Source organism: Ferruginibacter sp. HRS2-29 (assembly GCF_024343615.1).
Lineage (GTDB): Bacteria > Bacteroidota > Bacteroidia > Chitinophagales > Chitinophagaceae > Ferruginibacter.
In genome coordinates this window covers 57,672-115,342 of the sequence record NZ_RJUB01000001.1, presented here as the reverse complement: position 1 = coordinate 115,342, position 57,671 = coordinate 57,672, and the positions used below count along the sequence as shown (strand labels likewise).

Genomic DNA, 57,671 nt, shown 5'->3' with positions numbered 1-57,671 from the left:
TGTGCCTCTGCTATTGTTGGTAAACATGGCAATGGCACAAACAAAAACCATTACCGGCAGGGTGTTGAGCCAGGCCAATAACCTGCCGCTGCAGGGCGTAAACGTGTTGGCTGATAAAGCTAAGTCGGGAGTAACAACGGGCGCTGATGGAACCTATTCCATAAAAGTCCCGGCTTCCGCATCCGTGCTTATTTTTTCTTATGTGGGGTATGTGACGCAAACAGTGGCGATCGAGGGAAGAACCAATATTGATCTTTCACTTGCCGCTGCAGCCAACTCGATGGATGAAGTAGTGGTGATAGGATATGGTACACAAAAGAAATCCAGCGTGACCGGCGCCGTATCAAAATATAAAAATGATCGTTTGGATGAATCACCTGTGACAAGGCTTGATCAGGCCTTACAGGGAAAGATCGCCGGTGTACAGATACAGAACGTATCTTCTGAAGCGGGTTCCGATCCTAAGGTTCGTGTAAGAGGGTTGAGTTCGGTGAATGCCGGTGCAAGCCCGCTGGTAGTAGTGGATGGCCACCCGGTTCCGGATGGCCTGCAGTTTGTGAATATGGCCGATGTGGAATCAGTGGAAGTGTTGAAGGATGCGGCTTCTGCGGCGATCTATGGTTCGCGTGGTGCAAGCGGTGTTATCATCATCACTACAAAAAGCGGTAAGGCGGATAAGGCGAAATACTCTCTCAAATTATCGAGCGGTATCAAAACGCAATACGAATTGTACCCGATGATGTCGACAACGGAATACACTAATCTCTTGTATTATGAAGCAGCGTTGAAAGCACAGGATCCAAGTATTCCTGTGCCAACCGGTACAGCCATCATCGCCAACAACGAGCGTGCAGCTTACATTGTAGAGAATACGATCATGGGTGGTCAAGGTACAGACTGGCAACGTTCTGCATTGAGGGATGCCACGGTAAGAAATGTACAGCTGGGTGTTTCAGGAGGAACAAAGGCGGTGAAATATTATATCTCCGGCGCTTATCAACGCGACCAGGGTATGATGTATCACAGCGAATATGATAAGTATAGCGTGCGTAGCAAGTTGGATATCCAGCTGAATAAAAAAGCCAGGCTTACTTTCAATCTTAATCCAACCTACATCAAGCGTGAAAGGCCTTCGGTGAATTTTATCGACTTTGTAAGGTTCCAGTCTTTCCTGCCTATTTATCATACCGCGGCCAGTGCGGCTTTCGTAAATCAATCGTCCACGTGGGCAGCCATTCGTGCCGGGGATTTTGCGCAGGCAAGGCATTTCAACGGAAGGATCTACAGTGGCTTAATGCCGGATGGCACAACCTATACCAGTACCGCTGCGCTTGATCCGTTCAATACAGCGAATAATACCCCGAAGTCTATCATGGAAACAAGAAGCATCACATCAAACGATTACAGGGTGCTCACTTCAGGCGATCTTACTTATAATATAATTAAAGGGCTCGACTTCAAAACGCTGGCAAGTGTATACGTGAATTATACCAATGCATTGGATTTTACAAAACGAAATTCAAACAAAGATGGTGATGTGAACAGAGGTATTTACAACAACCGGTTGTATATCGATCTGCTGTCCGAGAATACATTGAATTATGTGAAGAACATCGATGATCATTCTTTTAGTGTATTGGCGGGTTTCACCGCTCAAAAGACAACTATCAGGGATGAACAAACGACAGGGTTGAATTATCCGAGTGATAACATCACCACGTTGAACAACGCTTTGCAGATCGACCAGGCCAATACTTTCAACCTGAAAAACCAGATCGGGCTTTTGTCTGTTCTGGGCCGTGTGACGTACGCCTATAAAAATAAATATCTGCTTACTGCAACCTACAGGGAAGACGGCAGTTCTTATTTTGCCCCTGGCAAAAAATGGGGATCCGTCCCGGCCGTATCTGTTGGGTGGGTAGCTTCAAAAGAAAAATTTCTTGAAAAAGCAGACTGGATCAACAGCCTGAAGTTTCGTGGAAGTTATGGTGTGACGGGGAATAACCGCATCGGCGATTTCGCTTATGTGGATCTGTTGTATGCTGCCAACTATCCATTCGGTACCGGTACCGGGACTATCACCACCGGACAAACCCCTTCGCGGGATATCCTTTCAAATAAAGACATCACCTGGGAACGTACGTTCCAATACAATGGAGGTGTGGATATGACGGTGTTAAACAACGCGATCAGTTTTTCCCTCGATGTGTATCGTTCCAAAACAGACCAGTTGTTGCTCAGGCAATCATCCATGGGCTTCAGCGGTGTACCACAGGTTTGGAACAATATCGGCAGCCTGAAAAATACAGGTATTGAATTTGAAGTGACAACAAATAACATCCGCAGGAAAGATTTTCGCTGGTCTACTTCCGCCAACATTGCTCACAATAAAAACAAGATCGAACAGTTGGGTGAAGAGGCATTCCTGTTGAACCAGGGCGAACGCACAGAATTATATTACAATAAAGTTGGAAGCCCGTTGATACAATATTTCGGGTACAAAACCGATGGGGTATGGCTCTCACAGGCACAGATAGACGCAGCACGTGCAGCAGGATTGACGAGCGCTTTGAGCAATGTATTCGTACCAGGCGGATTGAAACTGGTAGACGTGAATGGTGATAATGTGATTGATGATAAAGACCGCGTAGTGACGGGTGATCCTTATCCTTCATTTACCTGGGGCGTAACGAATAACCTGACTTATAAAAACCTGGATGTGACATTTACTTTCCAGGGATCACAGGGCGGTGAACTGGTGAATGGCGATCCTAATTACAACGAAACAAAACGTTATAATAAAAATTACAACACGAACCGGTGGCTCAGCCCGATGTTCCCGGGAGATGGCAAAACGCCGTATTCTACTGTAGGTTTCAACTGGATGCTGACGGATTATGTGGTGGAAGATGCTTCTTATTATGCATTGCGTGAAGTAGTGATCGGGTATACTTTCAAAAAACTTTCTGAGAAAGTAAAACTGGGTGGTATCCGTGCTTATTTTTCTGCACAGAACCTTTATTTCCATTCAGCGAAAGGGTATAGGGGAATTAACACGGAAGCACGTTTTTCAACCGGCCCATATAATACACCATTGGTGGATGGATACCAACGTGGAAGTTTCCCGATGCCAAAAACATTTTTATTCGGACTTGATATAAACTTTTAATTGCCAAAAATATTTTTATGAAACGTTTACAACAATTCACCATCCTGGCTTTGATCATAAGTATGTTTGGTTGCAAAAAAGTGATCGATCTTGATCCGTTATCCAACCTCAATGCAGATAACTATGCAAACGCCGGAGAAGTCAGGGCAGCGCTCAATGGATGCTACAACGGCCTGCAGCGCCCGATGCTGCAGGAATGGCAACTTACAGAATTGCGGAGTGATAACTCAAAACAAGGCCAGCCGGGTAGTACCGCGTCTACCAACCGGGACCTGAGTGATCTCGATATGTTTACGCCCAATACATCGCACCAGGCCAATTATCAATACTGGCTAAGCACTTATAATAATATCCGCAATGCCAATATCGTATTGCAAAGATTGGGTGTGGTGTACGATCCCGCAAACGGGACACTTACTTTCAACCCGATCACCATTCCTATTTCTGATGCACAGATCAGGCAGTTTGCCGGAGAAGCCATGTTCATCAGGGCTTATCACTATTTCAACCTGGTACGGTTATATGGCGGTGTTTTTCTGATCCATACGCCTGTATCGGCGGCTGAAGCAAAAACGATCAACCGTTCTTCTGTAGCAGATATTTACAAACTCATCCAGGCCGATCTCACCAACGCATCCACTTTACTGGGCCCTCTGAAATTTAACCAGATAGCTGCCGATGATATTGGTAAAGCAACGAGGTGGGCTGCGAAAGGCTTGCTGGCAAAGGTTTACCTCACATTGAACAGAAAAGCAGATGCTATTCCGCTTCTGCAGGATGTGATCACCAACAGCGGGTATTCTTTGTTGAACAATTATGCCGATGTGTTTTCCATCACGAATGAAATGAATGCGGAGATATTATTTACGATCCGTTACAAGGCAGGCGGAATAGGGCTTGGCTCATCCTTTGCCAATACATTTGCTCCATTAGGAACCGGTTCCAATGTGATCAATGGAGATGGTGATGGATTGAATTATCCAACAGCAGAGATCGATACAGCTACCAATGGGGATCTTCGTAAACCAACGCTCATCGGTGTTTACGGCAGCGGAACGGCCGCCAAGTTTTATGTAAAGAAATTTTTCTCACCAGTTACCTTAACGGATGATGCGGAAAACGACTGGCCGGTTCTTCGCTATGCTGATATTCTCCTCATGCTTGCGGACGCGCAGGGGTACACACAACCGAGCCTTGACCGTATCAATGCTGTAAGGGTAAGGACAGGACTTGCACCGTATACCATGGCCAATATCACTTCGGTGGCGGAATTTGAAAAAGCCCTGTCGAATGAAAGGAGGATTGAATTCGCATTCGAAAATCAGCGTTTCTTCGATCTGCTGCGTTTCAATGTGACGATGACGACCATCACTTCTGAACAAACGATGAAAGATCATTTTGCGCATGAATTCGCATCGCATTATGCGCTGTATGTAGCGCCGGCACCAACTTTGGCGGAATTATATGCACAAACAACCAGGGACAGGATGTTGCTGCCGATACCGCAGAGGGAGATCGATACCAATACACAATTGGCCATACCACAGAATCCAGGATATTAATTTATAAAAAACACCAGTTTATGAAAAGACTATTTTTTATCGGAATGCTGGCATTTTCATTAAATGCTTCAGCTCAGGAAACACCTAAGGATACTACGTTTAAGCCCGTTGAATTACCAGCAGGGTTTACTGCACAGTTAAATACCGTTTATGCTAAAGTAAATGATTGGGAAGGGAAGATGGATATTTATCTTCCTGCAAAGTCGGGCACACCTACGCCGGTGGTCATCAACATACATGGCGGTGGATGGAACAAAGGTGTGAAAGAATCGCAGACAGGGTTCAACACTTTTTTCAAAATGGGGTTTGCTGTCGCGAATATCGAGTATCGTCTTAGCGGACAGGCAACAGCGCCGGCGGCAGTAGAAGATACCCGTTGCGCATTGATCTACCTTATCAAAAATGCAAAGGCGCTCAACATTGACGTAAACAAGATCGTCATCATGGGCGGCAGTGCCGGTGGGCATCTTGCGCTGATGGGAGGTTTGCTGGCCAATGATCACCGCTTTGATAACAATTGCGCCGGTGTTGAAAATATCAAGGTGGCGGCTATCGTGGATAAATATGGTATTACCGATGTGTGGGATTGGGGGTATGGCGTTCACAAAACGAGTAGATCTGCAACGCAGTGGTTGGGGGCGAAAGCAAAGGACCAGGAATTTGCAAAGACCGTTTCGCCCATCACCTATGTAACAAAAAATAGTCCTCCCACTTTCATCGTACATGGCGATGCAGATCCGATAGTGCCGTATGAACAATCGGTGGAACTTCATAAGAAGTTTTTGGAGATGGGTGTGAAAACACAATTCATCACAGTGCCGGGAGGGCAGCATGGTAAATTTCCGAAGGAAGAAAATTCAAAAGTGAATAAAGCTATCGCGGAATTTTTGCTTGGCCTAGGGCTTGGAAACAGATGATCAAATTCATGATCAACCATCGGTTGATCTTAATGGAACCAGCCACGAATGCACGAATAAATACAAATTAAATTCACTGCATTTTATTCGTGCATTCGTGGCAATATTTTTTTAAGCGTTAGGATCGGAGAGTGGGTTTATAAATGGGGTCCGGCAGCAATGCCGGATCATTTTATTTATATACGATCTCTTTCATCGAATGGCATAGAGGATGCAGGAAAAGATCGTCTACCCCAATGAATTCAAATTTATTGATGTGGCTTGTCGAAAATTTTATCCTGCCGGGATAGGCGAGTAGAAATGTTTTGTAAACAAATTCTGCGCAATACATCTTGTCATTTGTTTTGAGATCGAAATCCATGTCAAACTGTATGCCGCGGAAGTATAATTCTTTTGCAACAGCTACGGCATTTTTTGCGGGAAATTCAGTGGGAGAAAACCGGAAGATACCGATGCCGTTATTTTCGTAAGGCTGTGAAAAATCAACGAATCTTTCCCGTTTGATCTTTTGATCAGGATTGAATTCTCCACCCAATGCATGATAAACAAACACGGTGTCGTTTTCGATACTGGCAATTCCACAATGAGAATATTGCTGGTTGCGTTGGTTCAGTGACCGGAGGCTTTGGCTGGTAAAATCATTGCCTGTGCGGGTGATGATATCGCCGTTACGTATAAGTTGCCGCATCAGGTATATGCTGTCGAAAGCCCTTCTTATAAAGGCTTTTTTATCCAGGCTGTCCTGGGATGTCATCCGCAATTCTTTGTATGGAGTATTTTGCGTACAGCTATGAATAAAAAAAATAAGGCAGCAGGGTAGCCACCTTATTTTTGATTTTTTAAAATAGTTCATCACGCGAAATTATCTTCTTTCTTTTTCTCTCTGCTCTTTTTCTTTGGTGATAGCTTCATCTTCCTTGTTGTAAGCTTTGATGATCGATTTCACCAACCTGTGCCTTACCACATCTTCTTCATCCAGCTCGATGTGAGCGATGCCGTCGATGTTGCGGAGGATCTTTGTAGCCCTGAAAAGCCCGCTCTGCTGGTTTTTCGGCAGATCGATCTGTGTAGGGTCACCGGTAATGATCGCTTTTGCATTTGGCCCGATACGGGTCAGGAACATTTTGATCTGCAGGTCATTGGTATTCTGGGCCTCATCCAGGATGATGAATGCATTGTCCAGCGTACGGCCACGCATATACGCTAATGGCGCAATTTCGATGGTACGTGTGCTCATATAATAACCCAGTTTATCTGCAGGGATCATGTCGTCCAATGCATCGTACAATGGCCTCAGGTATGGATCGATCTTCTCTTTCAGATCGCCGGGCAGGAAGCCAAGGCTTTCACCTGCTTCTACAGCAGGCCTTGTGAGGATGATCTTTTTTACCAGTTTGTTTTTTAATGCCCTTACTGCCAAAGCAACAGCCGTGTAGGTTTTACCGGTACCAGCAGGCCCGATGGCAAAGAGGATATCATTTTTATCGCAGGCCTGCACCATCGCTTTCTGATTGGCGGTACGTGCCCGTACGGTTTTGCCATTTGGCCCGAAAACCAGTACATCGTTGGGATTGCGGTCAATGAAATTATCGATTGATTTTTCATCATCGCCACCTAAAATTTGTTCGAGATAATTTTCGCTCATATGCCCGTTTCTTTGCAGGTACTGAACTAAGAGGTTGATTTTTTCTTTGGCTTCTTCAATTTGTTCCGGGGCTCCGCTCAATTTTATCTGCGTGCCACGACTTAAAATTTTTAACAGGGGGAATTTCTTTTTGAGAATGTCGAGTTTGCCGTTATTAACTCCAAAAAACTCAATAGGGTTAACCGTTTCAAGGTTAATGATAGTGTCTGTCAATGCTTTTCAGTTTTAAATACTTTGCCGAAACACGGCGAAAGCATGTTTGGGTTAAATTAAAATTGTTTGGTAAGAACTTTCAAAAGGTGTTATTCCAAATTTAATTTTTCTACCATATACATTACTAATTTAATTATTCACATTGTGTTGGAAAAGTTAAAAGATGAGAAGTTGCGGGTGTCGGGTAACGGGTTATCTGATCGTTAGCGAAGGAGATTATTTTGAGATCGAAATTTTCTCTAAACCGCGGAGAACGAGAGCTGGCAGAGGTTTCGCAGAGAAATGAAATGTTTTTAACTCTTCCCTAACGATCCAATAACCCGCAACCAGCCTCCCGAAACTATCCTAAAATCTCCCTATTAATTTTAAGTTAAGCAACCTCGGCGTAAGCCTGTTGGGGATGGCATAAGTGGAATTGGTGAAATCTTTTATCAATTGGTAGGAGATGGTGTTCTCCCTGTTGATAAGGTTGAATACTTCTAAACTCAGCCAGATATTTTCAAAACCTTTGAACGGGCTATGGCTTCTCCTGGTAGATCTTTCGCTGAGTAATAATGCACTGAAACCCATATCCACCCTGATGTATGGCTCAATGATCAACCCATTGCGGTAGCGTACGCTGCCGGGGATATTGTAACTCATGTTGCTGCCATACAGCATGTTCAGGTGCACTTTGAAATTCTTGTTCGTTGCCAGGTAATCTTCCAGGAAAAGCCCCACCGTGATAAGCCTGTCTGTTGGGCGGCGCAGCCAGCCTACATTTACCTGCGCACTGTCTGCCACCACCTGGTCGGGTGTAGATGGCCCTATGATCTCACCTGCCGCATTTTTATATTGGAAATAATGATCGTTATCCAGGTTTTCCCTGCTGCGCATGAAACCTACGCTGAGCCAACTTTCCGCATCTTTTACCAGTTCGCCGAAAAGCCTGAATTCGGCTCCAGTCGTGTATGCCCTGGCGTTATTGTTACCCAGGTACCTGATCTTTACATTGTCGATATCGTACGGTACCACATCGGTCATGGCTTTGTAGTATGCTTCGCTGGTAAACCGGAATGGGCGGCCGCCGATGCCCACGAAATTGTAATCCATACCCACTACAACTTGCAGGCTCTTCTGCGATTTGATGGCTGTATTGACCGATCCGTCGTATCGGCGCAATTCACGGTAAAAAGGTGGCTGGTTGTACACACCTACCGCCGCTTTAAAGATCACATCGTTTTTACCTTTAGGCTTCCAGCTTGCTTGCAGGCGCGGGCTTACGAGAAATTCCCTGTTGAGGCTGTTGTAATTGAAACGTACACCAGCCTGCAGGCTGATATCATTTTTTCCTTTGGATAAATGAATATTGTCCTGGATATAACCACTGTACTTTTGCACATCCAGGTCAACAGCACTGTTCTGCGAACTGAATAGTTGTGCATTTCCCGGAACATGCGGAAGTGAATAACCGGCAGAATCCTGGTATTCCCATTGCCTTAGCTTATCATTTATTTTAGTGAGTTCCACACTCGTTCCCCATTGAAAGAAATGTTTGCCTTTTTCCAGGCTGCCCTTGTGGCTTGCATTCCAGACTTCTATGTTCAGTTCATTGCGTGCATAATTTTGATAATAACCTTGCCCCAGCGGATTTACGATCTGCCCGAAAGTGCTGCTGCTGTTATCAAAATCGCGTTCGCCAAAAAGATATGCTCCTGCTATATCGAAATTTTCTTTTTCCTTATCCTTGAAACGGCTGAGCATCCATTTAAGGCGAAGATTTTTTGAAGGGGTATTCAAAATGCTGGCACCGGCCATGCTGCTGGTATAACTGTCTTTTTCCTGGCCTTCAAAATAAATATCGAGGCCTACATTGGCTGTGAAAAACGGAGAAAATACAGAGGCCGTCTTTTTCACCGACTCAGGAAAAAATGTAAAGCGTGAAGCAGAAATGATCCCCAGCAATTCCAGCTGCCATTTAGCATTCAGCTTATAAGTGACATACCCCTGCACATCCGAAGCGGAAGGAATATAAGCTCCCTGGGTTGGCTGATTGCTCAGCAGGTTGCGGTTACTTTTATTTCGCACAGCGAAAAGATAAGTGACCGCATTTTTTTTAGCGCGTCCTTCCAGATGTAATCCTTGTTCCAATAAACTTACGTAAACGCTTCCACCAAATTTCACCGGCTTCTTGTATTGTATGTCGAGCACACTGCTCATTTTGTCGCCATACTTACTTTGAAAACCACCGGTGTAAAAATTTACGTTCTTCGCCAGCTCAGGATTAATAAGGCTTAAACCTTCCTGCTGGCCGCTGCTTACGAGATAAGGCCTGTATATTTCAAAGTCGTTGATATAGATGAGGTTTTCATCGTAATTGCCTCCACGGACATTGTATTGCGAAGTAAGTTCATTGTTGCTGCCTACCAGTGTTTTTATCAATGCTTCAATACCACCGGTGGTGCTGGGAAGTGTCAATACATTTTTAGGATTTATTTTCACCAGCCCTGTTTCTTTTCTTTCGCGGTCGTCCTGGACCACCACGGCTTCCAGCGTTTTGCCACTGCGTAATAACCGTATCGTCACGGTTTCATTTTCTCCTTTACTGAGGAAAAAATTCTTTTGTATATCTGCGTAGCCGGTATGGGAAAAAATGATGGCGAATGCTTTGCCTGCTTCTACTTTAAGGAGGAAAGTGCCGCTGTCGGAAGAGAGTATCCCGTTGTTTTTGCCAAGGATGGTCACCGAAACATTGCTCAAGGGGTGTTCATTCTCGTCTACGACACGGCCTGAAACAGTAGCAGATTTCAATTGGGCGACAGACGCATGCGTAACCAGTAAAAAACATAAAGCAGTCAGGAATCTCATACGATGAAGGTAAATATTTTTATCAGTTTGTAAGAAAATATCACCCGTTGAAGGATGTTTTTTATTTTTGAACCGATGAAACAATTTACCCAGGTTATATATGTAATGGTCGTCCTGATGCTGCTATCCGGCTGTGCCGGCAGAAAAAATGAATCGACCGGTGAAATAGTCACCGAAGACCAGCCGGCCGAAACAGTCCCGGATTTCAGAGTTGCTGGTTTGGTGGATCTGAATGAAAAACAGGATATGAAAGAGATCCTTTGCCAGTCGTGGAACAATAAGGAAGATGCTGACGATATCAAAAATTCCCGGGGAGATTCAGAACTCGAAATGGCGAACCGTGGTTATTGTTTTTTCAACGATGGTACGATGGTGAAGGATCCGCGGGGAGAATACCGTCTGGGAGTCTGGATGCTGCACGATGATAAAAAGCCTTATTTGATTGAAATGAAACTGGATAACGGAACGAAAGAACTGCACCAGGTTGCCCGACTCGATCCGAAAAATCTTACACTCAATGAAGTGACATCGGGCAATGAAAAAAAACTGGTCGAATACAAAGGGGAAGCGGTAGCACATTTGCAGATCCGTGACGAACCTTTTCACATCACCAACAACCGCTGGCGCATAGCCCCCAAACAACCGGAAACCGACGAAGCCATCAAAGCCCGGCTGAAAGCGTCGATCCACTTTTTTGTTCTGTTTTATGATCATTGTATCAATGCAAGATCCGAAGATGTAATCCTTACCGGGTTGCCGTCGTGCTTTAAATGGTACGCCGGTGGTATTTACATGAGAAAAGAGAAAGATCTGCCGGCTAACTGGATCAGCTGTTTTTACAATGCGAAGCAGGCTGCCATCGCCTACAAAATGGCCGATGAATTACTGGATAGAAAATACAACTGGCCAAAAGGGGAGAGGAATTGGGTGAAGCAAAATGTTTTTGTGCTGAAGCAAATGGAGAAACAATTATAAATTACGAATTACGAATGAAGCGAGAGAGGGATCGCAGATTAAAAAAGGATGAAGGGGATTGCACAGATTTTTCCTGCTTCGCAGAAAATCAAAATGCAGTTTATAAATCCTGCGGCTTAAATAAAAGCCGCAGGATTTATAAACTGCATTTTCGTTTTTACGAAGTGAAAACAATCTGTGCAATCCCCTGCATCCCTTTTTTAAAATCTGTGATCCCCTTTTTGCTTCATTCGTAATTCGTAATTGGTAATTCGTAATTTTTAAAGTTGTTTCAGAGCTTTAATAGTTGCGCCCGGGTCAGCAGAATTAAACACTGTGCTTCCCGCCACCAATACATCTGCGCCGGCATCGATCACGCTTTGGGCGTTTGCCAACGTGATGCCGCCATCTACTTCAATCTTTACATTCAAGTTTCTTTCGGTGATCATTTCCTTTAACTGCCTGATCTTATCGAGGCTATGCGGTATGAAGGATTGCCCGCCAAATCCGGGATTGACGCTCATGATGCAAACCAGGTCGATATCCCCGAGAATGTCTTTCAACAAATCTACCGGTGTATGGGGGTTGATAGCGACACCAGCACCCATGTCCAATTGCTTGATGAGTTGTATGTTGCGGTGAAGATGCCGGCAGGTTTCCACATGTATCGTCAGGCTGTCGGAGCCCGCTTCTTTTAAGGCTTCAAAATATTTTTCCGGTTCTTCTATCATCAGGTGCACATCGCAGAATTTGCTGGTGGTGGAAGTGATGAATTTGATGAGCATCGGCCCGAAGCTAATGTTGGGCACAAATCTTCCATCCATCACATCGAGGTGAAACCAGTCGGCCTCGCTGGCGTTCAGCATATCACAATCCCGTTGAAGCTGTAAAAAATTTGCTGCCAGGAGAGAAGGGGCTATAATTGCCATAAATATTTTTTTATGAGTGGATATGTTAGCGTTCCTGTTTCTGTTACCTGTCAGCCTGAGCTTGTCGAAGGCGATCCCCAATAAACCTTCGCCTTCGACAAGCTCAGGCTGACAGGAATTTTATTAAAATTAAACGATAATATTACTGTGTTTTTACACCGAGTTTTGCCAGTGCGTCTTTCGCTTCTATATATTCCGGATCGTACATCAATGCTGTCTGGTATGCCTCGATGGCTTCCTCGCGTTTATCCATTTTCTCCAGCACACGGCCACGATAATAATATCCTTCGTCGTAGTTATTCTGCAATGTTAAGCCTTTATCCAAAACCGCCAATGCTTCCGGGTATCTTTTCAGATCGTACAAAGCCAGCGCTTTTTCTGTATAGGCACTCATGTAAGTGTAATTCAGTTGAAGGCATTTATCAAAATAAACGATCGCTTTTTCCTTTTCATTTTTATAACTGTAATAAAGTCCCTGTATAAAATAAGATTCCTTTTCCGCATCGGCTTTACTGCTCAGCAAGGCATCCGCCATGATGAGCGCATTCGGATTTTTTGTCTGTGCATACAATGTACCCAGCGAAATGATATATTCCGGATCGGCTTTGATGGAAACGGCTTTTTCGAAAGATCTTATTGCACCAAGCGTATCATTGTTTTCAAACTGAAGCGTGGCCTTGATATCCCACCATCTTGCGCTGGTGCTGTCTTTTTTCAACGCCTCATTTACGGCGGAAAGGGCATTGTCGTACCGGCCGCTTTCGCGGTAATATTGCACCAGGTTTTCTTTCAGCAAGGCGGAATCGGGAAAGCCGGCGATATCGTTCTTAAGGGCCACTTCCCTCGAGTTGGTGTCTGAAGGTGAGGAAGAAGCGGTATTGTCGGTATTATTGCAGCCCATGAAAACAAGCGTGCAAAAAAGGAAAAGATATTTCATGAAAATCCTGTTATTGAACGCAAAATTAATGTTTCAGGGCTTTCATTATTGACAAATATTTGACAAAACAGTTCAATTGATGGTTACCTTTGCAAAAAATTATAAAAATGAAGTACATAGCGGGCTTTGCGTTGTTTTTTTTGATGAATAACTTTCCGGCATTTAGCCAGCATACGGCTGTAGTGAATGACACGGTCCATTTTGCAGGCGAAGATTATTTTGCCAATATCAGGCAGCTCACTTTTGGCGGTGATAACGCAGAAGCTTATTTCAGTTTTGATGGAAAATACCTGGTCTACCAGAAATCGGATGCTAAGGAAGGCATACAATGTGATCAGATCTGGATGGGGAAAATCCCGGTTTCGGCCAACGAAAAATTTACCCCTAAACTGGTGAGTACCGGTACCGGCCGTACAACCTGCGCCTTCTTTTACCCTGATGGCAGGCATATTTTGTATGGTTCCACGCACCTTGCCGGCAATGAATGCCCGCCGGTTCCGGATCGTAAAAAGTATGGCAATAAATATATCTGGCCGATCTATGAGAGCTTCGATATTTTTAAAGCAGATACCAGTGGTAAAATTGTAAAGCAACTGACCAAAACAAAAGGCTACGATGCAGAAGCCACCATTTCACCGAAAGGTAATAAGATCGTTTTTACGAGCATGCGTGATGGCGACCTGGATCTTTATACCATGGATCTGGATGGTAAACATGTAAAACGTATCACCAATGCATTGGGGTATGATGGTGGAGCGTGGTTCAGCCCTGATGGCAAAAAGATCATCTGGCGTGCTTCCCGCCCGAAAACCCCGGAAGAGATAAAAGAGTATAAGGAGTTGCTGGCAGAAAACCTGGTAGCACCTACCAATATGGAAGTGTGGATCGCGAATGTGGATGGCAGCGATGCCCGCCAGGTAACTACTTTGGCGCAAGCCAACTGGGCACCTAATTTTACGCCGGATGGCAATCATTTTATTTTCTGTAGCAATCACGAATACAAACGCGGGTTCCCATTCAACATGTACCTCGCGGACCTGGATGGCAGCAATATGAAAAAGATCTCCAGGGATAAAGGCTTCGATGCTTTCCCGATGTTCAGCCCCGATGGAAAGAAATTCGTTTTCAGCAGCAACCGTAATAACGGTGGCACAAGGGATACGAATGTGTTTATTGCAGACTGGATTGAATAATCAATTACGAATTAACAATTACGAATTAACAATTTAAGGCAAAGGAGTACAAAATTCGTAATTGTTAATTCTTAATTGATTGCTCGTATTTCCAGTTCCGTCCTTTGCCCTCAGCGATCCACTCAATAGCCTGCGTCATTCGCCTGTTTCGGGTTTCTTCTGTCCTGGCTTCTATGATCCATTGATTGTATTCTTTGCGGTGCGATGGCGCGAAGGCTTCGAATATGCTGAATGCTTTTTTGTTTTTCTTCAATTCTTTCAAAAAATAATCCGGGGTGGCTACCATGGTGGCGGCGGTAAGTTTTGGCTTTGCAGGAAGCTTGATCCCGTCTTCATTCAGCTTTGCCGCTTCTTTGATGAGGGCGATGAGTTTTTTGTCTGTGGGCAACACTTTCAATGAAGTGATCTTGCCGAGATGTCCCATCGCAGTATTCTGATTGGTGGTGAGCTCGCCTGCATCCTTCATAATAGCGGCTTTCCAGAAACCGAAGGCGCAGTGCTGACTGAAAGAAGCCATAGTACACATTACGCCTTTGTAATCAAAAGCAGCAAATCCCCATTTGATAGTCTCCTCTACCTCCGGACAAGCTTTGTGCACCAACTCACGTAAATGTGTAAGGATCGGCTGCGCAAATTCAGCGGATGCGGCTATGTAGGCGTCAACGCGTTTGTCTTTCTTTCCCATACGATTATTTGTCCTTAAATTTAGACAACTTTTTATTTTTTATACGTAGATATTATAAGAGCTGTCCCGTTTCTTAAACTAATACTTATGAAAAACAGACTTTTAGCCTTTCTTATCCTTAGAGGCCTGGGTGCCGGCTGCTCAAAAAGTGATACGGATCGAGATCGTATATATGCCGGGCTACGCACCGGATCAGGCTGCCCTGAATAATCTTGTAGGGTTTCTGAATACGATGGTGAATAGTGAATGGTGAAACCTTCGTAGTTTATAAGGGCTTTTGAAAGTTTATACAATCGAATCTTTTTTACCGCAACAAGTGAATCTCTAATCTAACTCCACCACTTCACAATTTTTAATGTCTTTTCCATCTATCGCGAAGCGGATCATCGTACGCATTTTGTGCCACCCTTGTTTACCTGCCGCACCCGCGTTCATGTGCAAGCAATGTACACTTTCATCATACATCACTTTCAGGATATGCGAATGGCCACTGATGAATAACTGTGATTTGTGCGCCAGGATATCTTTTTTAACGCCGGGTGCATAACGGCCGGGGTAACCACCGATATGCTGTATGAACACATTCACTTTTTCACAGGTAAAGAAAAGTTTTTCAGGATAGATCGCCCGGATATCGTTCGCATCAATATTTCCATATACACCCCGCAACGGCTTGAAAGCCCGTAACTGTTCAATTACTTCCATATTGCCGAAATCACCGGCATGCCATATTTCATCACACTCTTTGAAATGCTGAAACACGGCTTCATCCAGGTAGCTGTGGGTGTCTGATATCAATCCGATACGAGTCAATTAAGAATTAAGAATTTAAAATTAAGAATGAAAGCAAGTTCGACATAAAATTAATGACTTATCGAACCCGTGCGTAACTAATTCTTAATTCTTAATTTTAAATTCTTAATTTCATCGTATGCCATATCACCGCAATTTCACCTACGATATCGATAAGCGCAGATGGAAATACATCTTCCTGCTCGCTTCTCTGGAGCTTTGCATAATTGAATAAATTTCCACCATAAGGAATTATTCATTATTCATTATCAATTATCAATTATCATGGCTCATTATCACAAAGCCGGAACCATTCCTCACAAAAGGCATACACAGTTTCGTAAGCCGGATGGGAGTTTATATTCCGAGCAATTATTTTCTACCGAAGGGTTTTCCAACGATTACTCTTTGCTTTACCATACGTATGCCCCTACACTTATTGTGAAATGTGATGATCCAATCGATGTTTCACCGAAGGTGGCGGAAGAAAGGATGCTGAAACATCGTAGCCTCGAGGGGTTCAGGGTAAAACCAGAAGCGGATTTCCTGGAAAGCCGGAAAGCGGTATTGGTCAACAATGATTGCCATATCGTGCTGGCTGCGCCGCAACAAAGCATGACGGATTATTTTTATAAAAATGCCGACAGCGATGAAATGATCTTTGTGCATGAAGGAAGCGGCGTGTTGAAAACCTGTTATGGTGAATTGAAATTCGGTTACGGCGATTACCTCGTGATCCCACGCGGCTGCATTTACCAGGTACATTTTGATACCACCGAAAACCGTTTATTCATCGTGGAATCGCATACACCTATCCGTTATCCCAAACGTTACCTCAGCAAATATGGCCAACTGATGGAGCATTCTCCGTATTGCGAAAGGGATATCCGCACGCCGGAAAACCTGCAGACGATAGATGAGAAGGGAGATTTTATCATCCAGACAAAAAAACAAGGAATGTTATATGGCATCCATTACGGCACGCATCCTTTTGATGTGATTGGCTGGGATGGCTGCTGCTATCCGTATGCGTTCAGCATCCATGATTTTGAGCCCATTACCGGAAGGGTACATCAGCCGCCACCTGTGCACCAGACTTTTGAAACGGATGCCTTTGTGGTATGTTCATTTGTGCCGCGTCTGTTCGATTATCATCCTTTGGCGATACCTGCCCCGTACAACCACAGTAACATCGATAGCGATGAGCTGCTGTACTATGTAGATGGCGATTTCATGAGCCGTAAGCATGTCACCCGCGGAATGATCACGCTGCACCCGGCCGGTATTCCGCATGGGCCACATCCCGGGCTGGCAGAAAAAAGTATCGGTGCAAAGGAAACCAAAGAACTGGCGGTGATGGTAGATACTTTCCGGCCACTGAAACTTACGCAAACGGCATTGGAGATAGAGAATGAGGGATATGTGATGAGTTGGGCGGAATAAGTTTAGAGGTTTGGGGGTTTAGAAGTTTAGATAATCTTTTTGAAGGAATTTCTCTAGACCCCTAAACCCCTAAAGGTCTAAACTTCTAAACTTTTCCTTATATTGCTATAACAAAAAAACACTTGCCATGATAAAATTTCATGATCTTAAAAAAGGCGACTATGTAATTGCCGATAATGACGGCGACAAAAAAAGGGGAGAAGTGATCGACCTCAACAATGATGAAAAACAGGTTTGTGTGGACACCGGGGCTCAGGGTTTCTGGTACGAAACAGAACAGTTAAGTACGATTGAGATCACCGAACAGGAATTGACCGATCTGAAATTCCACAAACACGTAAATGAAGATGGTACAGTGAAGTATTCCAAAGGTGCTTTCCGCATGCTTACGCCCAAAGAAGGCGACTTCAGCCGGATGGAGATCTGGTACAGGGATGAACAGCGGCATATTGGTACGCCGATCCCACTGAATATATTACAGAATCATTTTCATGAAATGACGAAGGTGCACCTGAATACGGAATCGTTCGATTAAATAAGAAATAATTAATCAGAAATAAAGAATAGGGAAGTTGGTTCATCAGGATGTACCAACTTCCTTATTTTATATTTCTTATTCTTTAAAAGTTGTAAAAACAAAAAACCTCCCGAAAAATCTTCGGGAGGTTTTGATATAGAGAAGTTTAAACTTATTCTCCTTTCGCTTCTTCAGCAGCGTTGTCGCCGTCTAATTTAGCTTTCAGATCAGCCAGTGCGCTCAGATCGCCAAGGGTAGTTTTTTCTACTTTGCTCTGGATCGCTTTTACAGCTTTCTTGGTAGATTCTGCCTCTACTTGTTTTTCCTTGCGGATCACTTGCTTTTCTTCTTCCATCTGCTGTTCCCACAGGCGTGTGTGGCTAACAACGATACGTTTGTCGCTGCGCTCGAATTCGATCACCATGAAGTTAGCGATCTCATCAACACCTACGGTTTTGCCGTCTTCTTTTGCAAGGTGACGTGCAGGAGCAAATCCTTCCAATCCGTATGGCAACTGAACCATAGCACCTTTATCATCTTTCTTGATCACAGTACCTTCGTGAATAGAACCGATGGTGAAGATAGATTCAAGAGAAGTCCATGGATCTTCTTCGATCTGTTTGTGACCTAACTGAAGTTTGCGGCCTTCTTTATCGATGCTCAGGATAAGCACTTCGATATCGTTACCAACTTTAGTGTATTCGTTAGGGCTGTTGAAACGTTTCAACCAGCTAAGGTCGCTGATGTGGATCATACCACCGATACCAGTAGCCAGTTCAACAAACACACCATAAGGAGTGATGTTCTTAACAACACCATTGTGTTTGCTGCCTTCAGGGAATTGGTTTTCGATCGTGCTCCATGGATCTTCAGTCAATTGTTTGATAGACAGGCTCATCTTGCGGGTGTCTTTATCCAACGTTACCACTTTAGCTTCGTATTCGTCGCCAAGTTTGAAGAATTCTTTGGCATTGATCGGTGTGTTAGCCCATGTAATTTCACTTACGTGAACAAGGCCTTCAACACCTGGCATGATCTCAAGGAAAGCACCGTAATCTTCGATGTTCACTACTTTACCTTTTACTACTTCACCTTCTTTCAGGTTTTCTGCCAGCGTATCCCAAGGGTGAGGGGTCAATTGTTTCAAGCCAAGGCTGATACGTTTTTTGTCATCATCGAAATCAAGCACAACAACGTTCAGTTTCTGATCCATCTTCAATACTTCTGAAGGATGGTTGATACGTCCCCATGAAATATCGGTGATGTAAAGCAGGCCATCTAAGCCACCAAGATCCAGGAATGCTCCGAAATCTGTGATGTTTTTGATAGTTCCTTCCAATACCTGGCCTTTTTCGAGTTTGCCGATGATCTCAGCACGTTGTGCTTCGATATCACTTTCGATAAGGGCTTTATGAGATACAACCGCGTTTTTGATCGCTTCGTTGATCTTAACCACTTTGAACTCCATTGTTTTACCAACAAACTGATCGTAATCAGTAACGGGCTTAACATCGATCTGAGAACCTGGCAGGAAGGTTTCCATACCAAATACGTCCACGATAAGGCCACCTTTTGTTTTGCTGGTAACAAGACCTGTAACGATCTCGCCGGTTTTGTTAACTTCCACGATCCTTTCCCATGCACGGGTAGTGCGGGCAGATTTGCGGCTAAGGTGCAGGTTACCGTCCCTGTCTTCTTTTTCAACCACCATTACTTCAATCACGTCGCCTACTTTAACGCCACCCGGGATATCACGGAATTCGTTCAAGGAAATAAGGCCATCGCTTTTGAAACCGATGTTTACAACAGCATCCGTTTTGGTCAGTGATTCTACAGTTGCCTGGATCATTTCACCATCATTGATCTGTTTGAAAGTGTTGTCATAAACAGTATCGTATTTTGCTTTTTCCTCTGCGGTGTAAGCTGATACGTTACGTTTGTCCCTGCTCCAGTCGAAATCGTCGTGGGCAGTTTCTACAACGGGTGCTTCAGGTGCTTTTGTTGTCGCAGTAACCTCTGCTACCTCTGTAGCTTTAGGCTCCTGATCCTCTGCGTTTAGTTGTTTGTTAATATTGAATGACATAAAATTATCCCCGTGGTTTTATACGGGGCTGCAAAAATAACACTTTTAGCTGAAAAAAGGGAGGGGAAAAGGGGGCTTTTTAGACAGCCTACCTATAAAAAAGCCCCGGGGAAAACCCCGGGGCTTAGAACTATCTGAAAGACAGAAGATTATTGAATCAGAACCCTGCCTGTTTTGATACGGTTGCCGTTGAAATCGGTCAGGTCTACAGTGTAGATACCTTTACCGTTATTGCTCAGGTCAACGAACATGTCAGCGTAAGGAGCTGTGATGGAATATGTTTTCCAGAACACCCTTGCACCTTTGGCATCATAGATGGTCAGTGTACGTGGACCCTGGAATGTAGGGCTGGTATTCAGATCATGATACCTTACGTGGAACTGGCCATTTGATGGGTTAGGATAGATGAACAACTTGGTAGTTGCAGAATCTACAATTGTAACCGCATTTGAAGTAGAAGTACAACCGTTACCGTCTGTAACCCTTACTGTGTAAGTACCCAGATCGTCTACATCAAGTCCTGCGATAGTGTTGGTAGTCGCACCAGCGATCTGTACACCATTTTTGAACCATGTGTAAGTAGTACTTGCAGATGGAGCCGGGTTAACAGCTACCACTACTGAAGTAGTGATACCAGGGAATACAGCAGTTGTAGGAGCTGCAGCCAGGTTCAATACCGGGTTAGGGTTAACAGTCAGGATACCAGCAGCTGAAGTGATGTTAGTACCTGCAAGACAAGGAGCAGCTACTGCTACCAGGCGATACCTTGCACCGTTCAATGACGCAGGAACTGCAGTCAGGGTCAGGGTGTTGGTAGTAGCACCAGAGTAGATACCACCGTTTGCAACAGTTGTGTAAGTAGCACCACCGTCTGTGCTCACTTCCCACCTGTTGGTTACACCAGAACCACCGGTTACGGTAGCAGTGAAGGTAGTGTTACCCAAAGGACAAACTGATTTGTTTGCTACAGCGCTAACCGCAGTTGCTGGTGAATTAACAGCCAGTGGAACGGTTACAGGAGCTGAAGTACAAATGCCATTGTTAACAACCACCGTGTAGTTTACTGTACCTGCAGTAGTTGGTTTAGCATAAACTGTGTTCACTGAAGTTACACCATCGTAAGGGATAGTTGCAGCTGCATCAGTGTACAGTGAGTTAGGAGCTGGTGAAGTCCAAACACCTGTTGCAAGTCCACCAGTGTAAGTGATCTCGATGCTCCAGTTGTTGAATTTATTAGTTGTCTGATCATCCTGGAAGTAGTCATACAAAGCTAAAGTCCATGGACCATTTAAGGTATTCGCATTATTAGCAGAGTTATACAGATCAGTGAACGTATTACGTGCTGCTGCAGTTGAAGTTGGAATGAATCCATTAGGGCCTGTTGGAACTGCAGGGTCACCGGTAGTTGAGTTGTAACCATCCGCTGCGTAAGTTCCGCTATAAGGGTTTGCACCAGCATTCAGCAGGTTAGCAGCAGTCGGAGTAAGCGTAGATGAGAAAGTTGGGTTGAAACCGGTTGTTGCGGATGCACCACCTGTTCCGTTCAATGCATACGCAAGGTTCAGAATGTTGTTATTTGGAGCTTTCGCTACTACAACAAGGTCACCTGCCCAGCTATGCGTGATACCCATTTTGATTTTGATGCTGGTAATAGTAACACCTGAAGGGATACCTGAAACGTTGATCACGTTGTTAACACCAGCGGTACCACCATTATCAGGGATAGTGATGTTCAATGCTGCTGCAGAGTTGAAAGTAAGCACTGTTGCAGGTTGAGTGTTAGTGATGCTCAACTGCTGGATACCACCAAGACAAACTGAAGGATTTGCCGGAGCAACAACACCTACCAGTGGGTTCACTGTAAGGGTAGCTACGCTGGAGAAATCAACCGCAGTACAAGCACCTGAGAACACTGCACGGTATTGGTAACCGTTCAAAGTGCTGGTAGCGCCTGTGATAGTCAAAGTATTGGTGTTCTGTCCTGTGTAAGGAGCAGCAGCTGGTACATTCTGCCATGGTGAAGTTGCATTCACCCTGTATTCCCAATAGAATACCGGCAAAGAACCTGTTCCGGCAACTGTGAAGGTGGTATTTGCACCGCAATCAACAGTCTTGTTAACAGGCTGAGTAGTCAAAGCTACGTTCACACAAGGAACAAGGTTAACGGTGTAGTCTTCCACTTCACCGAAGCTGCTTGAAGCAGCACATGCCTGTGTAGAAAGAACCGGTGTGTTGTATTGAACACGTACCCTCATCCTGGTATTTCCTGACAATGCAGCTGCAGGAGCATTTACAGCACCTGTGATAGTTGAACCGTTTCCGCTGCCGAGCAGAGTGAATTCAGTTGTTTCGAAAGTACCATTCTGGTTGTAATCGATCCAAACACCTACATATTCAGTACCGCCTGGTCCTACAGTAACCCTGATAGGGTTTGCACCACCTTTGATAACATCAGGAATAACGATAGCGGGGTTAGTAGTATAGTTTGTGTAACCACCCGCGCCGCAGGTAGAGTTATTATTCAATGTACCAAGGGTCACGTTAGTGATCTGGTCATCAAGAGAACAGTTTACAGTTCCCGGTGTGCAATAGCAACCTGTAGAAGCTGCTACCAGAACCGGTGTAGAAGTACCTGTATTACCGCCACATGTTACCTGGCACCTGTAGTAAGTAGCAACTGCCTGGCTGTAAGTCAGCGTTGGAGCAGTAGCACCGATAATATTTGTGTAAGGGCCAGCTAAAGTAGTAGCCGACTGCCATTGGTAAGTTACGCCATCACCTGTGGTTGGAGTTTGCAAAGACAGTTGGTAAGCGATACCAGGACATGTTGTTGTAACTGAAGCAATGGTATTACCAGGAGCAGGAGTACCTGCGCATGGCACAACACCGGTAGCAGTATAGCTGATAGAGAAAGGCAGATCCTGAGCCAATGAAGGGCTTGATGCAGGGTTACCACCATCCAGCAAAGCAGTCCATGCGCCGGAGTTGCTCTGAATAGCATTATAACCAGTCTGCGTCCTTGCACCAACTACTACGCTTGTTGGAGCGAAAGTAGCTGCACCTGCAGTCACTTTCCACTCTACCCAGTATGTACCGGCAGTAAGCACGGTAGCAACGTTGGCATCCATAGAGAAAATGCGGTAAGCAGTTCCCGGAGTGTTGTTCGCTGGTACTGAAGAGTTGAAAGCTCCATAGATGTTCAATGGAGTAGTAGCATTCAATACGTTGGTAGTAAGATTACCATAAACGATCGTAGTTGCACCAGCTAAAGGGCTGCTGTTGTGGATACGAACGTTCAAAGCAGTTACAGCAGCAGCTGTAGGTTGGATACCGTAGAAGGTCATTTTAGAAATAGTCCATGTCTGACCTGCAGGAACGGTAAAGTTATCCGCAACCGTGAAAGTACCTGTGTAGGCAAATGCAAGGCTGGTATTGGATACTGCAGTGTTACCGACATTGTTCTGTAATTCATGCCACTGAAAACCTGTGGGGGCAGTTGTGCCATTCTTAGAGACAGTACCTGAACCCAGGTTACCGTTCACATAAGTTTGTGCATTGATTGTGCCTGTGACAGAGCACAACAAAGCCAGAGCCGTTAGGGTTTTTCTCCAGAACCCCCCGAATCTTTTTAATGTAATTTTAGACTGCATAATTGTGTTTTTTGTGAAATAAAAAAAGTAATCCTGATGTGTAAATTGAATATTAGTGCTAAAAGTACAAATTATATGATAATGATTAACAAATTTTTTTAAGAATGAAAATATATTTTTTTGGCTTTTGGTTTTTTTATAATGTATTTTTTTGTATGGGATTTGTCCGTATAAAATGCTGCGGAACCCAGGATGGAGAAAGGGTGGAGAACGCTTAAGAAAATGGAGAAGGAGGGATATAATTAAAAAAGCCCCGAATAATTTCGGGGCTTTTTTAATATTTTGAACATCAACCGGATTAACGGTTTTTGTTTGCTTTTTTCCTGGCTTCTTCAGACTGAACAGTCAGTGCTGAATTGTCTACAGTAGGTGTTTTTGCTGCTTCTGCCTGTTTAACCTTGTCTGCTTCTGTTTTAGCCTGCGCTTTCTGGAAAGTGCCTTTTTTGCTAGGAAGCTTTGTAGTAGCTTTTTTAGCCTGTGCCATTGAAGATCCTGCAATTGCCAACATTACAAATGATGTGAGTAATAATTTCTTCATAATCCTGATTTTATATTTTTTGGTAGATTTATTTTTTCAAATATACATTTTTTTCAAAAACAACAAAAATTAGTTTTCCTGCCTTCCCGCTTGGTTGGTACCACAATGAAAACTTCTACAGGAGCGGATTTTATTGATTCTGCAGATCGTATCGAGAAGGCATCTTCACCATTAATTTCAGGAAAATAGTATTCGGCAGGTTTTATGATATAATTTTATCGTCATTATTTACCCTTACCGCAGGGCAACATAATTGTTGCAGCTGAACAATCGTCTGCCGATCAGATATGAAGAATAAGTTTATCAACATGCTTAAGGAATCCCGGTTCGTAAAAGGGATAGTGTACGCCATCGTCGGGATATTTACCTACCCCGGAATTAATATCATCAATAAATTGAAAATAAAGGGAATGGAAAACCTCGATGGCCTTCCCAGGAAAAATGTACTTTTTGTCAGCAACCACCAGACTTATTTCGCCGATGTGATCACGTTCATCCATATTTTTTGTGCCAACAGCTGGGGCAAAAAAAACAGGCTCGGTCTTCCTTATTATCTCCTGTGGCCGTTTACCCGCATACGATACGTAGCTGCGGAAGAAACCATGAAAAGCAACTGGCTCACCAGATTATTCACGTTGGCGGGGGCTGTCACCGTCAAACGTACCTGGCGCTCCGAAGGCGGGGAGGTCCGCCGCGGCCTAGATCCCGGCGATACCCGGAAGATAGCAAGGGCGCTGGACGGAAACTGGGTCATCACTTTTCCACAGGGAACTACCAAACCATTTGCACCCGGGCGCAAAGGCACGGCTTTTATCATTAAGCAGACAAAACCCATCGTTGTTCCCGTTGTCATCAGCGGCTACTGGAGAGCCTTCAATAAAAAAGGATTGAAATTTAAAAAGAAAGGCACCAAACTTTCGGTCACTTTCAAGGAGCCGCTCAAGATCGATTATGAAGCATCCACAGAAAGCATCCTCGAAAAGATCATGGACAGCATCGAACAAAGCAGGGAATATATGCTGAAGAGCAAGCACCATCTGCTGACACCAATCGATAAATGATCTATGATCTACGATGTATGATCTGAAAGCACGTTCTAAAGATCATACATCGTACATCATAGATCATAGATCATACATCATAGATCATAGATCTTACATTGTTTTATTTCCCAAATAATGCTTTCAATTCTTCCGCTTCTTCGGGTTTCATCTTACCTCCCAATATCAGTCGCAGTTGCCTTCTTCTCAAAGCGCCGTCAAACAGGGCTTTTTCAGCTTCTGTTTCCGGGATCAGTTTATTTACAGGCCTTGGTTTCCCGTTGGGATCCAGCGCCACGAAAGTGTAATAAGCTTCGTTGCTCTTGTAACGGTATTGTTGTATGGCATCTTCTCCCCACACATTCATATGCACTTCCATGCTGCTGGTGAAAGCCCTTGTCACTTTGGCTTCTATATGTACCACGTTGCCGATCTTGATAGGGGTTTCAAAAGAAATATTATCTACCGATGCTGTCACTACAGGGGCTGCACAATGTTTCATGGCTGCCAGTGCTGCCGCAATATCCATCCAGTACATCAGACGGCCACCCATCAGATTGCCAAAATTATTCGTGTCATTCGGAAGCACCAGTTCGGTCATTACCACCAGTGAGTCCTTCGCATTTTTTTCCATACTGCAAAGTTAAGAGTTTAGGGTTTAGGTATAGCTTCGTGCCCGTGGCGCGTACTTACAAAGTTTAGAAGTTTAGATGGTTTAGAGTTTGGAAGTTGATATATAATTAACTTTGAGGATTATTAAAAAAAATCGAAGGTTTGACTATTCACCATTCACTATTCACCATATGATATCATTTGATAATACCGAATACGCTTTTGCTTACAAAACCACCAAAGAACTTAAACGCGCCAATTTTCTTTTTTCTTCCATGGGCAATCCTTTGCTGCTCAACACAGGGCTGAAACTGATGCCGCTGGCGATGAAACTTCATATCCCATTTACAAGATCCATCATCCGGCAAACGATCTTCAAACAATTTGTTGGCGGGGAAACATTGGAGCAGACTGCCGTGGTGGCGGACAAACTGGGCAGATACAATGTGCAGGTGATACTTGATTACGGTGTGGAAGGGGGCGATGATGGCGAAGCCGGGTACGATCACGCTACAGAAGAATTTATAAAAGTGATCGGTTATGCGGCTACACAAAACAATATCCCGTTGATGAGCATCAAAGTCACCGGTATCGTACGTTTCGGCCTGCTGGAAAAAATCGACAGTGGCATGAACAGTAACGAGGGTACATTGATGAAACGTTATTATAAAGTGATCGGTTTGCTGGGCAATGATGAAAAAGCAGAGTGGGAAAGGGCTGTAGCAAGGCTGGTGAAGATCTGCGAAACAGCCAACAGGAAAAAGATCGGTGTGCTGGTAGATGCTGAAGAGACATGGATCCAGGATCCGGTGGATGCGCTCACCATCCTGATGATGGACACATATAATAAAGAAAAAGCAGTGGTATATAATACCATCCAGTTGTACCGGCACGACAGGCTCGCTTTTTTAAAGGCCAGCCATGAAGCCGCTACCGAACGTGGGTTTGTGCTGGGCGCAAAACTGGTACGTGGCGCTTATATGGAAAAGGAAAGGAAACGTGCCGCTGAAATGGGCTATCCTTCGCCGATACAACCTTCCAAAGAAGCCTGCGATAAGGATTATAACGACGCAGTAGAATTCAGCATCGAACACCTGGACAACATCGCGTTGATCGTAGCTTCGCATAATGAATACAGTAATTTGTACGCTACACAACTGCTCGATAAAAAAGGCCTTCCACACAACCATCCGCATGTGCATTTTTCACAACTGTATGGTATGAGCGATAACATCACTTTCAACCTGGCGAAGAGCGGCTGCAGTGTGAGCAAATATTTGCCTTTCGGACCCATCAAAGATGTTGTACCTTACCTGATGCGCCGTGCGCAGGAGAACAGTTCTGTGGCCGGTCAAACCGGACGGGAACTTGGGTTGATAAAAAAAGAACTGGAAAGAAGGGGGCAATTAAGAATTAAGAATTAAGAATTGAGGAATGCAGGATTTCAGACATACCATTTAAATAAACTAATTCGTGTAATTCGCATAATTCATTTATATTAATGTTTCAAAACCAAATTAATTCTTATGACCACACAAATTGATCTCGTTACGGAGGAAACAGATCCACCGAAACTGAATTCTACTTTAAATGTGTTAACCATCCTTACCATTATCGGTTGCAGCCTCGGGGCATTGGTTACCATCGCCACACCATGGCTGACGGGCTTTATGAAAAAAGCAATGGACAAGGCAGCCGAAGGTGAACTTACCCCGGATAAAATGGAACAGCTTCGTAAGGGGAGGGAAGCACTGGAAATAACCGAGAATAATATGGTAGCGTTGCTGGCAGTAAGTTTCATTGGCCTCATATTGTGTTTTGTAGGGGCACTGATGATGCGCAAATTGAAAAAAGATGGATACTGGTTATATGTAGCCGGGCAGATCATACCTATTGTAGGTGGGGTCATTATTGCCGGAACAAGCCAGTATCAAAGTGGCGGAGCATTCTTTATGCCGGCAGTGGCAATTGTTTTCATCATCCTTTATACGATTCAAAAGAAGACATTGGTATATTAGATCATTTTCTGAGGAGTTTGTAGATCTTTATAGCGCTCATTAAAATAACAATAAACAATATCAGTCCAAGAACACCCCACACAAGGCTGATGCTTTGTTTTACGGATACGATCATTACGATAGCCACCAAAAAAATGGTGGCTATTTCGTTCCATATCCTCAGTTGCTGAGAAGTGTATTTGAAAATGCCCCGCTGCTGCTGGCTGTATATTTTTTGCAAAGAAAAATGATACAGGTATAGGCCGGCCACAAAGCCCAGTTTTATCCACAACCATTGCGGAACGCTGCCATACAAAAATCCCATCCATGTTCCAAAGATCAGTGTGAGCAAAGCTGAGGGCCATGTGATGCCCATCCACAAGCGCTTAGTCATGATACCGAATTGTTTTTGCAGGATGCTTTTATCCGGCTCGGGCTTTTCATTCGCCTCGGTAGTGTAGATGAACAACCGTGGGATGTAAAACATACCGGCAAACCAGGTTACAATGAAGATAATATGGATGGCTTTGATGTAGAAATACATGTCAATAGTGAATAGTCAATAGTCAAATCTTTGAACCTTGCTGGTTTTCCAAAAGGTTTAACCTGTGAAGTTTATGATTTTATCAGACCTGTGATCATTTTGAAACAATCAATAGTTGTTTTATTTAATACAGTAGTTGAAAAATTATTAAAATAACCAAGAGCGTTAGCGATGTCAAAGGCAGCGTCAATCTCAATTAAAGAACCTCTTGCAATTTCAAAATATCTTTTTCTTTCCGCTTCTGATTTTCTGGAACAACCTTCTGAAAGATTTAAATAAACTGATAGTGATGCCCGCCTGATTTGTGATGCCATTGCATATTTCTCTTCCGGAGGCAATTGGTTAGTGAATTTGTAACATTCTGCAGCAAATTTTTTAGCTTCAGAAAAAAGATTCATTTTCTGGTGATTCAATGTCAAAAACATATTGTTGCTTTAATCACACAAATTACCACAAAACGCAATTAAACCCTCCAGAATAAATATGTAGCAAGACTAAATAAAAACTTTCAAAGATTTGACTATTGACTATTCACTATTGACTAAGCCTTGCAATGCATCTACCCACTTCGGTTCCAGATTCATGCACGGTATCATCGTATATTCCTCCCCGCCCGCATTCAAAAAACTTTCCTTTCCCCGCATGGCGATCTCTTCCAGGGTTTCCAGGCAATCGCTTACAAATGCCGGGCAAAGTACCAGTAATTTTTTGATCCCTTCTTTGGGCATTTCTTCCAAACGTATATCAGTAAAGGGTTCCAGCCATCCTTTTCCAAGGCGGCTTTGAAAGGAGATGCTGAATTTATCTTTAGGTATCCCCAGTTTTTCTGTTACCAGGCGGGTAGTGGTAAAGCATTGGTGGCGGTAACAGTGCGCATGTGCCGGCGATGCTGTATCGCAGCAATTGGCAGATGCCAGGCAATGACTTCCGGTGATATCGCTTTTTCGTATATGCCTGCCCGGTATCCCATGATAACTGAAAAGAATATGATCATATTCCTGGTGCAGGTAAGGGCGCATGCTCGCGGCAAGCGCTTCTATATAACTTTCCTTCTTGTAGTAAGGTTCTACAAATTTCAAGCTGAACTTGTAGCCATTTTTTTTATGGATATCTTTTGCATATTCCACAGCCGTTTCATAACTGCTCATCGCATAATGCGGGTACAAAGGAACAGCGATCACTTCTTCCAGTTGGGGAGCACGCTGCAGCAGTTTTTCAAAACCATCCTCCGGCGACGGGTTGCCATAACGCATTCCGATCTCCACCGGCTCTTCCACATGTTGCTGTAAAGCATCACGGAGTTGTTTTGTGAGCATTACCAGTGGCGAGCCATCTTTGGTCCATATCTCTTTATATGCTTCCGCGGATTTGGGCGCCCGCAAGGGCGTGATGATACCCTTTACCAGCAACAGGCGAAACAAATAAGGCTTGTCGATTACCCGTTCATCCATCAAAAACTGATTGAGGTACCTGCGTACATCTTTCACTTCCGTACTATCCGGCGAACCCAGATTCATCAATAAAATTCCCCTTTTCTGATTGCTCATATTTTCAAAAATATTTGCAAAGGTAGGGGAACAATCAATTGCCGGGAACTTAAGTCCCCGGCAATTGATTGTTCATGAAGATAATTTTCAAAAACACCGGCAACCTTCTGTTGTAGTATTACGATATTTTGTAATGGTGGCAAAGAGTGAAACCGCAGCGAGCAGGAGAACATAGAGTTTACGCAGAGTTTATCGGTAAAAGTTGAGCAACCTCATCTAAACTCTAAACTAATATGACATTTCAATGACACACAAATTTCTTTTCCCAACTTTGTACAAGTAATTTTGCAGCAGAGAAAATTTTAGACCTAACCAGCATAATGATAGCAGAACCAGTCACCGACATTTCTTCCTTTTTCATAGCAGGGATCAACTACAGAAAATCCGATGCTTCCGTACGTGGCCAATTCTCCATCAACAATCAGCAATACCGGCAACTCATCGTGTCGGCCGGGAGCTTTAATATTAAAAATCTTTTCGTTCTTTCCACCTGCAACCGCACCGAGATCTATGGCTTTGCAGAAAATGCCCATTCGCTTGCAAAATTATTGTGCACGCATACCGAAGGTTCACTGGAAACCTTTTCTGAAATGTCGTACACCCGGCAAGGTGTGTATGCCATCGAACATTTGTTCAATGTAGCAGCAGGACTCGACAGCCAGATACTCGGCGATTATGAAATTGTAGGGCAGATAAAAACGGCGGTAAAATTTTCCAAAGAACATTTACTCATCGATACTTATCTCGACCGCATCATCAACGAAGTATTGGCCGCATCTAAAAATATCCGCACCAATACACACCTGAGCAGCGGTACCGTTTCGGTTTCTTTTGCAGCCGTGCAATACATCCGCCAGCATTACAACGATACCACCGGGAAGAAGATCTTGCTGGTAGGTACCGGTAAGATAGGCATGAATACTTTCAGGAATATCGTGGATTACCTGCCTCAAACAAAAGTAACACTCGTTAACCGTTCGGTTGAAAAAGCCGCGTTGCTGGCAAAAGAGAACGGGATCGCGTATGATAGTTTTGATAACCTCTCCGGGTGCATCGAAGATGCCGATGTAGTGATTGTTGCTACCAATGCTCCGGAACCGATCATCCACGACCTTCATTTTTCTGCAAAGAAAAATAAACTGGTGATCGATCTTTCAGTACCTTTCAATGTGGCGTCATCGGTACAGGCGTGCGAACATGTAAAACTGATCAACATCGATGAGCTCAGCAAGATCAATGATGTGACGTTGAAAAAACGTGCGGCAGAAATTCCAAAAGTGAAAGCGATCATCAGCGAACACATCGCCGGCTTTATGGAATGGCACCAGATGCGTAAAAACGTACCGGTACTAAAAACAGTGAAGAAACATTTATTACAGATACAATCATGCGATGCCGCAGGGTCTTTCAGCATCAAACCGCTGGAAGAAGAAAAGATCCAGAAAGTGATCAACGGCATGGCAGTCAAGATGCGCACGCAAAACCAGCGTGGATGCAACTATATCGAAGCGATGAACGATTATATCTCTACCGCTTCCAATTAAAAGAATGCAATCAGTTATCAAGATAGGAACCAGGGAAAGCGAACTGGCCGTATGGCAGGCTACCATGGTGAAAGAAATGCTCGAAGCAGAAGGCCATGCGGCGGAATTGCTCTACATACGGAGCGAAGGCGACATCGACCTCAAAACCCCGCTTTACGAAATGGGTGTTCAGGGTATCTTCACCCGCAGCCTCGACATCGCGTTACTTAACCATACCATCGACATCGCCGTGCATTCCATGAAAGATGTACCCACCCAATTACCACAAGGCATCTGCCAGGCAGCAGTGATAAAAAGGGGGAATTATAAGGATTTGTTTGTCCCAAATCCTCATAGTGAATTGTCAATAGTCAATAGTCAAAGCCCGCAGCGTTCATCTGATCTGGAAAACTTGCCCGGTTCTTTAAAAACTCCGGAGGTTTCACTATTGACTATTGACTATTCACACATAGCGACTTCCAGCATCCGCCGCAAAGCCCAATGGCTGCATCGCTATCCTCAAAGCATTATCAACAATATTCGGGGAAATGTGAATACCCGTTTGCAAAAGTTGGCCGAAAGCAACTGGCATGGGGCTATTTTTGCGGCAGCAGGATTGGAAAGGATCAACAGGCGGCCCCACACGGCGATAGAACTGGATTGGATGTTGCCGGCTCCGGCGCAAGGTGCAGTGATGGTAGTGGCGAGAACGGGAGAGGATGCGCCGCTTTTCGCCTGCGCAAAATTGAATGACGAAGCGACTGCCGTGTGCACAAAGATAGAACGTGATTTCCTGCGCGAATTGCTGGGCGGTTGTTCCACACCCATCAGCGCTTTGGCGCAGGTGGAGGAGGATGAAATACATTTTGAAGGGAATATCCTTTCATTGGATGGAAAAGAAAAAGCATCTGTAACACAAACCGTCGCTTTGAAGGATGCGGATGGATTTGGAAAAAATATGGCCATTCGGTTATTACAAAATGGCGGCGCTGCGATCGCGGAAAAAATTCGTGATGGAAAATAGTATCCATATACTTTGTACAAGGCATCTCGATGCACAGCTGGTAGAATCCGCTGCCGCAAAGAATATCCTCATAGAGGAGATTTCTTTCATCGCTACAGAGCCTGTAAAAACGGTGGAAGTGCAACAGGAGATTGAATATGCGTTATCGCTTTCCGCAACAGTGGTATTCACCAGCATGAATGCCGTGGAGGCAGTCGCGACATTTTTGCTGGAAGATGATATGCCTGACTGGCGGATCTATTGCATTGGCAACACCACAAGGCAACTGGCAAAAAAATATTTTGGCGACCATAGTATCGCAGGTTTTGCGGAAGATGCTGTAGCATTGGCGGAACTGATCGTGGAAGAGGGAGATGCCGAAGAAGTGGTGTTTTTTTGCGGTAATAAAAGGAGAGATGAACTGCCGGATTTTTTACGTAGCAATGATATTGCTATAGACGAAATTACTGTGTACGAAACTTTTGAAGTGAATCATAAGATATCAAAAGATTACCACGGTATTTTATTTTTCAGTCCGAGTGCGGTAGAAAGTTTTTTTGCCAATAATAAAAGCGGGGAACGAACGATCTTTTTTGCCATCGGCAAAACAACCGCTTCGGCCATCCGCAAATTCACCGGTAACAGGATACTTCTCTCGGATGAACCCGGAAAAGAAAACCTGGTGATGAAGATGATGGAATATTTTAGTGGATAATTGAACAATAGATAATTAAACAGTGAATAATAATGTACTTGTGTTTAGTTGCGCAAATGATCAACCCGAAACCCGTCACACGCAGCTAATACAATAAATAATCAACATGAACTTAAATAATTCTTCACAAATCATACCTTAACGATCATAGATCATACATCACACATCATACATCACACATCACACATCATACATCATACATCATACATCACACATTCTTTCTATGTTAAAAAACGATTTACTACTAAGGGCTCTAAGAGGCGAAGAAACAGAACGCGTTCCGGTATGGATGATGCGTCAGGCCGGAAGATATTTGCCGGATTACCTGAAGCTGAAAGCCAGGTACGATTTTTTTACAAGGGTGGAAACGCCTGAACTGGCGACGCAGATCACGTTGCAGCCGATCGATCAGGTAGGTGTGGACGCGGCGATCATTTTTTCTGATATTCTCGTGATACCGCAGGCAATGGGCAAGCAGGTGTTGATGGAAGAAGGGCGTGGGCCTTCATTGCCATCGGTGATCGCTACACAACAGGATGTAGATGCTCTTATTACCGAAGGCGTGGAAGAAAGCCTGAAGTATGTGATGCAGGCATTGGCATTGACCAAACAGGAACTCAATGGCCGTGTACCGCTGATAGGTTTTGCCGGTGCTCCATGGACGATACTTTGTTATATGGTAGAAGGAAAAGGCAGCAAGACCTGGGATAAAGCAAAACAATTTGCGTACACGCAACCGGCGGTGGCACATAGCCTCTTGCAGAAGATTACGGATATCACGATCGCATACCTGAAAGCACAGGTGAAAGCCGGTGCGGATACGGTGCAGGTGTTCGACAGCTGGGCCGGTTCATTGAGCCCCGCGGATTTTAAAGTATATGCCCAGCCTTACCTGCTGCAGATAGCCGATGCATTGAAAGACGATGCACCGGTGATATTATTTCCTAAAGGAACCTGGTATGCGTTGAAGGATCTTGCTGAAAGCAGTGCTTCGGGCATCGGTATCGACTGGTGTATATCGCCGCAGATGGCAAGAGAATTTACCGGTAATAAAATAACTTTACAGGGCAATTTCGATCCTTCGAAGTTGCTGGCGCCCATACCTGAGATCAGGAAAGCAGTAAAAGAAATGATCGATGGATTTGGGAAAACGCGTTATATAGCAAATCTTGGTCACGGTATCATGCCGAATGTGCCGGTAGATCATGCAAAAGCTTTTGTGGAAGCAGTGAAAGAATTTGGCGTAAGATAAAATGACCTCATGATGAATAAGACAGTTACAAAGGAATTCAGGGAGAAATGGATCAGCTACATCCATTCGTTGCAGGAAAATATTTGTACCTCACTGGAACGTATAGACGAAAAAGAAAAGTTTGGCAAAGATGAATGGGAACGCCTGGAAGGCAGCGGCGGTGGTGGATTGACCAGAACCATTAGCGGCGGAAAGGTTTTTGAAAAAGGCGGAGTAAATACCTCGGTGGTATTTGGTGCGGTAACAGAGAAGATGAAAGGGCTATTGAACAAGGAAAATGCAGCCAAATGGTTTGCTGCAGGATTATCGCTGGTGATACATCCATTGAATCCTTATGTACCGACCGTGCATGCCAACTGGCGTTATTTTGAACTGTATGACGAAGCGGATAATGTGATCGACCGCTGGTTTGGCGGCGGCGCTGACCTTACACCTTATTATCTTTTTGAAGAAGATGCCAGGCATTTTCATCAGACCTTAAAAAATGCCATCGATCCTTTTGGAGGGAATATTTATACAGAATACAAAAAGAATTGTGATGAATATTTTTCCAATAGCCATCGCAATAATGAAACACGGGGAATCGGAGGAGTATTTTACGAACATCTTCGCCCTTCGGATGAAACCGGGGCAGCAGATCTTTTGAGGTTTCAACAGGCGAATGGTGATGCGTTTGTAAACGCATATATACCGATAGTAGAAAGAAGGAAAGGGATGGATTTTGGTCCGGCTGAAATTGAGTGGCAGGAGATTCGTCGCGGGCGTTATGTGGAATTTAATCTTGTACACGACCGCGGTACATTGTTCGGCCTCAAAACCAATGGCCGCACAGAAAGTATCCTGATGAGTCTGCCGCCCAGGGCGAGATGGTTGTACGATCATCATCCTGTACCCGGAAGCGAAGAGGATAAATTGTTGCAGGTTTGTCTGTACCCCAAAGACTGGCTGAATACGATTATCAGTGAAGAAGATAAGGACGAATGGGCAAGGAAATCAAATTCCTGCTGATAAAAATAACAGTATGATACTACAAAGAAGAAACCGCATACTTCGGGTCAGCCCCGCAATCCGCTCGATGGTAGCGGAAACAATTTTGACACCGGCAGATTTTATCGCTCCGTTATTCATCGACGAAGGCGAAGGCATTTCTACCGAAATTCCTTCCATGCCGGATTATTACAGGCGCAGCATAGACCTTACTATCAAAGAGGTGAAAGAGCTGTGGGAACTTGGAATAAGATCCGTTTTACTTTTTGTAAAAAGTAAAGACGAATTGAAAGATAATACCGGCAAGGAAGCCTGGAACAGCGATGGCCTGATGCAGCGCAGCATCAAAGCCATCAAGGAAGCTGTACCGGGAATATATGTGATGACGGATGTGGCACTCGATCCGTATTCTTCTTATGGTCATGATGGTATCGTAAAAGACGGGCAGATCGTGAATGATGAAACAGTGGAAGCCCTGGTGAAAATGAGCATCAGTCATGCAGTGGCCGGAGCTGATATGGTAGCGCCCAGCGATATGATGGACGGCCGCATAGGCGCCATCCGCGAAGGATTGGAACAGAACAATTTTATCAATACCGGGATCATGGCTTACAGCGCCAAATATGCGTCCTGCTTTTATGGTCCGTTCAGGGATGCCTTAGATAGCGCACCGGGATTTGGCGATAAAAAAACTTACCAGATGGATTTCGCCAACAGGATTGAGGCTGTAAAAGAAACGCTGATGGATGTGGAAGAAGGAGCGGACATCGTGATGGTAAAACCCGGGCTTCCATACCTCGATATAGTGCGTGAAGTGAAGAACGCAGTGGATGTGCCGGTAAGTGTTTATAATATCAGCGGAGAATATGCGATGATAAAAGCGGCAGCACAACGGGGATGGATAGACGAAAATAAAGCGATCATAGAAACACTCACTTCTTTTAAAAGGGCAGGAGCGGATCTGATTGCGACTTATTTTGCAAAAGATGCAGCAAAGCTTATTAATGGATAATAGTATAATGGATAATAATACATTCATATAAAACTTCGATCATTAATTGAAATTTTTAAACCGGAAACATTATCCATTATCCATTCACCCGTTATCCATTAAACCAATCATAAAAATTTTAATTGAAAATGAAAATATCTCATAGCAAACAACTTTTTGAACGTGCTCAGCTTTCCATTCCCGGCGGGGTAAACTCTCCCGTACGTGCTTTCAAAAGTGTAGGCGGCACGCCGGTTTTTATCGAAAAAGCAAAAGGGGCCTACCTGTTTGATGCTGATGGGAATAAATACATCGACTACATAGCCAGCTGGGGACCAATGATATTGGGGCATGCACACAAGCCTGTGATAAAATCCATTCAGAAATATGCAGTTCATTCCACCTCGTATGGTGCACCTACAGAACTGGAAATTGAAATGGCAGAACTGATCATCAGCATGGTGCCGGGCGTTGACCTGGTACGCATGGTAAGCAGTGGTACCGAAGCCTGCATGAGTGCATTGCGCCTGGCACGCGGATATACAGGCAAGAATAAATTCATCAAGTTTGAAGGAAATTATCATGGCCATGCGGATTCATTTCTGGTGAAAGCCGGAAGCGGCCTGGCCACGCTGGATATACAAACTGTACCCGGTGTAACCGCCGGTGTGAGCCAGGATACCTTATCGGCGCCCTACAACGGTCTTAATGCGGTACAAAAACTGGTACACGAAAACAAAGGCCATATAGCAGCGATCATCGTAGAACCCGTTGCGGGAAATATGGGCTGCATCATTCCGCAGGATGGTTTCCTGGAAGGGTTACGCAGTATTTGCGACAAAGAAGATATCGTACTCATCTTTGATGAAGTGATGACAGGATTTCGCCTGGCGGCAGGCGGCGCACAGGAAAGATTGAATATCGCAGCAGATCTTGTAGTGTATGGAAAAGTGATCGGGGGAGGAATGCCCGTAGGGGCATTTGGAGGAAAAAGAAAGATCATGGAACACATAGCGCCGCTCGGGAACGTATACCAGGCAGGCACTCTCAGCGGTAACCCTATTGCGATGATCGCGGGTTATACCACGCTTCGGGAATTAAAGAACAAACCTGAAATATATCTTTCGCTGGAAGCAAAAACCACTTACCTCCGTGAAGGGCTGCACAAGACTTTGAGCAAAAGCAATATTCCGTTTGTCATCAATCAGCTTGGATCGATGATCAGCGTACACTTTTCAAAACAACCTGTAAAAGATTTTACTTCCGCTTCTCAATGTGATATTGCCATGTTCAACCGCCTTTTTCATTTCATGCTGGCCCATGGGGTTTATCTGCCGCCTTCCGCTTACGAAAGCTGGTTCCTGAATGATGCACTCAGTTATAAGGACCTGGATAAAACTATCCGTCTTTTTAGAAAGTTTGTAAAGGCAGAAAGTAAGCCAGCGTAACAATTTCTAAATCCGGAAATTTTCTTCCATAAGGTTTTTGTTGGTGGGCATGAAGTAAATTTATGTTTCCAAACGAACAGGCAAAATCAATCATCATGGAAAAAAGACAATTAGGCAATTCGGATCTCAAAGCAGTGCCACTTGCATTTGGTGGAAATGTTTTTGGTTGGACGGTGGATGAAAAAACTTCCTTTCAATTGCTGGATGGCTTTGCAGGTGCAGGGTTCAACTTGGTAGACACGGCTGATGTATACTCAAGATGGGCGCCGGGCAATACCGGAGGCGAGTCGGAAACCATCATCGGGAAGTGGATGAAACAACGTGGCAATAGAAATAATATCCTGGTTGCTACTAAAGTGGGTAGCGATATGGGGGATGGAAAAAAGGGAATTTCAAAAAAATATATACTACAGGCTGCCGAAGCTTCACTTCAGCGTTTACAAACGGATCGCATAGATCTTTACCAGACACATTTCGACGATGAATCCACACCGGTGGAAGAAACGCTGGAAGCCTATGCACAATTGGTAAAAGAAGGTAAGGTGAGATGGATAGGCGCTTCCAATATGACGGCAGAACGGTTGATCGCTTCGCTGAAAGCCAGTAAGGAAAATGGTTTTCCTTCTTATCAGACATTACAACCACACTATAATTTATACGATCGCGAAAAATTCGAAACGGAATATGAACAGATCTGCCTTGATCACCATCTCGGCGTGCTGAACTACTTTGCGTTGGCCAGCGGTTTTCTCACCGGTAAATACCGGAGCGAAAAGGATTTCGGGAAAAGTACCCGCGGTGGTGGAATGGGAAAATACCTGAATGCCCGGGGCCTTTCCATACTCGATGTGCTGGATACAGTGAGTGCCAAACATAATACCACGCAGGCTTCTGTGGCACTGGCCTGGTTGATGGCGAGAAAAAGTGTAACAGCGCCGATTGCCAGTGCAACTAACCCTGATCAATTGGATGCGTTGATCAAAGCGGCGGTATTAGAACTTACAACTGATGATATCAATCTGTTAGACAATGCAAGTACCTGGAAATAATCATTCAATAAAATAATTTATATGAAAATTGTAATCGCTTCCGATCATGCGGGATTTATTTACAAAAATATTATTCTGAAAGAATTGCAAGACAAAGGTGTTGATATCACCGACCTGGGTGTATATGATACGACACCTGCCGATTACCCGGATTGTGCGGAATCGGTTGCTACAGCTATTTCCAGCGGAAAAGCGGAAAGAGGCATATTGATCTGCGGCAGTGGAGTGGGAGTGAGTGTAGCTGTCAATAAATTCAAAGGTATCAGGGGCGGTGTTTGCCACGATACATATTCAGCACATCAATGCGTGGAGCACGATGATGCAAATGTATTGTGCATCGGAGAACGGGTGATCGGGATTGAACCTGCGCGGGAAATAGTAGCTGCTTTTCTGGATGCAAAATTTACGCATGAAGCACGCCACCAGAGAAGGCTGGATAAGATCAACGCTATTGAGGAAAAAAATATGAAATAAAAAAGCGGCTGGTTTTCGCCAGCCGCTGATATTTTATGGCTCTATCTTATTGACGATAATACGCAGCCTGTTGTCGAGGCTCATGGTATCACCGGATAATTTTACAACTTCGCCGGATTTCAATTCCCTGTAACCGGCTTGCAGTTTCACCCTGCTGATCACTGCATCAAAATCTTTTCCTTCATCATCTTTCAGCGCAGCAGTATACCCGTCTTTGCCGAATTCAATATTTTGTACCGTACCCTTCGCGGAAAAAACTTTCGACGGGGCCGAGCAGGATACCATCAACACTGTTGTCATCATGGCCATGGCCGGGATTGCTATTATTCTTCTTATCATTTGAACCGTTTTACGCAAAGTTAGAATTTATAACACAGCAGGAACGTTAATAAAATGAGAAGTATACAATCTAAATCACCATTGTCCTGAAAGTCAGGTTCACCCTGGGGTGTGTGACCTTTGTACTTTTTGGCAAGCGGTGTAGCCAGAAGGTTTGCGTAGTATCTTTCATCACCAGCAAGCTGCCATGCTCCAGGATCAATGAAACTTTTTCAGCGCTTTTTTTATGTTTAAAGGCGAATCTTCTTTCTGCACCAAAACTCCAGGAAGCAATGCTACTGTTCTTTCCTAATGCTTTTTCATCATCGCTATGCCAGGCCATTCCTTCATCTCCATCGTGATATAGGTTCAGCAGGCAGGAATTATATTTTATGCCTGTCAGTTTTTCTACCATTGTCTTAAGCTCCAGTAATTCTTTTGTCCAGGGTAAAGCGGTTTTGGTAGTGTTGGAATAAGTATAAGAAAAGCCAGCATCAGCGTACCAGGCAACTTTTCTTTTGGTAATGATATGTTTTCCGAAAATCACTGCTTCATCATTTTTCCATTCGATATCATTTAATAGTTTATCGAGATAGTGATCGGCCATTTTTTTATCGATCACTTTCCCATAATAATTTACCGTGCCATCATAAGGCAGCAGGTTTTCTTCGCTATTGGTTGGAAACAAACTCATGTCTTAAATTTTAATTGGTTGCTCTTGATGCTTCCCAGCCAATCATGGCCGCTTTGCGGTTACTGCCCCAGTGATAATTCCCCAGCACGCCGGTAGATTGTATCACACGATGGCAGGGTATCAGGAATGCCACCGGGTTATCACCTACCGCTGAGCCCACAGCTCTTGAAGCATTCGGGTTGTTGAGTGTTTTGGCAATGCTTCCATACGTTGTCATTTGCCCCAAAGGTATACGCAGCAGAGTTTCCCAAACCTTGATCTGAAATTCGGTTCCTTTCAGATGCAACTTTACCTGTTCGGGCTTTTCCCATTTATCGGTGAATATGTGTAATACGTTTTGTTGAATACGATCCGTCATTTGACGGAATGAAGCTTTGGGAAATAGCTTTTTCAAGCCATCAAATTCTTTATCCCTGTTGTCGGCGAAAGCCATGTAGCAAATACCTCTTGGTGTAGATGCTACCAGTATATTTCCAAACGGGCTTTCAGCAAAACTGTAATTGATGCTGAGCGATTCGCCGCCGTTTTTATATTCACCGGGTGTCATGCCTTCGATATTGATGAATAGATCGTGCAGCCTCCCTGTGCCGGACAAACCTGTTTCGATGGCAGTATCAAACAATGTCGCATCATTTTCTTTCAATATTTTTTTCGCATGTTCGATCGTAATGTATTGAAGGAATTTTTTGGGGCTTACACCGGCCCACTCTGTAAACAATTTCTGAAAATGAAAAGGGCTCAGATGTATGCTCGCCGCGATCTCTTCCAGTTGCGGCTGTTCCCTGAAATGTGCATGAATATAACCGATGGCATTTTGTATACGGTCGAAATCTGTACTGGCCTGTGTGTTCATTACTTTAAATTTATGACACAAAACTATAGCGCTCATCAATCTTCACCTACCCGAAACTTGCTAAGTTACAGATCCTTGAAATTTTTTCTTTTAAAACGGATATAACGTTGATGCTTAGCCGCAGGAATTATTTGTGTGTGATATATGCCTTTGTTCGCGGAAAATAAATAAGCTGTGATGCAGGCAACTGCAACGTATATCCCGCAATGCATTCCAAAAAGTTCCATTGCCATTATCGTGCAGGCAACAGGAGTGTTGGTAGCTCCTGCAAATACAGCTACGAAGCCCATACCCGCCAGTAATGCCACAGGCAGAGGTATCCATCCGGCGAGAGCGCTGCCCAATGCTGCACCGATAAAAAACAGCGGGGTCACTTCCCCTCCCTTGAAACCTGCGCCCAGCGTAACTATGGTGAATAACATCTTCAAGGCAAAATCGTACCAGTAAGCCTGTTGCTCAAATGTTTTTACCATGAAAGGAATGCCAAGGCCGATATAAGCGGTACTGTTCAACAACCACACACCTGCAACGATCAGTATACCACCGGCAAACGGCCGAAGAGGCATGAAAGCGGTGGACCTGCCGAATAAGTTATCGGAAAAATGTAATGACCTGCTAAACAATGTTGCGCAGGCGCCAAATAAAATTCCTGCCGTTACTGCATATAAAATATTCAGCAAGGAAATGCCCGGGATGAGGGGGATGCTGTAATGTGTATGGGGAGCATGCAGTAATTTTGCTGTAAGATCAGCGATAAAAGTGGCTGCAAATACGGGCACGACTGCTTTTGCATCCACACGGTTCACGAGCGCTACTTCCAGTCCGAATATGGCTCCGGCAACCGGAGTACCGAATACGGAACCGAAACCTGCCCCGATGGCGCTCATCAGCAGTATCTTCCTATCTGTGGGGGATAGACGAAAAGGTTTGCTGAACTGATCAGCTATCGAGCCTGCCATCTGTAATGCCGTACCTTCACGGCCTGCAGAGCCTCCGAATAAATGCGTGATAATGGTGCCAATGAAAATGAATGGCGCCATTTTGAATGGAACTCTTTTTTGCGGTTCGTATATTTCTCCTATCAGTAAATTATTCCCTGCTGCAATATCTTTTCCATAATAATGATACAGCAATCCAATTCCCAATCCCGCTACCGGTAATAACGCGATCAGCCAGCGATGATTTTCGCGATAGCCGGTTACATAATTGAGTGAATGCAAAAAAAATGCGGAAGCTATACCAATGCAGGTGCCTGTGAGCAATGAGATCATCAGCCACTTGCCGGCATATTGCGCAAAGCTTTTCAATGAAAAAGTTGGTTTGTTTGAAACGGGCTGAAGTTGTGACATAATTTTCCTGGTTAAATGTAAAACATTTTAAGACCAGGCGCCATCAGCTTTTTAGGGCAGTTGAGTAGGAAGACACCATTTCCTTTTAAGGTTCAAGGTTCAAGGTTAAAAGTTCAACCTGAAATTATTTTAAGTCCTGAAAAGTATTTCAGCGCGTGAATTAACCTTGAACTTTCAACCTTGAACTTTGAACCTTTTATGGAGTACGATCATCAAGATCCTGCTCCGCCTGGTCTTCATTTGACCAGTCTTGCAATGCATCTTTGACTTTATCAATAAAACCTTTTTCTCCTTCTTTGGGGGTTTTGTCTGAAGTGGAGTCTGTTGATTGAGCTGCCTGATTTTTGGAAGCAGCTCCTCCACCTTCGTTTTCGCCACCAGGGAAACGTTTAAAAAAGCTAAATGATTGTAGCATGATATTATTTTTAGATTTTTCGAAAATTTGTTTCTATAAATCTAATCAATTTTTGTGCTAAAAGCTAATTAAAGCATCAACATCCGCTATCCGGAAAAAAAGTGGGTTAATTTATCCGGCAGCAGAAGCGAAGCTTTCTTTTATCTTGCCCGAAAGGTCGGTAGCGATCATGCGGGCTGCAATGTTGATCATATTCTTAAAAGCAGTGGCACCGGAAATGCCATGCCCTATGATCACCGGTTTGGCTACACCCAATACAGGTACGCCACCATAACTTTCAAAATTGAAACGTTCGAAATGTTCGTCTTTGATATTGCGGCGCTGAACGATATCGTGTATGCTTTCCGCAAGTTTAAGTACCACGTTACCGGTAAAACCATCACATACCATCACATCGGCCTTGTCCAAAAGGATATCACGGCCTTCGATATTTCCGGTAAAATTGATCTGTTTATTTTCTTTCAGCAGGGGATAGGTAGCCTGCGCCAGGAGATTTCCTTTTCCTTCTTCTTCCCCAAGATTTACCAGGCCCACTTTCGGATTTTCTGTTTTCAGGATATGCTCTGCAAACAAAGAGCCCAATACGGCGAACTGGTTGAGGTTTTCAGGCTTGCAATCGGAGTTTAATCCCACATCCACCAGCAATCCAAGCTTGCCATTTTCCCTGGGCATGTATGCGCCAATGGTTGGGCGGAGTATGCCTTCTATGGCTTTAATGCTGAACAGTGCCCCCACCATCATGGCACCTGTATTACCTGCGCTGATGAACGCGTCTGCTTTGCCGGTTGCCAGTAAATGGAAACCGATCGCAATGGAAGACTGTTGTTTTTCTTTTAATGCTTTTGTAGGATGTTCATGCATTTCTATCACCTGGGAGGCGTGCACGATCGTGTATTTTCCTGTGGGAACGGGTTGCTCCTGCAGGTGTGCCTGTATCTTTTCCCGGTCACCGATCAGTAACACTTGGATATCATCTTCGTTCTCTGCAAAAAATGCGGCAACGCCTTTTACTGCTTCAAGCGGGGCGTAATCGCCGCCCATCATATCCAGTCCGATCGTGATCATGCAAGAAAATTTTAAAATTAAAAATTCCAAAACCGGGCTTGAAGTTACTCAAACTTTAGTTTTGGAATTAAAATCTTTATGTGAGAATTACATCGCTCTCAATGGTGCTTTTTCAGCAACAACTTTTCCTTTATAGAACAATTTTCCTTCACTAACATGTGCCCTGTGGCGTACATGTATCGCACCTGTTGTGCTATCGGTACTTAAAGTAGCTTCAACTGCTTTATAGTGTGTCCTTCTTTTCGCACTGCGTTGTTGACTATGGCGCCTTTTTGGATTTGGCATGACTGTTTATTTTTAAAATTAAAATTTTTTTTCAGGTTCAAATGTTCAAGAGGTTCAAGACGTTCAAAATGTTGTGAAACCTTTTGAACATTTGAACCTTTCAACCTTTTGAACGGTTCTAGTTTTCTTTAAACTTATCCAATCCTTTCCACAAGGTATTGGCGTTGTGCTCTTCTTTCACTTCCATCTGCTTCAACTTTTCGAGCACTTCATTGTTACATTTCGATCCGCCTCTTTCGTTTTCGCCGCACATGCGTTGTGTAGGAACACTCAACATCGCGAATTCATATAACCAATCGCTTACTTCAAGGTGGCTTTCGGTACGTGCGATGTAAAATACATCGGGGTCTTCCTCGTTCATATTCATCTCATCCGGATTATCCACGAGCTTTACAACTACTTTGAATTCATCCCAGAGATCCATGGTCAATGGATTCCCACACCTGTCGCAACTCACATCGGCCTTTCCTCCAATTTCAAACTTCAGCAGCATGAAACCGGTATTTTTTTCGAGTGATAACTTCACATTTGCCTGTGCATTTGTAAAATCTTCTGCGCCTTTTTCAGCAAAGAACTTGTCGTCTAAATCGTAATTAAACTGGTGAACACCAGGCTTTAACCCCACAAACGCAATCTCAAATGCCCTCTTGTTAGCCATTGTGTTCTGTTTAAAGGACGGCAAAGGTAATAGAAAATTATCAATTATATGTGTAAAACCAAGAGTTTTTCTCAAAACCCGCCGGTAAAGTTACAGTATTTAGCTAATTTTAAGTTATATGAAGTTCACCCGAAGGGCGTCCATCGCCATTATTTTGGTCATTTTATGTATCATCGTTCACTTTTACAGCGGCCACGCAGCCCGTGTTGAGCAGGGGTACAGCACTCATTTATATAAATATATCTCTATATCCTTACGCCTTTTATTCGGTTGGATCCCTTTCAGTGTCGGGGATATTTTATACGGAGCTTTATTTATATGGTTGATCTTCAAAGTGGTACGATTCTCCAAGAAGGTTTTCCGCAGGCGTACCATGGCTTCCTTCAAAGAGCAATCCGGCCGTAAGTTGCTCAGGGCAATTACGTTATTGAGTATTTTGTACCTTGTTTTCAATGTTTTATGGGGAATCAATTATAACCGCAAGGGGATCGCTTCGCAACTCGGACTAAAAATGGAAAAATATAGCCAGGACGATCTCAAAATGCTGAATGGTTTGCTGGTAGCAAAAATCAACAGCAGCAAAGCCGTGCTGATCCGTCAGCAACGTAACTATCCCAACAATGACTCGCTTATTGCCGAAGTGAAAAATGCTTATGACCAGCTTGCGCAACAATATCCTTATCTTGTTTATGAACATGTTTCGCTGAAACCATCGATCTGGGGTTGGTTGGGCAACTACGCAGGTTTTTCAGGATATTACAATCCTTTCACCGGCGAGGCACAATTGAACACCACGATGCCGCGATTTTTATTGCCTTATACCGCCTGCCACGAAGTAGCGCACCAGATCGGTTACGCGAAGGAGATGGAAGCGAATTTTGTGGGCTATCTTGCTGCCAGCACTTCTACGGATACATCGTTTCATTATTCCGTGTACCTCGATCTTTTCAATTATGCTAACCGAAACCTGTATTTTACAGATTCCGCCGCAGCGGGAATGTACAGGAAGCAACTTTCGCCGGCCGTAGTAGCGGATATAAAAGAATGGATCGCCTTCAGCCGAAAATACCGCAATCCCATAGAACCTTTTATCCGATGGGGTTACGGCGTATTTCTGCGGAGTAATCAACAGCCGCAGGGCATATTGAGTTATGATGAAGTGACGGGGTTTTTAATAGCCTATTATAAAAAATTCGGGAGGATTTAAGTAAATTACGAATTACGAATTACGAATTATAAGTTTTATAAACCTGTTGTAAACTTCGAAGGTTTCACTATTCACTATTCACCATTCACTTGTTGGTTTGATAATTGTATTCTCTTCACCATTCTAATCAGCATCACACACAATGAAACCTATTTTCAAACTTATCATTTCCATTGCGATCCCATTGGCTGTAGGCGCCGTCAGCGGTTATTTAACGATGGAATCTGTACAGACCTGGTACACCACTTTAAATAAACCTTCGTTCAATCCGCCCAATGGAATATTCGCCCCGGTGTGGACTACCTTGTACATCATGATGGGGATTGCCTGTTTTCTTGTATGGAAAAAAGATTTTCCTCAACCTGCAAAAAGGAGGGCGCTGATCTTTTACAGCATTCAGTTGTTGTTGAATTTCCTGTGGTCGTTCATCTTTTTTTACCTGCATGAAAAAGGGGCGGCGTTGGCAGAGATAATATTGTTGTGGATCTTTATACTGCTTACTATAATTTCTTTTGGTAAAATATCCAAACCGGCTGCGTGGCTGCTGGTGCCGTATATTTTGTGGGTGAGTTTTGCTACGGTGCTTACTTATTCCATCTGGAATTTGAATTAAAATGTATGATGTAAGATGTATGATGTCTTTCAATTTAAAATATTTCCAAAAATTGTTTGTTATATTAAGTCTGAAGAAATCATACATCATACATCTCACATCATACATTTACTTGAGCGTTTCCGTTATTTTTTTTCTGAAACCAGCATCACTCATCACTTTCAGCTCAAAACTATTCATCCACTTTTGAAGCCTTTGATTTTCGTCTTCCGTAAGGTTGTTGAAAAAATAAGCCATTTCTAATTTTGTATCCTCCTTTGTAGTCGCATATACTGCTTTGGTGAGCACCCAGGCAGTGCTGCCGCCTTTCATGCCTGCATGCTTCAGCCATTTCTGGTTAGCGGGATTTTCCATTATGGTTTCCAGTACTTCGGAGATGATGCCGTAAGTGTTTTCATCAAAGAATTTCCGGTTGTTGAGGACTTTGCAGATGCGCACATATTCTTTTGTTGTAGACGCCGGAAGGCGATCGCTCCAGGCTTTCTGCATGGTCATGGTAAGGTCTTGCGGACGAAATTTATCTTTCAGCAGCGTACTGTATTTTAGTGCATTGTGCATGTCGAAAATATAGCGGCTGTATTCCTGGTCTGATAATTTTTTTATTCCCTTAAGAATGCTTTCTTCCTTTTTGCCTTTGGGATTTTGATACATGAACAGGGAAGCGACTATGGGATAGATGGCAGTGTGTTGTTTCAACCCGAATAACTGGATGTTGTTTTTCACATTATCGAAGCCCAGCAGATCCATCAAATATTCTGTGTTGGCATTGCTGCTGAACATGATCATCCCGCGGGCGACATCCATGAGCCTGGCGCTATCGCCCTGGATATGCCCCATCTTTTTTTCATAAGCGATCCAGTTCGGGTGTGCGTCACCGTCGGTATTGGGCAGGTAATATTTTTCAAGTTCAGCGAGGCTCACTTTCGAAGATTGATCTATTACGTTAAGCGCCGCTTGTTTTGCAAATTCTACTGCCACCATTATTTTTACGGTGCTCGCCAGTGGCATCAACGTATTTTCATTCACATGCGCCAGCACGGTATCATTTTGAGAAAGGTAAATGGAAGAGCGGCTTTTGTTGGCGGCGATGAAGTTGAGTAACGAATCGGCAGTTGATTGCGAAAAAGCCTGCTGACTGAGGAGCAATAAGAAGAAGTAAAATACTTTTTTCATACATGCATTTTATGGTAGACCACAGAGTAACACAGAGTAAAAATATTTTGTTTAAATATAAATCGCTTCTGTGAAACTCTCCTCTGTGCCTCCGTGGTTCAAAAAATTAAAAATTATTCTTCCACATCATACTTTCTACAGGCTTATCTGGCTGTCCGCTGTATTTCGCATTTTTTTTCTGGTTGTAGCGTACTTCAATTTCGCCGTCCACCGGGAAATAGATCAGTTGTCCGATCGGCATTCCTTTGTAAACCCTCACCGGTTGTTTGACAGAGATCTCAAGTGTCCAGTTACCGCAAAAGCCCACATCACCTTTGCCGGCGGTAGCGTGGATATCGATGCCCAGGCGCCCGGTAGAAGATTTTCCTTCCAGGAAGGGTACATGCGCATGCGTTTCCGTGTATTCTTCTGTTACACCCAGGTAAAACCTATGCGGCAGCAGTAATATCCCTTCGTCGGGGATTTCAAAATGTTTGATGGTGTTGTGCTTTTTGGCATCCAGTTCCTCGTGTTCGTAAGTGGCCAGGTTCTTCCCCAGGTGTACGTCGTAGCTGTTGCTGCCAAGGCATTCGCGATTGTAAGGAACAATTTTGATGGTCCCTTTTTCTATCTCTTCTAGTATTCTCGTATCGCTGAGTATCATATGCTGATTTTTAAACCTGTATCTCCGGCGGTTATTTCCACACAAAAAGATTTTACTGGTTACCTTTATAGTGCCGCAAAGCTAAATTCTTAAATCTAGAATCTCAAATCTGTAATAACGCTATGCCACTGGTTTACCAACAAAATATCAACGAAAACACGAAGCTGGGGGTATGGCATATCACGGAGGATGAGCCTTTTTTTCTGCAAAAAGTGGTACTTCAGAATGAGATCACCCATCCGCACAAGCGGCTCCAGCACCTGGCGGGGAGATATGTGCTGCAGGCTTTATTTCCCGGTTTTCCACTGGAACTGATCCGTGTGGCGGATACCCGTAAACCTTTTCTCCCCGGCGAAAAGTATCATTTTTCGATCTCCCATTGCAGCGATTATGCCGCGGTGATCGTCAGCACAAAAAGCAGGGTGGGGGTGGATATCGAATTGCCGCAGGAGAAGATCGAACGGATCAAATATAAATATCTTACTGAACCGGAAATGCAACTCGTGCTTGATTTACCCGTAGTGCCGCTGGATGCCCTTACCATGGCATGGAGTATCAAGGAAGCGATGTTTAAATGGTATGGCAATGGCAAAGTTGATTTCCGGCAGCATATGGTCATCCGGAAGATAGCTGCCAGTGATTTCGCTTTTTCTGCAGATTGTATCTTTACAAAAGAAGAAGATTGGCCGGTGAAAGTGCATGCGCTGATGTTTAACGGCATCAGCCTGGCGTTCTTAATCACGGATTTTTAAGGATGAAAGGACAGCACGGATTTATTTACTGCGCAAAAAAATCAATATGCATCCTGTAAAGAATTCATGTTTAATGTAGATTTCACCATTCACTTAAAAGAAGCCCTGGTTGAGTGTGTTGCTGATGATGTAGTAGAGGCTTTTGTCGAGTGCCATGAGCTCTGCAGTTTTTTCAAAGAATATCTCCACGCTTTCTGCCCAGAATTCCTGCTCGTTGCTAAGCCCGTACAAGGTATAAAGTGACGACAGGCTGCTGAGTTCATACAATAAGGCTGTACGGCTGCGTTCTTCAAAGGCTTTGTATCCTTCCATGAAATGTTCATCCATATCGTCGAGTGCCGCGAAATTCTGGTAATGATACGCATGCGCCATTTCGTGTAACCCGACATTGACACCATCCGGGAGCCTGAAGCCATTCAAAAAATGCTTCCAGGAAATATTGATGCGGTTGTTGGAAACATTGCCGATCACTATCCGAAGGCTTTGATGGTAGTTGATAAATTCATCGGGATAAATATGTATCTCGCTGAAGATGGGGAGCAGATATTTCTTCAATCCAAAACTCAATTGTACCGCAGAAGCGCTGATGAGTATCGGCATTTCTTTGAAGCCGCCTTTATCGTGGATCACAAAATTTTTGCGCTGCATGAATTTACGTACACGTTTAATGAATTTTTCTCTTTGTTCCTGGTTTTCCAGGATTAAAAAATAGGGGAGGTGTTTTGTAAGTATTTTTTCAAATTCTTCTGTAGAGAATTCAAGTTGATACCCCCGATATACCAGGTAATCCGGATTCACAACAGGAGTATCAGGTACAACATACTCCTGCGTAACAGGCGGGTTACCCACCGCCGGGAAAATTTTAGTAATAAGGGTGGCACACATTAAAATTGCAGCCATCACGATCAGTACCATTGAAGCCGCAATTAATCCTAATAGAAACATGGCACCGCCAATGATGAACAGCACTCTGTACTGCTGTTTAGTGGTCATCGTATGCGGCTTGTCGTAAAAATTCCTGAGATACCGTTTTTTGCGCAGAAACCTGTCGAGCATAACAGCTCCAACAATAATAAGGAAAGGCAGGATTTTTATAAACATATTTATTGTCAGTAATCTATTTCATTTATTTTTTCTTCGCCATCCAGTAACGGAATATCACCCACCGATGCGCCGGCGATGCCTTTCACTGATCCGTAAAGACCGCTGGTGCTGAGCAATACTTTTTCGAGTTGCTTTTCCCGTTCTTTCCAGAGTTTTTCCATTTGCATACGTTCTTTGGTGATGCTGTTGCGCATGGCAATAAACCCTTCAGCGATCGCTTCTACCTGCCCTTTGAATTCAACTCCGGTAAGGTAATTGTACAACATCTGCATCTTGTCGCCCTTGTTTTCTTCTCTTTTCTCGGCTTCATATATCTTAAGGAGGCCATCGCGTAGCAAATAAGAAACGCTGCTCACTTCAGTGAAATTGCAGATCCAGATGCCGTCTTTTTCACCAAAACGATCCATGTCTTTCGGGAAAGTCTGGGTTACCAGTATCGCGATATCCGCATTGCGACTGCGTTTGTCGGCTTTGAGTTTATCGATCCAGTTGCTGCTCCAGCCCTTGGTGCGTTTGCTTTCGTAAATGATCTTGCCGCATTCTTTGCCGCCACTGTTGCGAACGGTTTGAATACAATCCGCACCTTCCACGCCTTTGCCCACTTCATCTATGAGGTCGAAAGGAAAATTCTCCTTCAGAATTTCTTCCAGTAAAAGTTCCTGCGATTCGCCCTGGCGCTGCATCGAGCTTTGCTCGGCCTTGCGTTTCATTTCATCGATGAGTTTATTTTGTTGTTCCAGCCGCATTTCCAGTTCCTTGTTGCGCAGCTGTTGTTCGCTTTCCCGCAGGTTGTTTTTTTCCAGTTCCTGCTGGCGGATCTGTTCACTGATGGTTACCCTTTCTTCCTGCAATTTTTTCTGCACCGTGATCTCCAGTTCTTCTTCCTTGTTCTTCAGTTCCTGTTCTTTCTGCAAAAATTCCAGCTCTTTCTTACGGGCTTCTTTCAGCTTTTCTTCAGTGTTGTTGCTGTTTTCCTGCAATACACGGATCCTGTTTTCGTAATCTGAAGAAATGCTTTTGGTCAGCTGTTGTTGTATTTCGGTTTCCAGCTTCAGGCGTTCTTTCTGGATCTTTTGTGCAAACAATTCATTTTCCTGTTTCTTCTTTTCTTCAAATAATTGCTGCTCGGCTTCGAGTTTCTTTTTTTCTTCGTCTATTTTTCCGAGAGATCTTTTGAGGTCGGCCTGGTATTTCTGCTGGTATTTTTTTTCTATATCCGCTGCAAGTACGTTTTCCACGTCAAATTCGTGGCCGCAATTGGGGCACTTAATATCGTTAGGCATAATGATCCGGTTTAAGGTATAAATATAAATAAAAAGCCTCTCCCGTGAGGGAAAGGCTTGTGCGGTCAATCAGATTCGAACTGACACGCCCGTTGTGTGGGCGCTACCACCTCAAGGTAGTGCGTCTACCAATTTCGCCATGACCGCATTTTTGAGGAATGCAAATATATATAGATTACACGAATTAAAAACGAATTACACGAATTACACGAATTTTTTAGAGGATAAATGGAAAGACATAAATTTTTAGCATAACATACACGAATAGAGATGCAGGTTGTACAGATTTGTATACCCATGCAAACTTCGAAGATTTCACTATTCACTTTTTTAACAATATCCGGAAGGTAGTTCCTTTGCCGGGTTCTGACTGTTTTACATATAATTCCCCTTTATGGTATTGGTCGATGATCCTTTTGCTCAGCGACAGTCCCAACCCCCAACCGCGTTTTTTGGTGGTAAAACCGGGTTTGAAGACCTGGCTGATATTCTTTTTGCTGATGCCTTTGCCCGTATCTTTTACATCAATAGCCACCTGGGTGGTTTCATTCCGGATAGAGATGGAAATGTTACCACGGCCATCCATGGCGTCGAGGGCATTTTTCAGGAGATTTTCTATTACCCAGTCAAACAATGGCGGGTTTATCATCGCGGTGATTTCTGTTTCGCCATAGGTCTCTATGCTGAAATTCACCTTCTCCGGGGCCCTGCGTTTTATATAGGCCATCATGTTTTCTACCTGCGTCACAAGATCCGATTCTTCGAGCTGTGGCGTACTGCCGATCTTTCCAAACCGGTCGCTCACCAGCATGAGGCGCTGCACATCCTTACTCATTTCGGCAGCTATCTTTTCATTTCCTTCCATGTCCTTGAGCATTTCTACCCAGCCCTGCAGCGAGGAAATAGGAGTGCCCAGTTGATGCGCCGTTTCCTTCGCCATGCCCGCCCATACCTGGTTTTGCGTGCTTTTATTGCGGGTGCTGATAGCATATAAAATGATGATGATGAAAATTGCCACCACAAATAATTGCACGATCGGGAAATAACGGATCTGTTTCAGCAAAGAAGATTCGCCATAATATACGAGGTTGTTTTGTTTGGGATCATAAGGGTTTTTCCAGATGATGGGCGCATTGGCATTTTTAAATTCCTCCAGTTTTTTTTGTATATAATTCTTGTCGGTGGCTACCTGTATGCTGTCGAGATTGTAATGATCCAGGATGCTATCTGTTTCTGTAACAGCGATCATGGGGATGTCCCTGTTATTTTCCGTAAGTACTTTGCTCGAGAGGATCGTGGACGTAGTATTGAGATTATTGGTTTCATTCACGGCTTCTACCCATTGTTCGATCTTTTGTTTTTCTTCATTGGCTATTTTTTTTGCAAGGAAATTAGAGAAGAACACGCTTACGCAAATGATGGCAATAGCGATCAATGCAAGGATGGTGCGCCAATTGAAAAGAGTGGAGAACATCTCTAAAATTACACGAATTAAGCGAATTACACGAATTGAAATGCAATCTTAAAGGCTCAGCTAGGCATTAAAAATTTCGAAGGTTTCACTATTGCCTATTCACTATTGACCATAAAAAAAGCCTCAATAGATTTATTGAGGCTTCGTACCCGGGAACGGAATTGAACCGTCACTCCCATTGCTGGGAACGGGATTTTAAGTCCCGCGTGTCTACCAGTTTCACCACCCGGGTGACACTGATTTTTAAAGAAAAAAAATCCCGACTAGGTCGGGATCTTTGTCTCTGAGCGGAAGACCAGGCTCGAACTGGCCACCCCGACCTTGGCAAGGTCGTGCTCTACCAAATGAGCTACTTCCGCGTTATTAAAAAAGAACTTTTTGTTTTTCGGATTGCAAAAATAAGGGTTGTTTTACAATCTCCAAAAAATATTTTTATTTATATTTTGGATTATACAAAGTATTTTCCGGAACAGTCACTTCAGGCTTGCCTTTGTAACGATGTGTATATAGGTTGTAACACCCGCCCAATACGAAAGCCAGTACTAAAAACACCTGGCAGAACCAGATAAAACGTGAAGAAGAGACCCAGTTGTGAGCAAAATCTTTACCTTGATTTTCTAAAGTTTCCTGTTGCATTAGCGTTGATTTTCGATTGCAAAAATAAGGGCTTACGTTGAAAAAAAATTATTTGTTGCCAATAATTTCTAAAAAGGTATTTTTCTTACGGATAAAATGATCCCACACAATGCTGCCACCATATACCCCGGTCACTTTACCATTTTTATTTTCCGCAAAAACTGATCTCTTTTTTTCCATCAGCACCCACTTCCAAAAGTGAAGGTGCGCTTTGATCACCATGATAAAATACCCGCCGTCGCCACTTACCAATCCTTTCACTGCCGCCACTCCATCCAGTATCATCCTGAAAGGTATTTTCCAGATGGCGGCCTGCCAGGTATAATTTTTATACAACATGATAAGGTTGTTGCGAAAGTTGAGATAGTTCTTACGGCTGTTGCCTTTTGGTAAAGTACCGCCGCCTACATGATACACAACCGATGCGGGTTGTACATACACTTTATATCCTGCCAGCTGTAATCTCCAGCAGAGATCTATCTCTTCCTGGTGCGCAAAAAAATATTCGTCGAGGCCGCCGGCGGCATGATAATTTTTTGCCCGGATGAACAATGCGGCTCCACTGGCCCAAAAACATTGCTGCACCGTATCATATTGTTTCCGATCTTTCTCACATTTATCAAATATCCTTCCTCTTGCGAACGCATACCCGAAATTATCCATCCATCCGCCGCAGGCGCCGGCATACTCAAATTCATCTTTTTGATGATAACTCAATAATTTAGGCTGACATGCGGCAATCAATTTATCCGATTCCATCAACGAGACCACCGGTTCGATCCAGTTTTCTGTTACTTCCACATCACTGTTGAGCAATACATAATAATCGCTTTGCACCTGCTTCAGTGAGGTATTGTATCCCCCTGCAAATCCCAGGTTGGTAGTGTTGAGGATGATTTCTACTGCGGGATAATGTTCTTTCAAAAATGAAATGGAATCGTCTGTAGAGGCATTGTCAGCAACTATTACGCGTTTGTTTGCATAGGTGGATGCCATTACCGAAGGCAAAAATTTTTCGAGATACGCCCGCCCGTTCCAGTTAAGGATAACGATGGCGACTTCGGGTAATATTTTATAATTGGTGACTGATTCGGTCATTATATATATGTCAAGTTACAAACATACTTATTTATTGCATTTACAAAGACGTTTTGTCTATGACCGAAATAGAACAGGAGGGATTGAGTTAGCTAAACTCCGAAGCCTTTTATTTCCTGCAATTCACGAAATACACCATCCCACAATTCAATTCTCTTCTGTAATGACTGGATCGTAGCAGTTTCGGCTTCCTGCCAAAGTAATTCATCATCGCCGCAAAGGTTTGCCGTCATCTGTAATGCAAGATGACTATGGTGATCGCCATCCACTTCAATGTGTCGTTCGAGATAGTATTTGAAAACTGAGATATTTTCAGGGAGGTCTTTATGTAAATCATGAATGATAGAAATGAACATGCCTGGTATCAGGTCTTCGCGGCCAAATGTAAAAATAGCCGATTGCAAATGATCCTTCTGGCTGGCGATGATGGAAAAAGTAAACTCAACAAATGCTTTTGCTTCTTTCGGTGTTCCGGATTCTGTAAAAGCAGTTTCAAGGGTACCGGTTTTTTGTAAAAGCGTAACAAATTTTTCGATTGGCGATGTATCGGCGCCGCTTTCCTTCATCGCTTCGAGGTACAATTCAAAATGACTTTTTCTGTTGCCCGCCTGATCAACATCCGATTCTTCGCCGGCCACGATCTCGTTAATAAGGTAACGCGTATCGGCAGAGCCCTTCGGAAACCATGGTACTGTAGTACAGGTAAGATTATTCTGTAAAGTTTTTAAAAGCGACATGAAATCCCATACGGCATACACATGATATTTCATGAAGACCTTCAGGTCATTTATATCGCGGATAAGTGAATAGGCGGGGTGTTGAATGATCTGTTGGCGCAATGGCTCGATCGCCCGCTGAATTTTTTGAATACGCTCGCTCACGGTGCAGGGGTTTAAAAATGACTGCAAAGATACTATCGTTCAGCTGTATTCAGTAGTTTTTCAAGCACCTGCAGATCCCCTCACTGTCAATGCAGATTTAATGATAATATTCTCATTCGACATCTCTCCTCCTTTTTTATCAAGATATTTGAAGAGTTGGGATGCCGCGGCAATGCCCATTTCATTGGCCGGTTGTGTAATGGTGGTCAATGGCGGATTTAAAAAATCTGCCGTTATGAGATTGGAGAAACAGATGACCTTTAATTTCTGCGGGATTTTAATAGCAAGATCTTTGCAAACACTATAAGTAGCAAGTGCGAGTTCTTCTATGGAAGCAAATATCCCATCTACTTTTACGGGGCCGCTTAACAGCTTTTTTATTTCGCGGTAGTTACTTTTTGGATCATGGCTGCATTTAACGATCTTCCTGTTCTCCGGTTTCATATTATGTTTATCCAAAGCTTCAAGATAACCCTGCATCCGTTTGTTGTCGATCGACAGGTTTTTCGAAATCGACAGGTAAGCTATATTCCTGCATCCGTTTTGTATCAGGTGTTCTGTTGCAGCGAAGCCGCTGGCAAAATCATCGGTGATGATCTTTACTGTTTCAATTTCATGGCAGATCCTGTCGAAGAAAATGATAGGGATCTTATTATTGATGCATTCGTGCAAATGTGTGAAGTCCGTGGTGGTAGACGACAACGACATCAATATCCCATCCACTCTTCCATTTTGCAAATGATTGATGATGTCGATCTCTTTTTGCGCATCCTCATGAGTGATATAAACCAGCAGGTGATAATCTTTTTCACGGGCGATCGATTCAGCGCCATTGATCACCTGGAGGAAAAAATTATTCGTCATCTCGGGGATAACGATCGCGATCGTCTTGCTTTTAAGATTACGCATATAGGTTGCGTACGGGTTGGGCTTATAGCCAAGTTCCCGGGCCTTACTTAAAACTTTATGCTTGGTTTCCTGGCCGATCTCGTGGCTATCCTTCAAAGCTTTCGACACAGTAGAGATCGATACACTCAGCTCTGAGGCCAGTTTTTTTAAGTTTACTTTCGACATTTTATTACTATTGATTATAGTTGATACAGGTAAAATTATAGATAAAAGTACTATTTTTTTACTACTACGTTTTCGTAAATATATATCGAAAATATCTACACTTAATAGAAAAATAAATTGAACTTTCCTTCACAGAACTAATTTTTCAATTGCTCAATTTCTTAATAATTCCTAAATCAACTGCTGTATGATGGTCCAACAAACGTGTAACGTCCATAAATTTCCATGTAGAAAATGGCCGTTGTTCCCGCTTCTTTTTTTCTTCCTATTATCTTCTTCCATCGCTTCGGCGCAGTCCAAAAAAGTGGAAGGTACCGTAACGGATTCTACCGGTGCACCGATCCCGAATGTGAGCGTAACGGTAAACAATTCCAAACGTGGTACCGCTACTGATAACAAAGGTTACTACAGCATCATGGCTGAAGAGGGAGCAAGGCTTAACTTTTCTTCTACCAGCTTCAGCAGCCGTACTATTGTTGTTGGCAGCAGCAACCTGGTAGATGTCACCCTCAATTCAACTTCGCAAACGATCGATGCCGTAGTAGTAGTGGGATATGGTACGCAACGTAAAGTGAACCTCACTGGTGCTGTTGGTGTAGTAACCGGCAAAGACCTGGTGAGCCGCCCTGTTCCGAATGTGACCGGCGCATTACAGGGCGTATTGCCCGGCGTAACTGTATTGAGAGGAAGCGGAAAACCCGGTGCTGAAGGATACGATGTGCGCATCCGTGGTTTCTCCACTACCAATAATGCAAAAGCGCTTGTGCTGGTAGATGGTATCGAGCAGGATATGAACCTCATTGATCCAAGCGATGTGGAATCAATCTCCATTCTGAAAGA

Annotated in this window: 54 protein-coding genes and 3 tRNA genes (1 of these 57 only partly in view); 23 read left to right on the top strand and 34 right to left on the bottom strand. The window is 43.8% G+C overall.

Translation table 11 applies throughout. From position 1 onward, the window contains the following. Nucleotides 1-31 precede the first annotated feature (31 nt). The 3 genes from EGI32_RS00545 to EGI32_RS00535 are packed head-to-tail and all read left to right on the top strand — an operon-like array spanning nt 32 to nt 5,648. Entirely contained in the window at nt 32-3,169 is a 3,138-nt protein-coding gene (locus tag EGI32_RS00545) for a TonB-dependent receptor (protein WP_255153396.1), read from the top strand. Between the two features lie 17 nt (nt 3,170-3,186). Further along, entirely contained in the window at nt 3,187-4,731 is a 1,545-nt protein-coding gene (locus EGI32_RS00540) for a RagB/SusD family nutrient uptake outer membrane protein (protein WP_255153395.1), read from the top strand. 20 nt (nt 4,732-4,751) lie between these two features. Further along, on the top strand, nt 4,752-5,648 hold the full coding sequence (locus tag EGI32_RS00535; protein ID WP_255153394.1) for an alpha/beta hydrolase: 897 nt from the start codon (nt 4,752-4,754) through the stop codon (nt 5,646-5,648). 172 nt (nt 5,649-5,820) lie between these two features. Here EGI32_RS00535 and EGI32_RS00530 read toward each other — a convergent pair whose 3' ends face one another. The 3 genes from EGI32_RS00530 to EGI32_RS00520 form a co-directional block, all read right to left on the bottom strand. Continuing rightward, the gene (locus EGI32_RS00530) at nt 5,821-6,501 is read right to left on the bottom strand and encodes a YiiX/YebB-like N1pC/P60 family cysteine hydrolase (RefSeq protein WP_255153393.1); all 681 of its coding nucleotides are present in this window, start codon (nt 6,499-6,501) and stop codon (nt 5,821-5,823) included. 9 nt (nt 6,502-6,510) lie between these two features. Next, complete coding sequence (locus EGI32_RS00525; RefSeq protein ID WP_255153392.1) at nt 6,511-7,506, bottom strand: PhoH family protein; 996 nt, start codon at nt 7,504-7,506, stop codon at nt 6,511-6,513. Nucleotides 7,507-7,851: 345 nt separating this feature from the next. Continuing rightward, complete coding sequence (locus tag EGI32_RS00520; protein WP_255153391.1) at nt 7,852-10,353, bottom strand: TonB-dependent receptor; 2,502 nt, start codon at nt 10,351-10,353, stop codon at nt 7,852-7,854. A gap of 75 nt (nt 10,354-10,428) precedes the next feature. On the opposite strand from EGI32_RS00520, the gene EGI32_RS00515 reads away from it, so the two are divergent. After that, nucleotides 10,429-11,328, top strand: a complete 900-nt coding sequence (locus tag EGI32_RS00515; RefSeq protein WP_255153390.1) for a hypothetical protein — start codon at nt 10,429-10,431, stop codon at nt 11,326-11,328. Between the two features lie 260 nt (nt 11,329-11,588). Here the strand turns inward: EGI32_RS00515 and rpe are convergent, their stop codons facing one another. Together rpe and EGI32_RS00505 are read right to left on the bottom strand one after the other, a co-directional pair. Next, entirely contained in the window at nt 11,589-12,236 is a 648-nt protein-coding gene (rpe, locus tag EGI32_RS00510; protein ID WP_255153389.1) for a ribulose-phosphate 3-epimerase, read from the bottom strand. Nucleotides 12,237-12,378: 142 nt separating this feature from the next. Then, nucleotides 12,379-13,173: a lipopolysaccharide assembly protein LapB gene (locus tag EGI32_RS00505; protein WP_255153388.1), complete on the bottom strand. Its 795-nt coding sequence runs from the start codon at nt 13,171-13,173 to the stop codon at nt 12,379-12,381. A gap of 107 nt (nt 13,174-13,280) precedes the next feature. Here EGI32_RS00505 and EGI32_RS00500 point away from each other — a divergent pair, with 107 nt between their 5' ends. After that, on the top strand, nt 13,281-14,366 hold the full coding sequence (locus tag EGI32_RS00500) for a hypothetical protein (RefSeq protein ID WP_255153387.1): 1,086 nt from the start codon (nt 13,281-13,283) through the stop codon (nt 14,364-14,366). Nucleotides 14,367-14,430: 64 nt separating this feature from the next. Here EGI32_RS00500 and EGI32_RS00495 read toward each other — a convergent pair whose 3' ends face one another. Together EGI32_RS00495 and EGI32_RS00490 are read right to left on the bottom strand one after the other, a co-directional pair. Next, the gene (locus EGI32_RS00495) at nt 14,431-15,051 is read right to left on the bottom strand and encodes a YdeI family protein (protein ID WP_255153386.1); all 621 of its coding nucleotides are present in this window, start codon (nt 15,049-15,051) and stop codon (nt 14,431-14,433) included. A 324-nt stretch (nt 15,052-15,375) separates the two neighbouring features. Further along, complete coding sequence (locus EGI32_RS00490) at nt 15,376-15,864, bottom strand: metallophosphoesterase (RefSeq protein ID WP_255153385.1); 489 nt, start codon at nt 15,862-15,864, stop codon at nt 15,376-15,378. A 264-nt stretch (nt 15,865-16,128) separates the two neighbouring features. Here EGI32_RS00490 and EGI32_RS00485 point away from each other — a divergent pair, with 264 nt between their 5' ends. Next, nucleotides 16,129-17,286: a homogentisate 1,2-dioxygenase gene (locus tag EGI32_RS00485; protein ID WP_255153384.1), complete on the top strand. Its 1,158-nt coding sequence runs from the start codon at nt 16,129-16,131 to the stop codon at nt 17,284-17,286. A gap of 127 nt (nt 17,287-17,413) precedes the next feature. Beyond that, nucleotides 17,414-17,821 carry a hypothetical protein gene (locus EGI32_RS00480; RefSeq protein WP_255153383.1) on the top strand — a complete coding sequence of 136 codons (408 nt, stop codon included), beginning with the start codon at nt 17,414-17,416 and terminating at the stop codon, nt 17,819-17,821. Between the two features lie 154 nt (nt 17,822-17,975). Here EGI32_RS00480 and rpsA read toward each other — a convergent pair whose 3' ends face one another. The 3 genes from rpsA to EGI32_RS00465 form a co-directional block, all read right to left on the bottom strand. Then, a complete protein-coding gene (gene rpsA / locus EGI32_RS00475; protein WP_255153382.1) occupies nt 17,976-19,886 on the bottom strand; it encodes a 30S ribosomal protein S1 in 1,911 nt (636 codons plus the stop codon). 149 nt (nt 19,887-20,035) lie between these two features. Beyond that, nucleotides 20,036-23,536, bottom strand: a complete 3,501-nt coding sequence (locus tag EGI32_RS00470; protein WP_255153381.1) for a GEVED domain-containing protein — start codon at nt 23,534-23,536, stop codon at nt 20,036-20,038. Nucleotides 23,537-23,834: 298 nt separating this feature from the next. Further along, a complete protein-coding gene (locus EGI32_RS00465) occupies nt 23,835-24,074 on the bottom strand; it encodes a hypothetical protein (protein WP_255153380.1) in 240 nt (79 codons plus the stop codon). Nucleotides 24,075-24,382: 308 nt separating this feature from the next. On the opposite strand from EGI32_RS00465, the gene EGI32_RS00460 reads away from it, so the two are divergent. Continuing rightward, nucleotides 24,383-25,135 (top strand): lysophospholipid acyltransferase family protein, encoded by a 753-nt coding sequence (locus tag EGI32_RS00460; protein ID WP_255153379.1) that lies wholly within the window; start codon nt 24,383-24,385, stop codon nt 25,133-25,135. 103 nt (nt 25,136-25,238) lie between these two features. Here EGI32_RS00460 and EGI32_RS00455 read toward each other — a convergent pair whose 3' ends face one another. Next, a complete protein-coding gene (locus tag EGI32_RS00455) occupies nt 25,239-25,748 on the bottom strand; it encodes an acyl-CoA thioesterase (RefSeq protein ID WP_255153378.1) in 510 nt (169 codons plus the stop codon). A 169-nt stretch (nt 25,749-25,917) separates the two neighbouring features. Between EGI32_RS00455 and EGI32_RS00450 the strand changes: the two genes are divergently transcribed. Together EGI32_RS00450 and EGI32_RS00445 are read left to right on the top strand one after the other, a co-directional pair. Next, nucleotides 25,918-27,150, top strand: coding sequence for a proline dehydrogenase family protein (locus tag EGI32_RS00450; protein ID WP_255153377.1), 1,233 nt, complete (start codon nt 25,918-25,920; stop codon nt 27,148-27,150). A 102-nt stretch (nt 27,151-27,252) separates the two neighbouring features. Next, nucleotides 27,253-27,744, top strand: a complete 492-nt coding sequence (locus tag EGI32_RS00445; RefSeq protein WP_255153376.1) for a DUF4064 domain-containing protein — start codon at nt 27,253-27,255, stop codon at nt 27,742-27,744. 1 nt (nt 27,745) lies between these two features. On the opposite strand, the gene EGI32_RS00440 is transcribed toward EGI32_RS00445, so the two are convergent. The 3 genes from EGI32_RS00440 to hemH form a co-directional block, all read right to left on the bottom strand. Continuing rightward, nucleotides 27,746-28,267, bottom strand: a complete 522-nt coding sequence (locus EGI32_RS00440) for a CopD family protein (protein ID WP_255153375.1) — start codon at nt 28,265-28,267, stop codon at nt 27,746-27,748. Between the two features lie 71 nt (nt 28,268-28,338). Next, entirely contained in the window at nt 28,339-28,665 is a 327-nt protein-coding gene (locus tag EGI32_RS00435) for a four helix bundle protein (RefSeq protein WP_255153373.1), read from the bottom strand. Nucleotides 28,666-28,794: 129 nt separating this feature from the next. After that, a complete protein-coding gene (hemH, locus tag EGI32_RS00430; RefSeq protein ID WP_255153372.1) occupies nt 28,795-29,814 on the bottom strand; it encodes a ferrochelatase in 1,020 nt (339 codons plus the stop codon). Between the two features lie 320 nt (nt 29,815-30,134). Here hemH and hemA point away from each other — a divergent pair, with 320 nt between their 5' ends. The 9 genes from hemA to rpiB all read left to right on the top strand — a co-directional run bounded on the left by hemA (nt 30,135) and on the right by rpiB (nt 39,256). Beyond that, on the top strand, nt 30,135-31,358 hold the full coding sequence (hemA, locus tag EGI32_RS00425; protein WP_255153371.1) for a glutamyl-tRNA reductase: 1,224 nt from the start codon (nt 30,135-30,137) through the stop codon (nt 31,356-31,358). Between the two features lie 4 nt (nt 31,359-31,362). Continuing rightward, complete coding sequence (locus EGI32_RS00420; RefSeq protein ID WP_255153370.1) at nt 31,363-32,361, top strand: hydroxymethylbilane synthase; 999 nt, start codon at nt 31,363-31,365, stop codon at nt 32,359-32,361. Then, nucleotides 32,351-33,055 (top strand): uroporphyrinogen-III synthase, encoded by a 705-nt coding sequence (locus EGI32_RS00415; RefSeq protein WP_255153368.1) that lies wholly within the window; start codon nt 32,351-32,353, stop codon nt 33,053-33,055. The genes EGI32_RS00420 and EGI32_RS00415 overlap by 11 nt, the downstream gene beginning before the upstream one ends. A 223-nt stretch (nt 33,056-33,278) precedes the next feature. Beyond that, complete coding sequence (gene hemE, locus EGI32_RS00410) at nt 33,279-34,307, top strand: uroporphyrinogen decarboxylase (protein WP_255153366.1); 1,029 nt, start codon at nt 33,279-33,281, stop codon at nt 34,305-34,307. A gap of 12 nt (nt 34,308-34,319) precedes the next feature. Next, a complete protein-coding gene (gene hemF / locus EGI32_RS00405) occupies nt 34,320-35,315 on the top strand; it encodes an oxygen-dependent coproporphyrinogen oxidase (RefSeq protein WP_369681605.1) in 996 nt (331 codons plus the stop codon). 13 nt (nt 35,316-35,328) lie between these two features. Continuing rightward, the gene (gene hemB, locus EGI32_RS00400; protein ID WP_255153364.1) at nt 35,329-36,306 is read left to right on the top strand and encodes a porphobilinogen synthase; all 978 of its coding nucleotides are present in this window, start codon (nt 35,329-35,331) and stop codon (nt 36,304-36,306) included. Between the two features lie 128 nt (nt 36,307-36,434). Then, on the top strand, nt 36,435-37,733 hold the full coding sequence (hemL, locus tag EGI32_RS00395) for a glutamate-1-semialdehyde 2,1-aminomutase (protein ID WP_255153363.1): 1,299 nt from the start codon (nt 36,435-36,437) through the stop codon (nt 37,731-37,733). A gap of 95 nt (nt 37,734-37,828) precedes the next feature. Then, entirely contained in the window at nt 37,829-38,782 is a 954-nt protein-coding gene (locus EGI32_RS00390; protein ID WP_255153361.1) for an aldo/keto reductase, read from the top strand. A gap of 21 nt (nt 38,783-38,803) precedes the next feature. Beyond that, the gene (rpiB, locus tag EGI32_RS00385) at nt 38,804-39,256 is read left to right on the top strand and encodes a ribose 5-phosphate isomerase B (RefSeq protein WP_255153360.1); all 453 of its coding nucleotides are present in this window, start codon (nt 38,804-38,806) and stop codon (nt 39,254-39,256) included. Nucleotides 39,257-39,289: 33 nt separating this feature from the next. Here the strand turns inward: rpiB and EGI32_RS00380 are convergent, their stop codons facing one another. The 8 genes from EGI32_RS00380 to EGI32_RS00345 form a co-directional block, all read right to left on the bottom strand. Further along, nucleotides 39,290-39,595 carry a hypothetical protein gene (locus tag EGI32_RS00380; RefSeq protein ID WP_255153358.1) on the bottom strand — a complete coding sequence of 102 codons (306 nt, stop codon included), beginning with the start codon at nt 39,593-39,595 and terminating at the stop codon, nt 39,290-39,292. 70 nt (nt 39,596-39,665) lie between these two features. Next, entirely contained in the window at nt 39,666-40,268 is a 603-nt protein-coding gene (locus tag EGI32_RS00375; protein ID WP_255153356.1) for an alpha-ketoglutarate-dependent dioxygenase AlkB, read from the bottom strand. 10 nt (nt 40,269-40,278) lie between these two features. Beyond that, nucleotides 40,279-41,121, bottom strand: coding sequence for a methylated-DNA--[protein]-cysteine S-methyltransferase (locus EGI32_RS00370; protein WP_255153355.1), 843 nt, complete (start codon nt 41,119-41,121; stop codon nt 40,279-40,281). A gap of 65 nt (nt 41,122-41,186) precedes the next feature. After that, entirely contained in the window at nt 41,187-42,470 is a 1,284-nt protein-coding gene (locus tag EGI32_RS00365; protein ID WP_255153354.1) for a voltage-gated chloride channel family protein, read from the bottom strand. Between the two features lie 196 nt (nt 42,471-42,666). Continuing rightward, entirely contained in the window at nt 42,667-42,885 is a 219-nt protein-coding gene (locus EGI32_RS00360; RefSeq protein WP_255153353.1) for a hypothetical protein, read from the bottom strand. A gap of 111 nt (nt 42,886-42,996) precedes the next feature. Next, nucleotides 42,997-43,950 carry a phosphate acyltransferase PlsX gene (gene plsX, locus EGI32_RS00355; protein WP_255153351.1) on the bottom strand — a complete coding sequence of 318 codons (954 nt, stop codon included), beginning with the start codon at nt 43,948-43,950 and terminating at the stop codon, nt 42,997-42,999. A gap of 87 nt (nt 43,951-44,037) precedes the next feature. Beyond that, nucleotides 44,038-44,235 (bottom strand): 50S ribosomal protein L32, encoded by a 198-nt coding sequence (gene rpmF, locus EGI32_RS00350; RefSeq protein WP_255153350.1) that lies wholly within the window; start codon nt 44,233-44,235, stop codon nt 44,038-44,040. A 118-nt stretch (nt 44,236-44,353) separates the two neighbouring features. Beyond that, nucleotides 44,354-44,893, bottom strand: coding sequence for a DUF177 domain-containing protein (locus tag EGI32_RS00345; RefSeq protein ID WP_255153348.1), 540 nt, complete (start codon nt 44,891-44,893; stop codon nt 44,354-44,356). Between the two features lie 118 nt (nt 44,894-45,011). On the opposite strand from EGI32_RS00345, the gene EGI32_RS00340 reads away from it, so the two are divergent. Then, entirely contained in the window at nt 45,012-46,100 is a 1,089-nt protein-coding gene (locus EGI32_RS00340) for a DUF3810 domain-containing protein (RefSeq protein WP_255153346.1), read from the top strand. 142 nt (nt 46,101-46,242) lie between these two features. After that, nucleotides 46,243-46,713 (top strand): TspO/MBR family protein, encoded by a 471-nt coding sequence (locus EGI32_RS00335; RefSeq protein WP_255153344.1) that lies wholly within the window; start codon nt 46,243-46,245, stop codon nt 46,711-46,713. A gap of 108 nt (nt 46,714-46,821) precedes the next feature. Here EGI32_RS00335 and EGI32_RS00330 read toward each other — a convergent pair whose 3' ends face one another. Together EGI32_RS00330 and dcd are read right to left on the bottom strand one after the other, a co-directional pair. After that, on the bottom strand, nt 46,822-47,886 hold the full coding sequence (locus tag EGI32_RS00330) for a serine hydrolase (protein ID WP_255153342.1): 1,065 nt from the start codon (nt 47,884-47,886) through the stop codon (nt 46,822-46,824). A gap of 106 nt (nt 47,887-47,992) precedes the next feature. Further along, entirely contained in the window at nt 47,993-48,529 is a 537-nt protein-coding gene (gene dcd, locus EGI32_RS00325; protein WP_255153341.1) for a dCTP deaminase, read from the bottom strand. 122 nt (nt 48,530-48,651) lie between these two features. Between dcd and EGI32_RS00320 the strand changes: the two genes are divergently transcribed. After that, nucleotides 48,652-49,281, top strand: a complete 630-nt coding sequence (locus tag EGI32_RS00320; protein ID WP_255153340.1) for a 4'-phosphopantetheinyl transferase superfamily protein — start codon at nt 48,652-48,654, stop codon at nt 49,279-49,281. 93 nt (nt 49,282-49,374) lie between these two features. On the opposite strand, the gene EGI32_RS00315 is transcribed toward EGI32_RS00320, so the two are convergent. The 10 genes from EGI32_RS00315 to EGI32_RS00270 all read right to left on the bottom strand — a co-directional run bounded on the left by EGI32_RS00315 (nt 49,375) and on the right by EGI32_RS00270 (nt 56,831). Further along, entirely contained in the window at nt 49,375-50,382 is a 1,008-nt protein-coding gene (locus tag EGI32_RS00315; protein WP_255153338.1) for a zinc-dependent peptidase, read from the bottom strand. An 8-nt stretch (nt 50,383-50,390) separates the two neighbouring features. Further along, entirely contained in the window at nt 50,391-51,668 is a 1,278-nt protein-coding gene (locus tag EGI32_RS00310) for a DUF2130 domain-containing protein (RefSeq protein ID WP_255153337.1), read from the bottom strand. Nucleotides 51,669-51,728: 60 nt separating this feature from the next. Then, nucleotides 51,729-51,815, bottom strand: a tRNA-Leu gene (locus tag EGI32_RS00305). Between the two features lie 175 nt (nt 51,816-51,990). Continuing rightward, nucleotides 51,991-53,142 (bottom strand): HAMP domain-containing sensor histidine kinase, encoded by a 1,152-nt coding sequence (locus EGI32_RS00300; protein ID WP_255153336.1) that lies wholly within the window; start codon nt 53,140-53,142, stop codon nt 51,991-51,993. Nucleotides 53,143-53,288: 146 nt separating this feature from the next. Continuing rightward, a tRNA-Leu gene (locus tag EGI32_RS00295) sits at nt 53,289-53,374 on the bottom strand. A gap of 54 nt (nt 53,375-53,428) precedes the next feature. After that, nucleotides 53,429-53,501, bottom strand: a tRNA-Gly gene (locus EGI32_RS00290). Nucleotides 53,502-53,574: 73 nt separating this feature from the next. Beyond that, the gene (locus EGI32_RS00285) at nt 53,575-53,778 is read right to left on the bottom strand and encodes a hypothetical protein (protein WP_255153335.1); all 204 of its coding nucleotides are present in this window, start codon (nt 53,776-53,778) and stop codon (nt 53,575-53,577) included. A gap of 48 nt (nt 53,779-53,826) precedes the next feature. Beyond that, on the bottom strand, nt 53,827-54,876 hold the full coding sequence (locus tag EGI32_RS00280) for a glycosyltransferase family 2 protein (RefSeq protein WP_255153333.1): 1,050 nt from the start codon (nt 54,874-54,876) through the stop codon (nt 53,827-53,829). Between the two features lie 92 nt (nt 54,877-54,968). Continuing rightward, entirely contained in the window at nt 54,969-55,757 is a 789-nt protein-coding gene (locus EGI32_RS00275) for a DUF3050 domain-containing protein (protein ID WP_255153331.1), read from the bottom strand. Between the two features lie 60 nt (nt 55,758-55,817). Then, nucleotides 55,818-56,831 carry a LacI family DNA-binding transcriptional regulator gene (locus tag EGI32_RS00270; RefSeq protein ID WP_255153330.1) on the bottom strand — a complete coding sequence of 338 codons (1,014 nt, stop codon included), beginning with the start codon at nt 56,829-56,831 and terminating at the stop codon, nt 55,818-55,820. Nucleotides 56,832-57,072: 241 nt separating this feature from the next. On the opposite strand from EGI32_RS00270, the gene EGI32_RS00265 reads away from it, so the two are divergent. Next, nucleotides 57,073-57,671: the start of a TonB-dependent receptor gene (locus EGI32_RS00265; protein ID WP_255153328.1), read on the top strand. The gene runs 2,488 nt beyond the window's last position; the window shows 599 of its 3,087 coding nt (coding positions 1-599); it begins with the start codon at nt 57,073-57,075; its stop codon lies beyond the right edge, outside the window.

Coding starts and splice junctions, on each gene's coding strand:
- EGI32_RS00435 (WP_255153373.1), bottom strand. CDS start 28,665: ATGAATCTTTTTTCTGAAGCTAAAAAATTTGCTGCAGAATGTTACAAA.
- hemF (WP_369681605.1), top strand. CDS start 34,320: ATGAATAAGACAGTTACAAAGGAATTCAGGGAGAAATGGATCAGCTAC.
- EGI32_RS00315 (WP_255153338.1), bottom strand. CDS start 50,382: ATGTTTATAAAAATCCTGCCTTTCCTTATTATTGTTGGAGCTGTTATG.
- rpe (WP_255153389.1), bottom strand. CDS start 12,236: ATGGCAATTATAGCCCCTTCTCTCCTGGCAGCAAATTTTTTACAGCTT.
- EGI32_RS00340 (WP_255153346.1), top strand. CDS start 45,012: ATGAAGTTCACCCGAAGGGCGTCCATCGCCATTATTTTGGTCATTTTA.
- EGI32_RS00370 (WP_255153355.1), bottom strand. CDS start 41,121: ATGAACACACAGGCCAGTACAGATTTCGACCGTATACAAAATGCCATC.
- rpsA (WP_255153382.1), bottom strand. CDS start 19,886: ATGTCATTCAATATTAACAAACAACTAAACGCAGAGGATCAGGAGCCT.
- hemH (WP_255153372.1), bottom strand. CDS start 29,814: ATGAGCAATCAGAAAAGGGGAATTTTATTGATGAATCTGGGTTCGCCG.
- EGI32_RS00270 (WP_255153330.1), bottom strand. CDS start 56,831: ATGTCGAAAGTAAACTTAAAAAAACTGGCCTCAGAGCTGAGTGTATCG.
- EGI32_RS00445 (WP_255153376.1), top strand. CDS start 27,253: ATGACCACACAAATTGATCTCGTTACGGAGGAAACAGATCCACCGAAA.
- EGI32_RS00345 (WP_255153348.1), bottom strand. CDS start 44,893: ATGGCTAACAAGAGGGCATTTGAGATTGCGTTTGTGGGGTTAAAGCCT.
- EGI32_RS00380 (WP_255153358.1), bottom strand. CDS start 39,595: ATGATAAGAAGAATAATAGCAATCCCGGCCATGGCCATGATGACAACA.
- rpiB (WP_255153360.1), top strand. CDS start 38,804: ATGAAAATTGTAATCGCTTCCGATCATGCGGGATTTATTTACAAAAAT.
- EGI32_RS00500 (WP_255153387.1), top strand. CDS start 13,281: ATGAAGTACATAGCGGGCTTTGCGTTGTTTTTTTTGATGAATAACTTT.
- EGI32_RS00415 (WP_255153368.1), top strand. CDS start 32,351: ATGGAAAATAGTATCCATATACTTTGTACAAGGCATCTCGATGCACAG.
- EGI32_RS00310 (WP_255153337.1), bottom strand. CDS start 51,668: ATGCCTAACGATATTAAGTGCCCCAATTGCGGCCACGAATTTGACGTG.
- EGI32_RS00280 (WP_255153333.1), bottom strand. CDS start 54,876: ATGACCGAATCAGTCACCAATTATAAAATATTACCCGAAGTCGCCATC.
- EGI32_RS00450 (WP_255153377.1), top strand. CDS start 25,918: ATGATATCATTTGATAATACCGAATACGCTTTTGCTTACAAAACCACC.
- EGI32_RS00545 (WP_255153396.1), top strand. CDS start 32: ATGGCACAAACAAAAACCATTACCGGCAGGGTGTTGAGCCAGGCCAAT.
- rpmF (WP_255153350.1), bottom strand. CDS start 44,235: ATGCCAAATCCAAAAAGGCGCCATAGTCAACAACGCAGTGCGAAAAGA.
- EGI32_RS00285 (WP_255153335.1), bottom strand. CDS start 53,778: ATGCAACAGGAAACTTTAGAAAATCAAGGTAAAGATTTTGCTCACAAC.
- EGI32_RS00375 (WP_255153356.1), bottom strand. CDS start 40,268: ATGAGTTTGTTTCCAACCAATAGCGAAGAAAACCTGCTGCCTTATGAT.
- EGI32_RS00480 (WP_255153383.1), top strand. CDS start 17,414: ATGATAAAATTTCATGATCTTAAAAAAGGCGACTATGTAATTGCCGAT.
- EGI32_RS00420 (WP_255153370.1), top strand. CDS start 31,363: ATGCAATCAGTTATCAAGATAGGAACCAGGGAAAGCGAACTGGCCGTA.
- EGI32_RS00520 (WP_255153391.1), bottom strand. CDS start 10,353: ATGAGATTCCTGACTGCTTTATGTTTTTTACTGGTTACGCATGCGTCT.
- EGI32_RS00330 (WP_255153342.1), bottom strand. CDS start 47,886: ATGAAAAAAGTATTTTACTTCTTCTTATTGCTCCTCAGTCAGCAGGCT.
- EGI32_RS00460 (WP_255153379.1), top strand. CDS start 24,383: ATGCTTAAGGAATCCCGGTTCGTAAAAGGGATAGTGTACGCCATCGTC.
- EGI32_RS00515 (WP_255153390.1), top strand. CDS start 10,429: ATGAAACAATTTACCCAGGTTATATATGTAATGGTCGTCCTGATGCTG.
- plsX (WP_255153351.1), bottom strand. CDS start 43,950: ATGATCACGATCGGACTGGATATGATGGGCGGCGATTACGCCCCGCTT.
- EGI32_RS00390 (WP_255153361.1), top strand. CDS start 37,829: ATGGAAAAAAGACAATTAGGCAATTCGGATCTCAAAGCAGTGCCACTT.
- EGI32_RS00320 (WP_255153340.1), top strand. CDS start 48,652: ATGCCACTGGTTTACCAACAAAATATCAACGAAAACACGAAGCTGGGG.
- hemB (WP_255153364.1), top strand. CDS start 35,329: ATGATACTACAAAGAAGAAACCGCATACTTCGGGTCAGCCCCGCAATC.
- EGI32_RS00540 (WP_255153395.1), top strand. CDS start 3,187: ATGAAACGTTTACAACAATTCACCATCCTGGCTTTGATCATAAGTATG.
- dcd (WP_255153341.1), bottom strand. CDS start 48,529: ATGATACTCAGCGATACGAGAATACTAGAAGAGATAGAAAAAGGGACC.
- EGI32_RS00440 (WP_255153375.1), bottom strand. CDS start 28,267: ATGTATTTCTACATCAAAGCCATCCATATTATCTTCATTGTAACCTGG.
- EGI32_RS00530 (WP_255153393.1), bottom strand. CDS start 6,501: ATGAACTATTTTAAAAAATCAAAAATAAGGTGGCTACCCTGCTGCCTT.
- EGI32_RS00300 (WP_255153336.1), bottom strand. CDS start 53,142: ATGTTCTCCACTCTTTTCAATTGGCGCACCATCCTTGCATTGATCGCT.
- EGI32_RS00485 (WP_255153384.1), top strand. CDS start 16,129: ATGGCTCATTATCACAAAGCCGGAACCATTCCTCACAAAAGGCATACA.
- EGI32_RS00505 (WP_255153388.1), bottom strand. CDS start 13,173: ATGAAATATCTTTTCCTTTTTTGCACGCTTGTTTTCATGGGCTGCAAT.
- EGI32_RS00365 (WP_255153354.1), bottom strand. CDS start 42,470: ATGTCACAACTTCAGCCCGTTTCAAACAAACCAACTTTTTCATTGAAA.
- EGI32_RS00535 (WP_255153394.1), top strand. CDS start 4,752: ATGAAAAGACTATTTTTTATCGGAATGCTGGCATTTTCATTAAATGCT.
- EGI32_RS00495 (WP_255153386.1), bottom strand. CDS start 15,051: ATGGGAAAGAAAGACAAACGCGTTGACGCCTACATAGCCGCATCCGCT.
- hemA (WP_255153371.1), top strand. CDS start 30,135: ATGATAGCAGAACCAGTCACCGACATTTCTTCCTTTTTCATAGCAGGG.
- EGI32_RS00455 (WP_255153378.1), bottom strand. CDS start 25,748: ATGGAAAAAAATGCGAAGGACTCACTGGTGGTAATGACCGAACTGGTG.
- EGI32_RS00335 (WP_255153344.1), top strand. CDS start 46,243: ATGAAACCTATTTTCAAACTTATCATTTCCATTGCGATCCCATTGGCT.
- EGI32_RS00465 (WP_255153380.1), bottom strand. CDS start 24,074: ATGAAGAAATTATTACTCACATCATTTGTAATGTTGGCAATTGCAGGA.
- EGI32_RS00470 (WP_255153381.1), bottom strand. CDS start 23,536: ATGCAGTCTAAAATTACATTAAAAAGATTCGGGGGGTTCTGGAGAAAA.
- EGI32_RS00360 (WP_255153353.1), bottom strand. CDS start 42,885: ATGCTACAATCATTTAGCTTTTTTAAACGTTTCCCTGGTGGCGAAAAC.
- hemE (WP_255153366.1), top strand. CDS start 33,279: ATGTTAAAAAACGATTTACTACTAAGGGCTCTAAGAGGCGAAGAAACA.
- hemL (WP_255153363.1), top strand. CDS start 36,435: ATGAAAATATCTCATAGCAAACAACTTTTTGAACGTGCTCAGCTTTCC.